We start from the raw sequence: 49,400 nt of genomic DNA on the forward strand, positions 1-49,400 counted from the left end.
AATGAAAATGGATTAGCAGCAGCTAATTTTGTTATTCCAACTGTTTTAAATGAATTCAATAATACGCGTAGTCAAATTTCAGATGAAGCACTCAGTCTATTAGTTGCGGCTGGAAATGACGATAATAATATTGCTGCATTATCGAATGATTTAGCGCCTATCGCTGATGGCAGTGATATTCAAGCGGGATTAATCATGGTTGAAGATATGCGCAATAATATTGCGCATCGCTATTTACGCTACGATAACCAATTACCTATTGAAGAGAGAGAAGCCGGCTGGAATAGTTGGGCTAATATGCTGTACGGTTATGGCACACAAAGTAATCAAGGCGGTATAAACGGTTACAACACCTACCGCACTGGTATTCAAATTGGTACTGATTACGAAATTAATCAAGATGCGCTTATTGGGGTTTCTTTTGCTTATAACTACGCCAAAGCTGATGCAAAACAACGTAACGCAAGTAAAGAAATTAACCATTTTGAATTTATGCCTTACACCGGTTGGTACAGTGACACATTATTCCTAAACGGTAATTTAAATATTGGTTATTACACTGTTGATAGCGAGCGAGATATTGGTGGTAATACCGGATGGCAAGGAAATACCAAAGCAAAAGGTGATTATTCTGGTGTGCAATTAGGTTATCAGATTAATGCTGGAACTTATTTTGATTTAGACTTCATCCATATAAAACCGATGCTGACTTACCAATACCAATGGCTCAATATTGATTCATGGGAAGAAACAGGATCTGCATTATCCATGCGAACTCATGGACAGCGTTACGCTGTTAATCAATTAGGTGGTTCAGTTGCTTTATGGAATAGCTATCAAACCTCTTATGGCAAATTAACACCATCCCTTAATCTGCGTTACGTCAAAGATATTGCAGGTGACAATAATATTAATCAACGCCATAGCCTCACCTATTTTAATACTGGAGGAAGTACCTTTGATATTAAAGGAAATCGTGTTGGTGGTGACATTATTAGTGCTGAATTAGGTGCCAATCTCGATATTACCCAGTCGTTGAATTTAGGTACAACAATGGGATATCAGCGTTATGACAAGTTCAATGAAGGACGCATTGGCTTCACCGTTAGCCAGCGTTTCTAAGGAGAAAAATAATGCCGATATTTCGCTTTACTGCACTGGCTATCACATTGGGGCTATTATCAGCCCCTTATAATGCGATTGCAGCCACCAGCAATCCTGCCTTTGATCCTAAAAATCTGATGCAGTCAGAAATCTATCATTTTGCGCAAAGTAACCCATTAGCAGACTTTTCATCAGATAAAAACTCAACACTGACGTTATCTGATAAGCGTAGCATTATGGGAAACCAATCCCTTTTGTGGAAATGGAAAGGTGGAAGTAGCTTTACTTTGCATAAAAAACTGATTGTACCAACAGATAAAGAAGCCTCTAAAGCATGGGGACGCGCATCTACACCGGTTTTATCATTTTGGCTTTATAACGAAAAACCCATTGATGGCTATCTCACTATCGACTTAGGAGAGAAACTTAATTCAACCAGTGAAGCGCAAGCCGGTTTTAAAGTAAAATTGAATTTCACAGGCTGGCGTGCTGTTGGGATCTCTTTAAATAACGATCTTGAAAATAGAGAGATGACCTTAAATGCAATAAACACCTCTTCTGAGGGTACTCAAGACAGCATTGGTCGATCTTTGGGTGCTAATGTTGATAGCATTCGATTTAAAGCCCCGTCTAATGTGGGCCAAGGTGAAATCTATATCGATCGTATTATGTTTTCTATTGATGATGCTCGCTATCAATGGACTGATTATCAAGTGAAAACACGTTTATCAGAGCCTGAAATCCAATTTCATAACGTACAACCACAATTGCCAGTGACACCCGAAAACTTAGCTGCGATTGATCTTATTCGCCAGCGCCTGATTAATGAATTTGTTGGGGGTGAAAAAGAGGCAAATCTCGCACTAGAAGAAAATATTAGTAAATTAAAAAGTGATTTTGATGCGCTCAATATTCGCGTTTTAGTTGATGGAGGAATACAAGGACGACATCTGATCACGGATAAACAAACTATTATTTATCAGCCAGAAAACCTTAATTCTCAAGATAAATCGCTTTTTGATAATTATGTCATTCTTGGTAACTACACAACATTAATGTTTAATATCAGCCGAGCTTATATTCTTGAAAAAGATCCGACACAAAAAGCTCAGTTAAAACAGATGTACTTATTAATGACAAAGCATTTATTAGATCAAGGCTTTGTTAAAGGGAGTGCATTAGTCACAACCCATCACTGGGGATACAGTTCTCGTTGGTGGTATATTTCTACACTATTAATGTCTGATGCCTTAAAAGAAGCAAATCTCCAAACTCAAGTTTATGATTCATTGCTATGGTATTCACGAGAGTTTAAAAGTAGTTTTGATATGAAGGTAGGAGCAGATAGTTCAGATTTAGACTATTTCAACACCTTATCTCGTCAGCACTTAGCTTTATTACTGCTAGAGCCTGATGATCAGAAACGCATCAACTTAGTTAATACTTTCAGTCATTACATTACTGGTGCATTAACTCAAGTACCACCAGGTAGTAAAGATGGTTTACGTCCTGATGGTACAGCGTGGCGGCATGAAGGTAACTATCCAGGTTACTCTTTCCCTGCCTTTAAAAATGCCTCTCAACTTATTTATTTACTACGCGGTACCCCTTTTGCTGTTGGTGAAAGCGGTTGGAATAACCTGAAAAAAGCGATGGTATCGGCGTGGATTTACAGTAACCCTGAAGTCGGATTACCTCTTGCTGGACGGCATCCTTTTAACTCTCCATCGTTAAAATCTGTCGCTCAAGGCTACTACTGGCTTGCTATGTCTGCAAAACCATCTCCAGATAAAAAGCTCGCTTCTATTTATCTTGCGATTAGTGATAAAACGCAAAGTGAGTCGAGTGCTATTTTTGGCGAAACGATTGCTCCCGCAACCTTGCCACAAGGCTTCTATGCCTTTAATGGCGGTGCTTTTGGTATTCATCGCTGGCAAGATAAAATGGTGACACTGAAAGCTTATAACACCAATGTTTGGTCATCTGAAATTTATAACAAAGATAACCGCTATGGCCGTTACCAAAGCCATGGTGTAGCCCAAATAGTCAGTAATGGCTCACAGCTTTCACAAGGTTATCAACAAGAAGGCTGGGATTGGAATAGAATGCCAGGAGCAACCACGATCCATCTTCCTCTTAAAGAGCTAGACAGTCCTAAACCTCATACGTTAATGCAACGTGGAGAACGTGGATTTAGTGGTACATCTGCTCTTGATGGTAAATATGGCATGATGGCATTTGATCTTATTTATCCTACTAACCTTGAGCGTTTTGATCCTAATTTCACCGCGAAAAAGAGCATATTAGCGGCGGATAATCACTTAATTTTTATTGGTAGCAATATAAATAGTAGTGATAAAAATAAAAATGTTGAAACCACCCTATTCCAGCATGCTATTACACCTGAATTAAACGCCATTTGGATTAATGGGCAAAAAGTTGAAGCTTTTCCTTATCAAGCAACACTTAAACAAGGTGATTGGTTAATGGATAGCAACGGCAATGGTTATTTAATTACTCAAGCAGAAAAAGTCAATATCAGTCGCCAACACCAGACCTCGGCTGAAAATAAAAATCGCCAGCCAACGGAAGGAAACTTCAGTTCAGCGTGGATTGATCACAGCGTTCAACCTAAAGATTCCAGTTATGAGTATATGGTCTTTTTAGATGCGACTCCTGAAAAAATGAGGGAGATGGCAGAGAAATTCCGTGAAAATAATGGGTTATATCAGGTTCTTCGTAAAGATAAAGATGTTCATATTATTTACGATAAACTCAGCAATGTGACGGGATATGCTTTTTATCAATCTGCTTCAATTAAAGATAAATGGATCAAAAAGGTTGATAAACCCGCAATTGTGATGACTCATCATCAAGGAAATTCACTGACAATTAGTGCAGTAACACCTGATTTAAATATGACACGCCAGAAAGCGGCAACTGCCGTTACTATCAATGTCATCATCAATGGGAAATGGCAACCTACTAATAAAAATAGCGAAGTAAAATATAACGTTTCAGGTGATAGCACTGAACTCACATTTACCAGTTACTTTGGTATTCCACAAGAAATCAAACTTTCACCTCTCTCTTGATATCACTAAAAGGAACGCACTTGCGTTCCTTTTTATTTGCAGGAAATCTGATTATGCTAATAAAAAATCCTTTAGCACATGCAATGGCATTAAGTTTATGCTTATCATTACCCGCACAAGCATCCCCTTCTCTTTCTCATGAAACTTTCGGTGATATTTATCTCTTTGAAAGTGAGATACCCAATACTCTCACCACGTCAGATAATGACCAATTATCACTGAGTAAACAGCACGCTAAAGAGGGTGAACAATCACTCAAGTGGCAATATCAACCCCAATCAACATTAACGTTAAATAATATCGTTAATTATCAGGACGATAAAAATACAGCGACACCACTCACTTTCATGATGTGGATTTATAATGAAAAACCTCAAGCTTCTCCATTAATATTGCAATTTAAGCAAAAGAATAAAATTGCATTAAGTTTTGATATTCAGCTTAATTTTACAGGATGGCGAGGTATTGCCGTTCCTTTTCGTGATATGCAAGGCTCTGCAACGGGAAAATTGGATCAATTAGTCATTACAGCCCCAAATCAAGCTGGAACGCTCTTTTTTGATCAAATTATTATGAGTGTACCGTTAGATAATCGCTGGGCAGTTCCTGACTATCAAACCCCTTATGTCAATAATGCAGTAAACACCATGGTCAGTAAAAACTGGAGTGCTTTACTGATGTACGATCAGATGTTTAAAACCCATTATCCTACTCTAAATTTCGATACTGAGTTTCATGATGATCAAGCTGAAATGGCATCAATTTATCAGCGTTTTGAGTATTATCAGGGCGTTAATAGCGATAAAAAAATCACCGCAGACATGCTAGATAAAAATTTAGCACTCTGGGAAAAATTAAAATTAACACAACAAGCTGATGGCTCAATAACAGGAAAAGCACTCGATCACCCTAACCGACAAAACTTTATGAAAGTTGAAGGTGTATTTAGTGAAGAGACCCAAAAAGCATTACTCGATGCCAATATGCTAAGAGATGTAGGTAAAACGCTGCTTCAAACTGCTATTTACTTGCGTAGTAACTCCTTATCAGTAGCCGATAGAAAAAAATTAGAAGCGCTTTATTTATTAGGCACTCGTTACGTCCTTGAACAAGGTTTTGTACGAGGTAGTGGTTATCAAATTATTACTCATGTTGGATATCAAACCAGAGAGCTTTTTGATGCATGGTTTATTGGTCGTCATATTCTTGCAAAAAATAACCTTTTAGCGCCCACTCAACAAGCCATGATGTGGTACAACGCGACAGGGCGAATTTTTGAAAAAGATAATGAAATCGTTGATGCAAATGTCGATATTCTCAATACTCAATTACAGTGGATGATAAAAAGCTTACTGATGTTGCCAGATTATCAACAACGCCAACAAGCCTTAACACAACTACAAAACTGGCTAAATAAAACCATCCTAAGTTCAAAAGGTGTTGCAGGTGGTTTCAAACCTGATGGTTCTATTTTTCACCATTCGCAACATTATCCTGCTTACGCTAAAGATGCATTTGGTGGTTTAGCACCGAGTGTTTATGCGCTAAGTGATTCCCCTTTCCAGCTTTCACCTGCCGCTCATGAGCGTTTAAAAGATGTGTTATTAAAAATGCGCATCTACACTAAAGAGACACAAATTCCCGTGGTACTCAGTGGCCGTCATCCCACTGGATTACATAAAATAGGAATTGCTCCATTTAAATGGATGGCATTAGCCGGTACACCTGATGGAAAACAAAAAGTAGATGCGACATTGGCTGCGGCCTATGCAAAACTAGATAACAAAGACAGTTTTGAAGGAATTAACGCTGAAAATGAACCCACTGGTGCATGGGCGATGAACTATGCTTCAATGGCGATACAACGTAGAGCCTCTATTCAAGCACCACAGCAAAGCTGGCTTGCGATCGCTCGCGGTTTTAGTCGTTATCTTGTTGGTAATGAAAGTTATGAAAATAACAATCGTTATGGACGTTATTTACAGTATGGTCAATTGGAAATTATTCCTGCTGATTTAGCTCAATCAGGATTTAGCCATGCTGGATGGGATTGGAACCGATATCCAGGAACAACGACAATCCATCTTCCCTATAACGAACTTGAGGCAAAACTTAATCAATTACCTGCTGCTGGTATTGAAGAAATGTTACTTTCAACAGAAAGCTATTCTGGTGCCAATACACTTAATAATAACAGTATGTTTGCTATGAAATTACATGGACACAGTAAATATCAACAGCAAAGCTTAAGGGCTAATAAATCCTATTTTTTATTTGATAATAGAGTCATTGCGTTAGGATCTGGGATTGAAAATGATGATAAACAACATCCGACAGAAACAACACTATTCCAATTTGCTGTTCCTAAATTACAATCAGTGATAATTAATGGTAAAAAAGTGAATCAATTAGGTACTCAATTAACTTTAAATAATGCAGATACCTTAATTGATCCTGCTGGCAATTTATATAAGTTAAGTAAAGGACAAACAGTAGAATTTAGTTATCAAAAACAACATTCTCTGGATGATAGAAATTCCAAACCAACAGAACAACTATTTGCAACAGCCGTGATATCTCATGGTAATGCACCGAGTAATGCAACTTATGAGTATGCGATAGCGATCGAATCACAGGATAAGAAAGCACCTGAATACACGGTATTGCAACATAATAATCAGCTTCATGCTGTAAAAGATAAAATAACCCAAGAAGAGGGATACGCTTTCTTTGAAGCTACCGAAATTAATTCTCCTCAAGCTTTATTATTGTCGAGTGACTCACCAACGATGGTCATGGCTAAAATACAGAAACAACAATTAACACTAAGTATTGTTAATCCTGATTTAAATTTATATCAGGGCATTGAAGCTGACCAAGTTGATAATAAAGGGGATCAAGTTGAGGTAAGTGTTTATTCTCGTCAATGGCTTACCGCTGATCCTCAACCGATAAACAACACTATTGCCATAAAAGGAATGTGGAAATTAGCAACACCTCAATCCGGTATTAATATTAAACATCAAAATAATAATACGCTGATTACGACAACCACCACTCAAGCAACACCAATAGTTGTTAATTTAGTTAAGTAGTATCCCTAATATTTAAATTAAAGAGTCTCGATATGTTGATATCGAGACTCTTCTTTTATTAAGAACTAAAATTAGCGAATTAATTACTTATTTAAAATAATAAAAACAAATCGCATAATTTATTATTGATAATAAATGTGTTGTCTCGTTTAAATAGTTTGCTATGCTCTGCGCGGGTGCTTGGATCAATCTGGTTCAAGCATTTTGCCAAAGCCAGAAAGAGAAAAGCCCCGGAAAATATATTCATATTAACCGAGGCGGACTCAAACCCGAGAACTTGATTCTGCCTCCTTATAGAGGAGCTGTCAAGAAGATGAACAAATATTCTCTGATTAGTGTGATTGTTATTAGCATAAATATCACCGTATTACTGATAACTTTATTCTATAATAATCCAATCGAGAATTTTACTATTAATAGTGAATATATAAATGTTCAGGTTAAGTTTATCAGTAATAAACACTAACCTTGTGGGGGATTCATCCCCCACAGTTTTCTCATTAAGTCATTGTGGTTTAATCTAAGCACCCTAATTTATAATAAGAGGTAACAGATTTATGTTACCTCTTATTTTATTTACTCACGCAGTTAACGAATCAATTAGTTATTTAAAATAATAAAAACAAATCGAATGATTTATTATTGAGAATAAATGTGTTGTCTCGTTTAAATAGTTTGCTATGCTCTGCGCGGGTGCTTGGATCAATCTGGTTCAAGCATTTTGCCAAAGCCAGAAAGAGAAAAGCCCCGGAAAATATATTCATATTAACCGAGGCGGACTCAAACCATAACAATTTGATTCTGCCTCCTTATAAAGGAGCTGTCAAGAAAATGAACAAATATTCTCTGATTAGTGTGATTGTTATTAGTATAAATATCACTGTATTACTGATAACTTTATTCTATAATAATCCAATCGAGAATTTCACCATTAATAGTGAATATATAAATGTTCAGGTTAAGTTTATCAGTAATAAACACTAACCTTGTGGGGGAGCAATCCCCCACAGTTTTCTCATTAAGTGATTACGGTTGAATCTAAGCACCCTAATTTATAATAAGAGGTAACAGATTTATGTTACCTCTTATTTTATTTACTCACGCAGTTAGCGAATTAATTACTTATTTAAAATAATAAAAACAAATCGAATGATTTATTATTGATAATAAATGTGTTGTCTCATTTAAATAGTTTGCTATGCTCTGCGCGGGTGCTTGGATCAATCTGGTTCAAGCATTTTGCCAAAGCCAGAAAGAGAAAAGCCCCGGAAAATATATTCATATTAACCGAGGCGGACTCAAACCATAACAATTTGATTCTGCCTCCTTATAAAGGAGCTGTCAAGAAAATGAACAAATATTCTCTGATTAGTGTGATTGTTATTAGTATAAATATCACTGTATTACTGATAACTTTATTCTATAATAATCCAATCGAGAATTTCACCATTAATAGTGAATATATAAATGTTCAGGTTAAGTTTATCAGTAATAAACACTAACCTTGTGGGGGAGCAATCCCCCACAGTTTTCTCATTAAGTGATTACGGTTGAATCTAAGCACCCTAATTTATAATAAGAGGTAACAGATTTATGTTACCTCTTATTTTATTTACTCACGCAGTTAGCGAATTAATTACTTATTTAAAATAATAAAAACAAATCGAATGATTTATTATTGATAATAAATGTGTTGTCTCATTTAAATAGTTTGCTATGCTCTGCGCGGGTGCTTGGATCAATCTGGTTCAAGCATTTTGCCAAAGCCAGAAAGAGAAAAGCCCCGGAAAATATATTCATATTAACCGAGGCGGACTCAAAAACAGACAATTTGATTCTGCCTCCATTTTTATCGGAGTGCAAGAGGAAATGAAGAAATATTCTTTAATCGGGCTAATGATCGTCACGATGATAATATCGAGTAACGTATTATTAGAGAATACACTTTTTATTTATTCATACCAACTAATGGATATTTAATGATTCAGATTAATATATCTTTTATATTATATTAATTTTGTGGGGGAGGAATTTCCCCCACAGTTTCCTTTTTTCAATTATTGTGTGTTTATCTAAGCATCCTAATTTATAATAAGAGGTAACAGATTTATGTTACCTCTTATTTTATTTACTCACGCAGTTAACGAATCAATTATTTATTTAAAATAATAAAAACAAATCGAATGATTTATTATTGATAATAAATGTGTTGTCTCGTTTAAATAGTTTGCTATGCTCTGCGCGGGTGCTTGGATCAATCTGGTTCAAGCATTTTGCCAAAGCCAGAAAGAGAAAAGCCCCGGAAAATATATTCATATTAACCGAGGCGGACTCAAACACAAACAATTTGATTCTGCCTCCATTTTTATCGGAGTGCAAGAGGAAATGAAGAAATATTCTTTAATCGGGCTAATGATCGTCACGATGATAATATCGAGTAACGTATTATTAGAGAATACACTTTTTATTTATTCATACCAACTAATGGATATTTAATGATTCAGATTAATATATCTTTTATATTATATTAATTTTGTGGGGGAGGAATTTCCCCCACAGTTTCCTTTTTTCAACTATTGTGTATTTATCTAAGCACCCTAATTTATAATAAGAGGTAACAGATTTATGTTACCTCTTATTTTATTTACTCACGCTGTTAGTGAATTAATTACTTATTTAAAATAATAAAAACAAATCGAATGATTTATTATTAATAATAAATGTGTTGTCTCATTTTAATAGTTTGCTATGCTCTGCGCGGGTGCTTGGATCAATCTGGTTCAAGCATTTTGCCAAAGCCAGAAAGAGAAAAGCCCCGGAAAATATATTTATATTAACCGAGGCGGACTCAAACACAAACAATTTGATTCTGCCTCCATTTTTATCGGAGTGCAAGAGGAAATGAAGAAATATTCTTTAATCGGGCTAATGATCGTCACGATGATAATATCGAGTAACGTATTATTAGAGAATACACTTTTTATTTATTCATACCAACTAATGGATATTTAATGATTCAGATTAATATATCTTTTATATTATATTAATTTTGTGGGGGAGGAATTTCCCCCACAGTTTCCTTTTTTCAATTATTGCATGTTTATCTAAGCACCCGAAATTAAAATAAGAGGTAACGGACTCACGTTACCTCTTATTATATTAAACATAAAAAAGCCGACCCTATTTTTTGGTCGGCATCCTAAATAGGAATATATTGCGTAGAAGGTATGTGAAGCGTAAAAAAACAAAGCGACAATATCAAGGGACTAGTTATTTAACGAAAGTTTTAACACTTCACTCCCTGCTAATAAATAAGCACCAGCACCATAATCCATATTATGTTCGAACTTCACTTCACGAGGGTTAAATGCTGGAAGTTGAACCCAACCTATCATGCCATTGTCATGAATACAGGTTTGTAATGCTGACCATGCTCTGTTTAATGCAGGAAAATACACCTCTTTCTCTAATATTCCCTGATTAATTCCCCATGCCAGTCCATAACAAAATAGCGCTGTTGCTGAACTTTCTGGTGCAGGAAAATTATCAGGATCACGTAAACTCGTTCGCCAAAAACCATCTTCATGTTGATAATCTAGGATGGATGTCACTAATTCTTTAAACAGTGCAATATAACGTTCACGACCATGATAATCATCAGGCATATATTTTAGGATACGAGGTATCGAAGCTAAAACCCAACCAATACCACGACTCCAAAATACTTTTTCACCATTAGCTTCGCGTAATTCATTGCCTTCGCCATCAGGAATATAGCGATGATCACGGAAGATAAGCCCTGTTTCAGGATCACGTAAATGTTCAATCGCATCCCAATAAGCCGTATGCATGTAATCCAAATAACGTCGTTCATTGGTAATTTCAGCCAACGTAGCAAAACCAGGAGGCGCCATAAAGAGAGCATCACACCACCACCAATCTTCACGACCCGGTTTAGGATCATCAAGCATAATGTCGAATGCTTTAATGGTTGGCTCAAGAATTTCAGATTGTTCAAAAAGCGGGCTTACAGCAAGGTAAGCTTGAGCACAAATATGATCATCTGCGAAACGAGCATTAGGCCCTGTTCTAAATCCTGTATGCAACGTGTAATTCAACACACCATTAAGATACTCTTCGTCTTGCGTTGCCTGCCATGCTGCACTTACGCAACTCCAAAAAACACCACGCTCCCAATCTGTGTCTTTAATAAAACGGGTTTTACCACTACGGCGGCGAACACTGCGAACTTGATTAGCCGATTGATAACGATACACTCGCTTCATGTTTTGCAATACAAACTCTCTTTGCAAAGTCTCTGTATTAGCGTGTTCCATCCTACTTCTCCATGAAATTAACGAGCTAACCAACCACCATCAACCGCAATGGTGTATCCATTAACATAATCACTGGCTTTAGAAGCTAAGAAAATTGCAGGGCCAGCAACATCTTCAGGCGTTCCCCAACGTCCCGCAGGAATTCGCTCTACAATAGCGGCATTACGAACATCGTCAGCACGCAGAGCAGCGGTGTTATCTGTTGCCATATAGCCCGGAGCAATCGCATTTACATTGATATTATATTGAGCGAGTTCGGTCGCCAATGCGCGAGTTAATCCCATTACGGCAGATTTACTTGCGGTGTAAGAAGGTACACGAATTCCTCCTTGATAAGAGAGCATAGAAGCAATATTAATTATCTTTCCACCCTCACCTTGTTTAACAAATTGTCGGGCGACTTTTTGAGACAAAAAGAACAACGTTTTCTGATTAATATCAATCACATCATCCCAATCTTTTTCACTAAACGCCAAGAGATCTTCGCGGCGAATAATACCTGCATTATTCACTAAAATATCAATACGCCCCATGACAGAAACGGCTTCATCCACCAGCGCTTGTAATCCATCTTGTTTCATTAAATTTTGCGTAATGTAATGAAAACGACGCCCTAACGCTTCGACTTGTTGGCGAGTTTCAGGCGCATCTTGAATACCCACACCAACGATATCGGCACCCGCTTGTGCTAAGCCGATCGCCATGCCTTGTCCTAAACCTGTATTGCAACCTGTCACAATGGCAACTTTGCCATTTAAATCAAATAAATTCATGACGAAACCTCTAAGGTGTAGCAATCACTGCCACACCTTTTTATATGTAGGATAAGAAGAAAATATGACTATTTGTGGTTATTTCAGATCTTTCATTGCCACATGATCCATATCGTGGAATACCTGATTTTCACCCACCATTCCCCAAATAAAGGTATAAGATGCAGAGCCCACGCCAGAATGAATTGACCAGCTAGGGCTTATCACTGCTTGCTCATTACGAACAACTAAATGACGAGTTTCCGTTGGTTCACCCATATAATGGAAAACCACATTGTCATCTTTCATATCAAAATAGAGATACACTTCCATACGACGCTCATGGGTATGGCAAGGCATGGTATTCCATAAGCTACCTGGTTCAAGAACCGTCATCCCCATTGATAATTGGCAGGTTGGCAAAACTGAAGGATGTAAGAATTTATAAATAGTACGAACATTACAGTTTTCTGCGTTACCAATTTTTTCTGGTGATGCTTGCTGTTGTGTTATTTTGCGCGTTGGATAAGTGTGATGGGCTGGCGCGCAATTCATATAAAAACGCGCAGGTGTTTCTACACAGTCACTAGTAAACTCAACGCTTTTAGCACCCATTCCGATATAAATCGCTTCACGAGCACCAATATCAAACACTTCACCATCGACGATCACTTTGCCAGCACCGCCAATATTAATGGCACCTAATTCACGTCTTTCTAAAAAGAAATCAACGCCTAATGCTTTACCAGCCATTAATGCTAAAGGTTGTGTTGTAGGAACAATACCGCCAACAATAATGCGATCTATATGGCTATAAGTGAGATTCATTTCCCCTTCACAGAATAGGTTTTCAATCAGGAACTCCTTGCGAAGTCCTTCTGTATCAAGCCTTTTAGCATGTTCACTATGAATTGGCTGACGAATTTCCATTATAAATACCTCATTTTTACAGATGGGTGCATAACTAAAAAAAGCTATGCATTTTCCCCGGATACAGAGTAAATATGATTTCCTCTGATGAATGTATCGGTGAGATGAAAACACTCATCCACCACAGCAAAGCTGGCTTGTCGCCCCACTTTGATATAACCCAATTTATCGCCGATACCGAGATACTCAGCAGGGATCGCACTCGCCATTTGCACAGCTTCCCACTCAGGGACATGAGCGAGTTGCACCATGTTTCTTAATGCGCTATCTAAGCTACAAGTACTCCCAGCCAAAGAGCCATCGGCTGTTTTTGCTTGACCTTGGGTGACGTTCACTGTTTGAGCGCCCAGCGTGTAGTCACCATCAGGTAATCCCCCCGCACGCATGCAATCTGTAATTAAAGCGAGTTGTTGGTAGCCTTTCATGCGATACGCTAGTTGCATCATAACGGGATGAACATGAATGCCATCTGCGATCAGTTCCGCCAATACATTGTGATATAACACGGCACCACAACATCCCGGCTCGCGATGATGAAGCCCCGTCATACCGTTATACAAGTGCACACCACAGTCTGCGCCATGCAAAAATGCATCTGATGTTTGTTCATAAGTTGCCGCGGTATGCGCCACGCTTGGCTTAATACCTCGCTTGACCAACCAATCAATCGCCTCCATCGAGCCTTGAGCTTCTGGTGCAACAGCAACACGCAATAATGTGTCCCCCGCACTTTCAAGCAGTGTTTCTAGCTCTGATATGGTTGGCGCTTTTAGATATTTCACCGGATGCGAACCTCTATGGCGCTCCGTAAAATAAGGTCCTTCTAAAAAGCTACCGAGTAATAGCGCACCAGACGTTTGGGGCTTTGATAAAAATTCACGTACTTGTGACAATGCTTGGCGAATATCGTCCATCGGTGCTGTTACTGTTGTACCAACCCAAGCAACCACACCTGTTTTCACAAGTGCATCCGCAATGGTTTGTAATCCTTGCTGAGTCGCATCCATTACATCCGCACCTTCACGACCATGAATATGAATATCCACAAAACCCGGTAATAACGATTTCCCGTTTAAACGAATAATGGGGCAATCTGTTGGCGCTTGCGTGGTGATTGATTCAATAACATCGCCTTTAACACAGACATAGCAAAGATAACGAATTCCTTCTGGTGTAAAGGTTCTATCTGCCAAAATGGCATATCGCTGACTCATAAACCGTCTTCTTCTTCAACATCATTGCTGTCTATTTGAGCTAATTGCTCACGAATATCTTGAATGCTTTCTTGACCTATTTCGCGTAACGTTTGCACTAACTCTGACGTTGAACATCCTTCCCGTTCAAAAGCAGCATTAACAATCATCGGTAGATTCACCCCAGCTAGCACTTCAACAGCAGGATTTTGCATCATAATTGCCATTGCACGATTACAAGGGGTGCCACCGGGTAAATCCGTTAAAAAGAGATATTGCTGACATGACATTGAATCAATTGCTTCACGCATTTTTTCTTCTAATTCATCAGGGGAAATTGACTCAACAAAATCGATAAACGCGATATCGTCCTGTTCTCCAGCAATCGCTTTTACAGCGGATGCCATACCAGAGGCAAAATTAAGATGCCCTGAAACAATAAGACCTATCATGAGTGACTCCTTGCGGGCAGCAGAACACTCTCCTGCCCGTTTATAGCAAGTTAATAATGTATTTCGACTGACAATAACGACGGTGAAAAAGGCTCTCTGTTATAAGAATCCTAATACGTGACCGACAACGCCAAAGGCTAAGGTGGAGAAAATCAATACCGGCGGTTTACCCCAAAAACCGGTGCTTTTCACCATTTTGTACATCAGGAAAACTAAGCACAGAGGCAGTAAATTCGGCATGATTTTGTCAAAGAGCGCGGTTTGCAATTCAACCACCTTCCCTCCCAACTCTAGCGAGGCGGTGGTTTGCACCTTGATAAAGGTCGCACTGAGTGCACCGATAACAAAAATACCCATGATATTGGCAGCTTTAGCCAGTTTTTCAGTGGCATCACTCATATTGACCATTGCCGCCGTACCTGCGCGATAGCCCATGAACATCAGCCCGAAATACACTAAAAAGTGCACAATTTGGTATAAAAAGAAGAAAACAAAAGGCCCAGCAATTGACCCTTCCATTGCAATGGAAGCACCTAATGCTAATGTCAGTGGCATTAAGGTCATATGATCGATAGCATCACCTATGCCCCCAGTCGGTCCCATGCCTGCTACTTTCATCACGTTAACAGTGGAAGGCTTTTCTTTGTTTTCTTCCATTGCAACAGCGGTTCCTAAGAGGAAGGTAAACAGCTTTGGACTTGCATTAAAAAATTGCAGATGGTTCTTTAATGATGTTGCATAGTCACGTTTATTATTTCCGTGGATTTTTTTCAATGCTGGAATAATTGAGAACGCAAACCCGCCACCTTGCATACGTTCAAAGTTGAAGTTACCTTCCATAAACAAGCCACGGAACGCACACTTCCAGAGATCGCCTTTCGTGATCACTTTTCTGACAGTGGTATCTTGATACTCGTCAATGCCATCAATCAAAGAACCCGTTTCTGGTTTATCCTGCGTTTTCAATGCGGTGCTGTTATCAGATACCATCTTCGAAATCCTCATTCTGCTGACTTGAATTTTTGTTATTACCACTAAAGAAGAAGTAAAGTGCTGCGGCTGACGCGCCTAAAATAGCGACCGCCATAATTGGAAGTTTGAGATAAGTCGTCATCACGAAGCCAATAAAGAACACACCCGCCACTTCTTTTGACCACATAATTTTTAGCAACATGGCGAAACCAATTGCAGGAACCATTTTCGCACCAATACCTAAACCTTCTAGCAAGACTTTGGGGGTATTTTCATCAATCCACTGAGCGGCATGTTCACCGAAATAAACCGTAACAAAAGCAACCAAAGCATAGAGTAATGAACGTACCGTTATCGTGATGATCAGGAGTCGTGAAACACCTGCTGCATCGGCTCTCTCTGCGTATCTATCTGCTTTCCCCATGGTGAAAGCGGTCACAGCAAAGAAACCAATGACGAGCATTTGCATTAACACAGCAATAGGCATCCCAATTCCCATTGCAACTTCTGGTGATTGGTTTGTCATTACCGCAAAAGCAACCGCCGCGATCGTTCCTAATGTCACATCAGGTGGCTGAGCGCCAGCATTAGGAACAAGTCCTAACCATGCAAGTTCTAATGTTGCACCGGCAATCAATCCAACCTGCATATCCCCCATAATCAGCCCCACAACAGGTCCTGTGATTAATGGTCTGTGAATATTTAATGCAACGTCATACTTATCTATACCGCAAAAGAAGGCCCATAAAGCCACTAAAGAAGCTTCAAAAATCATAAATAATCCTCAAACCTGCTAATGCAGGTTTTTTGTTCAGGAATTTATCAGGCTGATGCGAGTGCTAACACATCAACAGGCGTCTGATCGGGGGTGTTTTGAATTGTGCAAGTTACACCATTTGCGACAAGGCTTTTAAACGCCTCAATGTCGGCATCATTGACTGATACGGTTTTTGCAATTTGGCGTTTCCCTTCATGAAAATGCATATTGCCAACATTACAGTGAGTAATGGGCACGCCACCTTCCACTAAACGGGCAACATCTTTCGGGTTATTACACAAAACAAAAATTTTCTGACGAGGAGATGCTTTACTAATAACATCAATCGTTTTTTGAATAGAGAAGAAGCGCACAGCGTATTCGCCACCTGCTGATGCTTTCATTCCTGCTTGCATAAATGCCGCATTAGGGCCTTCTGCTGCATCATCATTAGCCACTAAAATCAGGTTTGCTTCTGTATGTTTGCCCCATGTAATGCGGATTTGACCATGGAGTAAACGTTCATCAATGCGGGTCCAGACAATATTTGGTGTGTTCATGATTAGCTCTCTTATTATATTTTATTAATTTAAAGCAGACTGTGTGTCGTCTTTTTTATGTGAGAACGGATAAATTGTGACGCCTTGTACAACGCGGTTGATTTCTCCTGTCGGAGACGGGTTATCAGGCGTATTCCCTAGTGCAATGGAACTGTGAAATGCGAATGATTGCGCCAACATCAAGTAAGGGAACAATAGCGCCACATCAGAACAGTTCTCTAACGCTGGAATATAAACAAAACTCTCAGGTGAGAAAGCGTTATCATTTCGTGCGGTGATCGCGATCACCTTACCTGATGCATTATCGTGAATAACCTCTCGTAATAAGTCAGTCTCATATTGACGTGTATAAGGATCATTAGAGAAAAACATCACCACTAAAGTTTCTTTATTTACGATAGACTTAGGTCCGTGTCGAAAACCTAATGGAGTGTCAAAACTCGCAACCACTTTCCCTGCGGTAAGCTCTAACATTTTCAATGCAGCTTCTTGTGCTAAACCTTGCAATCCACCACTTCCTAGATAAATAACCCGTTTAAACTTACCGGCATATTTATCCCTAATAATTTGATTCGCCTTATTAAACTGTGTCTTATAGTGACTAAAGAAAGGGGCGATAGCGTCACTAAAAACGTTATCACCTAAGAAGATAGTCACCGCAGCCATCATCATGGATGAAAAGCTAGAGGTCATTGCTAAAGAACGGTCGTTTGATTCTTCTGGCATCAACAATGCCAATGCACTGCTATTATTTTGGCAATACTCATAAAGCTTGCCATTGGCATTACATGTCAGCACTAAGTGATAACACTGTGATAGACACTCCGTTGCCACATCTAACGCCGCCACACTTTCTGGGCTATTACCTGAGCGAGCAAAAGAAATTAATAACGTAGGGATGTCTTCCGCTAAATACTCTTGTGGATCAGCCACCAAATCTGTTGTTGCAATCGCATCTACTCGACGTTTTGTATGACCACTTAAAATAGGGGCTAATGCTTTTCCAGCAAACGCTGATGTGCCAGCACCAGTTAAAATAATTCGCGCATGAGGTACTGCGAGCGCTTTATTTAAAAAAGATGCAATATCAGCACGTTTCTCTTTCACTGACTGCCATGTTTTCTTCCAACATTCTGGTTGTTGCTCAATCTCTTTCGCAGTCCAAAATGCATTCAGTTGCTCCAATTGAGCGATCTGATAACTTAAATATTCCATGGTTTCCCTCAATTAATGGACATAGCACGCATCGGCATAAACCGATAACACATCACGAATTTTCGCAATAACAAAAGATCTAGGCGATCCGTCAATCACGCCTTCTCTAAATTGGGTAAATTGATAAGGCAGATATTGGCTCAATAACGGTAATGGAATAGGTTTAACGGATAAGTTATCCATGAGTATGTCGATGGCGGCATTAATTTCAGCATCGGGCCAATAATAACGAATGCGATCACTAAAGCTATATACTCGGGCAAAGGCTTGTTGATGCTCATCACCATGATAGTATTTTTGCCAAAATCCTGGCTCACGGCACATCAGTTGCTCCATTTTTTCACGTAATCTAGAGCACTGTTCTAGAGGGAATAATGTTTCTTCAATGGAGCAAAGTGCGTATAAACCTTCACGCATTGCAAAGGTTAGTGCGGGTCCTACTTTTAAAATGGCAAAGTGATCATGAACGAGCTGTTTATAAGCTTCTTTAGTTTGATAATCCGTAGAGTGAGCTTCGAAAACAAGATGAGAATAATCATTGACCACTTGGCTTAATGCTTGTGCTTCTTCTTGTTGATAATCAATGATACCCGTATGATCAAATTCAACGCCGGGTTGAACCACCAAACCAATAACGCGTTCCCAGCAATCACCAACACCGACATCTTGAAACGCTTGTCGATGACACTCTAATGTTTTACGGGCCGCATCCGGTGAAGTCACTTCAACAGTATCAAGTTCTTCGGCTGCGCCACCAGGAACGGGCACTTCTGTACCAACAACATAAACAATATCACTTGTACCAAATGCCTTTTTTGCCGTATTTTCTGCAATGACAGCGAGACGAGCGGCACGAGATGCGACAATTTCATCCGTTAAAGGTATGGGATCATCAGCACAAGACATACTGCAATCAAGATGGATTTTCTTAAAACCCGCGGCAACATAATGTGCAATCAACACATCTGCATTTGCCATTGCTTCTTCAGCGTTAAGGTGTTGCCAACGATTAGGCCCTAAATGGTCACCACCAAGAATAAGCTTCTCAATAGGAAAACCGACATTTTCCGCCTGTTCAATAACATATTGGTAAAAGTCAGCGGGTGTCATTCCCGTATAACCACCAAACTGATCAACCTGATTAGAGGTGGCTTCAATTAGCAGAAAGGAATCATTATCCAGCGCTTGTAATAGAGCTGCTTCTATTACTAAAGGATGGGCAGAACAAACAGAATAAATCCCATTCTGTTTGCCTGATTTGTGTTGCTGAACAATCTTTTCTAAAGGATGCATTAAATACTAACTCCATAATCAACACCGGCGGTGTTGCTAATGGAGTTAGCAAATTACGATGCCTTATCGTCAACGATAATCACTTCGATTTTGTGATCTTTTAGTTCCTGAATATATTCTTCAGGAATACCTGAATCGGTCACTAGTATATCAATATCACCAAATTCTCTGATCATATGACAGCTGCGTTTACTGAATTTCGTAGAATCTGCAACCGCAATAATCGTTTCTGAGATATCACACATTAAACGGTTAAGACTGGCTTCCTGTTCATTGTGTGTGGTGATACCAACACGTAAATCGAATCCGTCAACGCCTAGAAACACCTTATCAAAACGGTAATTTCTAAGACTATTTTCAGCTTGTGAGCCTGAAAAAGACAACGCACTTTTTCGCAATACACCACCGGTCATTAATACTTCTACACCTGAGGTATTTGCTAACTCCATTGCGACATCCAGACCGTTAGTCATGACCACTACATTTTCACGCGACTTTAAATGCGTCGCGATTTCGCGAGTAGTTGTCCCCGAGTCAAGAATGACGGTGTCTCCATCCTTTATCAGCGTTGCGGCAGCTTTCCCGATCAAGGTTTTTATGCCCGCGTTTTGCCCACGTTTTTCGTGGATACTCAATTCGGCAATAAATCCTGTATTAGGAATTGCTGCCCCATGAGAGCGGACGATATAACCATTTTTCTCAAGAAAACTTAGATCGCTGCGGATAGTGACACTTGAGACTTTAAATAATTCAGCGAGATCTTCGACTCTGGCTTTACCTTGTTGGTTTACCATATCGAGGATTTCCATACGCCTCTCAACTGCCGCTTTCACTTTCGTCTCCTTACGAAACCAAAAGACTTTCTTTCGATTGGTTTCGAATGTAGTTTACTACGCCAATTTTTACCGACAATGCAAAAAAACAAAACTTTTGATCTCTTTCACAAAGTTTCGAATCACTATCGATTGCTTACGATTATTTTCGTGTAGCTTCAATAATAGCCTTGAGGCCACCAGTTTCCAATAAATAAAATGATATAACGCAACGCTATACTTATGATTACACCATATATAGCTAGATAAAACACAATGATATAGATTTAATTTCGCCGTATTTCACAAAATACAGATTAAAACTTCACTACATTCATTTATTTTCGAAAAACAAATCAAAATAAATAGCTCAAATAGTCAATAAAATATGAAATAGTATCAAATCGAAAATATTTTTATCGAAAATAACCGTATTAAACTTTCATAAAAACCTTTCATTTACTTTCGATATTTCGTATTTGTGATTTTAATCTCTTTTGTTTTGATAAATTTTACGTAATGTAACAGGATAAAAAAGAAACTCAGGAAATGACTAATGGCATTAAATCAACCTGCTTATTTTCATATGATGGCAAAACCTACAAGCTACCACTGTAATATTAAGTGTGAATACTGCTTTTATCTGGAAAAAGAAAATATTTTTCAAGATGAGACAAAAGCAACTGGTCATACAGTGATGCCAGATGGTGTACTTCGTCGTTATATTAAAGACTATATTCAGTCACACAGTGGAGATCAGGTTGATTTTTCTTGGCAAGGTGGTGAACCAACGCTTGCAGGATTAGCCTTCTTTGAGCAAGTCGTCAAATACCAAAAACAATTTGCTAACGGCAAGACAATTACAAATAGTGTTCAAACCAATGCAATCGCTATTAATCGCCAATGGGCACAATTTTTTGCTGATAACCATTTTCTGTTAGGCGTTTCAATTGATGGTATTGAAGCCGTTCACGATAAATACCGTATTTCAATTAATGGTAGCCCGACGTTTGAACGAGTAAAGCGTGCAATTCAGCTACTCAATGAATATGGCGTTGAATTTAACACACTCACTGTCATTAACGATCAAAATTGGAATAAAGGAAAAGAGACTTATCAAGCCTTAAAAGGGTTAGGTTCAACCTTCTTTCAATTTATTCCTATTGTCGAAGTTGATAGACGCTTTCCTCATACTCATGGAGGACATTATGCTCCGGGTCCCAATGCACAATTAGCTCCATTTTCTGTCCCTGCAGAAGGCTACGGGCAATTTATGACCGAAGTATTTGATGAATGGATACGACAAGGCGATATCGGGAAAATATATATTCGATTATTTGATAGTTTATTAGGTACATGGATGGGATATCCTGCATCAACCTGTATTCAATCTAAAACCTGTGGTCAGGCATTGATCATTGAAGCCAATGGTGATGTTTATTCTTGCGATCACTATGTCTATCCCGCCAATAATTTAGGCAATATTCATCAAAATAGCCTCGCTCATTTAGCGACTTCAAAACAGCAACGGCGTTTTGGTCAAAATAAATATGATAAACAAACCGATCTTTGCAAACAGTGTGAAGTGCAAAGCTTATGTTATGGCGGCTGTCCTAAACATCGCATTATTGCGATTGAAGGCGAAAAACATCGTCATAACTACCTGTGTCGCTCTTATAAAAAAATATTTCATCATACAGCGATAGGTATGCAACTAATGCAACAAGCTATTTCACAAGGCGGTCTCGCGAGTGATGCGCTTCCTGCGATGAAAAAAAACTATCTAAAGTAACCCTTTTTTATTTTATCTTATTTATTCTGGAGACAATCCGTGATCTTACCTTCTGTTAAAAAAAGCTTACTCGCTGGGCTGATTGCTACGTCATGTTTAAATATTCCAATATCTGCCAATGCAGGTGGTACACCTGAAAAGCCGAATATTTTACTGATAGTGATGGATGATTTAGGCACAGGACAACTTGATTTTGTACTGGATACCTTAGATGTTGATGCATTAGCGCAAAGAGCGACACCGCCACGTTATGAAGGTGATATCAACAAAATGGTAGAAGCCGCTCGCATTGCCATGCCTAATGTCAGCGATATGGCGGCAAATGGCGCAAAAATGACTAATGCATTTGTTGCACACCCTGTTTGTGGTCCTTCACGAGCAGGGATCTTTACTGGGCGCTCCCCCGCCAGTTTTGGCACTTACAGTAATGACGATGCGATTTTAGGTATTCCTCAAGATATCAAACTATTGCCTTCACTTTTCCAAGAAAATGGCTATGCCACCGCGAGTATCGGTAAATGGCATAATGCAAAAGTGATCCGCAAACCGAAAATTAATGAAAATAAGCAAACTCGCGATTATCACGACAACATGATCTCAACGCCAGAAGCAGGTTATGCCCCCCATGAACGTGGCTTCGATTATGATTTTAGTTATTATGCATCAGGCGTGGCTTTATGGAATTCGCCTGCATTTTGGCGTAATGGTGTCAATGTTCCTGCCCCAGGCTATACCACTCATCTTTTAACAGATGAAACATTAAAATTTATCGATCAACATAAAGATAAACCCTTCTTTATTAATCTCTCTTATAGCGTTCCTCATATTCCATTAGAACAAGCCTCACCAGCTAAATACATGGAGAAATTTGATACAGGTAATGTTGAAGCAGATAAATACTTTGCGGCATTAAATGCAGCAGATGAAGGTATTGGTCAAATTATTGCAAAACTAAAAGCAAACGGTGAGCTAGAAAATACCCTGATCTTTTTCTTATCCGATAATGGTGCAGTTAATGAATCCCCCATGCCAATGAATGCAATGGATAGAGGCTTTAAAGGACAAATGTTTAATGGTGGCGTTAGAGTACCTTTTATTGCTTATCAACCCGGTACTATTCCAGCAGGCACAAAAAGTGATGAGATGATCTCCGCACTCGATATTTTACCCTCAGCACTACAAACAGCCGGTATTGCGATCCCTGACAATCTTAACGTTGAAGGGAAAAACATCATGCCTTTGCTTAAAGGCGAAACCACACAATCCCCTCACAACTATCTTTATTGGGCAGGTCCCGGCACTAAACATTACAGTGAAGAAAACCAAGAGTTTTGGCACGGATATTACCAATGGATAACCTATCAGCGTAAAACACCGCCTACAAATCCTAATTTAGAAAAACTCTCTAAAGGTGCTTGGGCTGTACGTGACGGTGAATGGGCGCTCTATTTTTATGATGACGGGAAAAATCAGCCTCAACTTTTTAACGATAAAAAAGATCCGGCGGAATCAATCGATCTTGCTAAACAGAATCCGCAAAAAGTAGCAGAGCTAAAAAATGCGTATTACCAGTGGATCAAAGATAAGCCCAAGCCCGTTGTTTGGGGACAAGATCACTATCAAATACTTGTGGATTCTGCAAAACCTTAATATTCAACTTCCGTTTTGTTTCGCAAGGATGCGTCTTTTTTCTGAGATACGAAAATGGCTATTGAAATTGCATCTTCAGCACGTCCCAAACTCCCTTATGAGCACCCGAACGTAGAAATCTACCAACGCTTATTTAAGGAAAATATCATTCGACGATTAGTCAGAAAATCGGCTTATCGTCGCTATGATAAAACGATCACCGACTTTTTTAATGATGAAAACCAGTCACTTTTCTCTTTATGTGAAATGCTGACACAGTATGTCACACAGGCTTTTCATCATTACCAAATCTGGGGTTACTCTCATGCTTATTATCCCGGAAGCCCTGGACAACAAACGGCAAGAACGGATGCTCTTGAAGGGGTTAGCCGAGTACTTCCTCTACTTGCCGCATGGGTAGTTAGCAGCAAAAAAAGTACGTTGATGGGATTAAATCATCAAGCTTTCAACTTACCTTTAATCATCAAACAAAGCTTCATTCATGGCACAGATCCACTTCATAAAGGATATTGGGGAAAGCTTGAAGATTACGATCAACGAATTTGTGAAGCATCTGATTTAGCGCTCACTCTTTGGATCAGCCGTGAATGGGTGTGGGATACATTAACACCTGCCATACAACAACAGATTATTACTTGGTTCGAACAAGTTAATCACTGCGAAATTGTGGATAATAATTGGCATTTCTTCCCTCTTACCGTCCAATTTGTCATTAAAGCACTCACAGGAAAAGACACTATTGCCCATTGGCGCTATGAGCGATTAAAAGCATTTTATGTTGGTGATGGATGGTTTCGTGATGGGGCAAAAGGTAACTATGATTACTACAATGCCTGGGGTTTTTACTATTCATTATATTGGTTAGCGCAGATTGATCCTCAATTTGATACAACATTTATTACTCAATCACTTAATACCTTTAATCAACATTACCTTTATTTTATGACACCAAAAGGTATTCCTTTCTTTGGTCGAAGTGCCTGCTATCGCCTTGCGGTTTCTGCGCCATTATTAGCAGGTGTCGATTTACATTGTTCTTCAGTAAAAGTGGGCGAGGCAAAACGCGCGTTTGAAAGTAGTTTGCGTTATTTTATTTCTCAAGGCGCATTAAAAAATGGTGCCCCCACTCAAGGCTTATTTACTCACGATCCTCGTTTGGTTGATAACTACAGTGGACCTGCCAGTAGTTTTTGGTCATTGCGTGCCGTAATTATTGCGCTTTATTGTGCTGATCGTATCAACTTATGGCAAACACCTTCACTTCCTTTACCGATTGAAAAAGATAACTTTCGTTTCGAAATTCCTGCGATTCAAGCGTTGGTGACTGGCGTGAAAGCCACACAAGAGGTAAACGTCATTTTTTGTGAAGATTATACAACGCAGCAAACACCATTAACTCGCCGTTTAGAAAAACAGACCTTAGCACAAAAAATCGCTGAAACCGTGATAGGACAGTCAAGACGACCGAAAAATAATTTATTACGCAAAGGGATCACCAGTTATAGCTCTAAAATGGCACATTTTTTCTAGTCACCTTTCATTTGCTTTCAGTACAAAGGAAATAAAAATGTGATTTAGATCTTTTACCTTTCCATTTCTTTCGTTTATTATAATTCGTAATTAAACGAAAGATGAGAGGCAAACATGTATCTGGTTTCTACTCGTAATATGCTCAATAAAGCACAGCGTGAAAATTATGCTGTGCCTGCTTTTAATATTCATAACTTGGAAACCATTCAAGTTGTGATGGAAACAGCCGCTGAGATGGCATCACCGGTGATCTTAGCGGGTACACCGAGCACGTTTGCTTATGCCGGTAGTGATTATTTAATCTCTATTTGCCAGCAGGCTGCAGAACAATATCGTATCCCTGTTGCGCTACATTTAGATCACCATGAAGACATTCCTGATATTTGTCATAAAGTCATTTCAGGTGTGCGATCCGCCATGATCGATGCCTCTCATTTTCATTTTGAAGAAAATATTCGCATCGTCAAAGAAGTGGTTAATTTCTGCCATCATTGGGATTGTACGGTAGAGGCTGAGTTGGGTCGCCTTGGTGGGCAAGAAGATGATCTTATCGTTGATACAAAAGATGCCCTATTTACCGATCCTGATTCAGCGGTACAATTTATCAAAGCAACGGGGATTGACTCATTAGCTGTTGCAATCGGGACAGCACATGGTATGTACAAACATGAACCTCATCTGGATTTTGATCGCTTAGAGATTATTCGTCAAAAAACAGATATTCCTTTAGTTCTTCATGGCGCATCGGGTATTCCTGATGCAGATGTACGTCATTGCATTGATTTAGGAATTTGCAAAGTTAACGTTGCAACTGAGCTAAAAATAGCTTTCTCTAACGCAATCAAGCAGTACTTCTTGGACAACCCTGATGCCAGTGATCCTCGTCATTACCTTGTCCCGGGCAAAGCTGCAATGAAAGCGGTGGTTGCTGATAAAATTCGTGTCTGTAAAAGTGATGGGAAACTGTGAAGACAAATAAAACTGTCGCCGTTATTGGCGAATGTATGATAGAGCTGAGTGGTCAGCCATTTTTACCACAACAACAGCGTTTTGGTGGTGATACGTTAAATACAGCACTCTATTTATCACGACTCATCCCTTCATTACATCCTCATTATATAACTGGTTTAGGCACTGATACTTACAGTGCTTTAATGCAAAAAGCATGGGAAAACGAAGGGATCAACTGCCAATCTATCATTACTATTCCCGAAAAGCTCCCTGGTCTATATGCCATTGAAATTGATGCTTGCGGTGAGCGTAGTTTCCACTATTGGCGTAATGATGCTGCCGCACGTTATATTGCGACTGATCGGCGTTTTGCCACACATCTCAACGCACTACCTGATAATAGTGTGATTTATCTTAGTGGTATTTCTCTTGCCATTTTAACGCCAGAAGGTAAAGAGGCACTACTCGCGCAATTAACCCATCTTAAACAACGAGGGCTCACCTTAATTGTCGATTCAAATTATCGACCACGTTTATGGGATTCAATACCTCATGCACAAGAGTGGTTTGAGAAACTCTATAGCATTAGCGATATCGCTTTAGTCACTGGTGATGATGAACAAATACTTTGGCAACAACCCGCGTTGACAGAACAAGACATAGCACACTGCCTTCATCAATGGGGTAATCAGAACGTCATAGTCAAATTGGGTGCTCATGGAGCTTACTGGTCTGATGGCAAAAATACAGGCTATGTTTCTCCCACCCCTATCGATTCTGTTATTGATACCACCGCCGCAGGTGACTCTTTTAATGCTGCATTTATTGCTGCTTGGCTACAAAATCACAGCTTACCTACGTGCTGTTTTTGGGGAAACACCTTAGCTGGACTCGTTATTCAACACCAGGGTGCCATCATTCCTCATGAAATTACTGATCCATTCTACACACTCATCAAGGATAACCATGACACAGTCAATTGTTGATACTCTTTCATCACTGAAAGTGATCCCCGTGATCCAAATTAATCGCGCTGAAGATGCAATCTGGCTGGGTGAAATTCTAACCCAAAATCAATTACCTGTTGCCGAAATTACCTTTCGTACACCAGCAGCAGCCAAAGCCATAAAACGCATGCATGAACACTTCCCAGAGCTAATATTATGCGCAGGAACAGTATTGACCGCACAACAAGCAGATATGGCAAAAGAAGCTGGAGCTCGCTTTGTTATTTCTCCGGGCTACAACCCAAGTACCGTTGATTACTGCCTTAATAACGGCATTGATATTGTGCCGGGTATTAACAATCCAAGCCAAATCGAGATCGCACTTGAAAAAGGCTTAACCTTACTTAAATTTTTCCCTGCAGAAGCCTCTGGCGGTGTAAAAATGCTAAAAGCATTAGCATCACCTTACGCCCAAGCCCAATTTATGCCTACCGGTGGCATTAGTTTAAATAACGTGAGTGATTATCTTGCTATTCCACAAGTTGTTGCTTGCGGAGGAAGCTGGATTGCCACAGCAGATACAATTGATAAACAAGATAAAGAAACCATTGTTAATCATATTCAAAGTATCCACTCATTACTAAAAACACATAAGGGATAAATAAAATGAAACAGGTTGCCGTTTTATTAGCTGATGGATTTGAAGAAGGTGAAGCTGTTGTTTTTATTGATATCATGCGCCGTCTTGATATTCATGTTGACGTGCTTTCTTGCATGGATAGTTTGGTATTAAATACTTATTTTGAAACTAAAATCAGTGCTGATTTTCTATTAGCTGAAAAGCTGACGCATAGCTATGACGCAATAATGATGCCGGGTGGACCTAAAGGTACCGATCGTTTATGCGCTAACGAGCAAGTTATTCAATTTATTAAACGCCATATTGCTGAAGATAAATATATTTGTGCACTGTGCTCTTCCGGAGCCAAAGTATTAGCAGCACATCATCTTCTTGACGGTCGTAATTACAGTACTGGCGATAAATTAGCAGATAAATACGATGATGGTCATTATCTTGATCAAGATGTTGTTGTTGATGGAAAGTTTATCAGTGCAAAAGGATTAGGTGTGAGTTTTGAATTTGCCTTTACGGTGGCGCGCCATTTATTAAGCGACAATACAGAAAAAGTAGACTGGCAAGCTAATCATATTTATTTCAAACACTGGCCATTAGATTACCTAAAATAGCTAAATTAATTATTATTAACGATATAAAGGGGATTAACTCCCCTTTATATTTTCATTTTAATTAACGATAAATCAATATATAGCCGTTATTTTTGTTTAAATGCATGAGGCTCAGAGTATTGCCATAATTTATCCCAATATTCTTTAATAAAGGTGCTAACGGCTTCTTTACCTTCAACAAGATAGTTAAATTCTGACAAATATCCTGGGTACATATTATCTGAACCCACAATATACAATTCATCATCAATAATAGTCACTTTAGCGTGGTTTCCCGGAGCTGGAGCGACTTTAGGATAAATACCACTCGCATTAACCAATGACCAGAACGGATGCCCAATATCACCTTTTTTCGGTGGATCTTCACTCAGCGGTGCTTCTTTTAGTGTGGCGGTATAAGATGATTCATCAGCATCTGGCCATTTATACGTTTTACCTTCCGTTTGTCGTGCTTTTGGTACTTTATCGGTAAAAAAGAATGGCGCTATTTTAATACGACGCAGTGCTGACTGACGGATTTTATCAGGATCAGGAATAACAGCATCTGTCTCAACATCATGTGTCAGATAATATTTAAATAATTCAAATGTTCTTTGCGCACCAGAGCCAAATGAATATTGGTCACCATTTGCACCAGCAGCGGCATCTAATGGTGAAACGACAATTTCAACTTCGAGTTCTGGATTTTTTAATAACGCTTCAATAATCCAATGACAAACAGGGTGATCTTTCCATTTTTTCTTCCATGCACTCACAACATCTTGTTGAGACATACGAATTTTTTTCTTAGCATTTTTTATAAGGTATTCCTTCATTTTCTCGGAACCTTTCTTATAATCAACTCGCATATCAGGTCCTTCCCAATATTTTCCTACTGAGAAAATACGGTCAGTTTTGAAAAAGCCTTCATCTGGTGATTGAGCTAAATTTTGTTCATTTTTCTTTTTTATTTCTCTTAATACACTGCTCTTTGTTAATGGATCGATAATTTTATAACTTGCTTTTTTAGCGACCCATTCATTTTTTTTACTATCAAAATATTCTTTCGTAATTAAATCTTTACCCACATCCCACATTTTATTTAAAAATAATTGGGAATGAAGTGCTGATTCGCCAATAACCTTAACGGAAACATCATGAACGGGCGGATAACTTTTAAAAAGATCCATATTTAAATTATGCCCCCCCACGAAAGCCTCACAACCATCAACAGCAATAATTTTTGTATGGTTCCATGTCATTCGGGTATCTAACTCAGAAATAAAATCTTCTGGCAGCACTTTTTTTTCTAAAGAGACTTTTAAGCCATCAATAATACGGTAAAAGCGACCAATCCAAATATCTGGAATACATTCCCAATATTTCCCACGTTCTTTAATCAATTCAATAAGATCTTTTTTCAATGCCAGATATTCAGGTGTTCCACTAAAATAGTATTTAACGCCGTTTAATAAAACAGTTGGTGTCTGTGCAAATAAAAACCGAATTTGTGTACGTTCTTTACGCCCTTTCTTTTCAGAAAAAGATTTATCAATTGCAGCAAGAATAATTTTTCGCCACTCTTCATCAGGGGCATTAAGAGAAGAAATATCGCAGCGATACAGCATTTTATCTAAGATAGATGTAATGGCTTGTTCAAATTCAGCCTCACGCTCTATCGCTTTTGGCATAATTTCTTTACCAAATGGCATTCCCCATACATGGGGCGTATCAAAAATCTTCACATAGTTATTTTCAGATGTTTCATTGAAGAAACCTTTTAATTCTGTTTTTAATCCATCAATAAGTTTCATAATATTCCTTTATTTTACAAACAGGGTGTCAATATTATTTAAATAAATATTTAAATAATTATCGATTCAATTAATATAGATAGAATGTTTTCATTCCTATAAAAACATTACTTACCAGATACATGATAATTTGACATCACTCTAATTATTTTAATTTAACATTTACAACCTCCTTTTTCTTAAAAAGAATAAACTATAATTTTATATTTTAGGTATCATCAATAATAAAACCATTCTTATTTATAATAGTAACCTAACACTAAATAACCGTTATTATTAAACTACAAAACTAGTTATATCGACATTTATTAGTCTATAAATGAATCCTTATAAATTATCATTTATTAATTTAGTCTTTTTTAGATAAAATATTTAACAGGTATAACTGTATTAAATAACAGGTTTATCTGTTTGTCAAATACAGTTTTATCTGTATTCTTTTAATAGGAGGAAACATGAGTCTTGCAAATAGAGTTAAATCCAGAAGAGATGCCTTGAGGCTTACTCAGACTGAAGCTGCAGAAAAAGCAGGCATCAGACAACAATCATGGGCTTCAATAGAAGATGGTTCAACCAAAAAGCCTCGTAATATTATTAGTATTGCAAGAGCTTTAGAGTGTGATGCTGGTTGGTTAATGATGGGTGATAACATTCAACCTATTCATGATATCAACACGAAAAAATTACCACTAATAAGCTACGTTCAAGCAGGAAACTTAGTGCATAGTGTTCCTATTACGGATTGTGATGGTGAATTTGAGTATATTCTGACAGATCAAGCACTCTCACAAAGTGCTTTTGCATTAAAAATAGAAGGAGACTCAATGGAGCCTGATTTTAAATCAGGAGATGTAATCATTGTTGATCCTGAAATAAAACCACATCCTGGCGAATTTATTGTTGCAGCGAATAATGAAAGAGAAGCAACATTTAAGAAATACAGACCAACTCACATTGATGCCAATGGCAATGAGCATTTTGAACTTATACCATTGAATAGTGACTACCCAACACTCAGTAGTGAAAACACACCTTTAATGATCATTGGCACGATGATTGAACATCGTATTTATCGCCGCAAACGATAATGCTTTTTCTCCCAAAGAACCCCAATAATTGCTACCTCTATTATTGGGGTCTATCTCAAAAATAGTTTTATCTGCTTTCCCTCTAATTTAACCCAAATATTTATAAAATCACTCATTAATTAATCAAATAAGAGAATGAAAGGAAGTTAAATAGCTCTTTTTCTACTTAATAATTAATACTTAGAAATACAAGCATTAAAGTTTAAGGTTTAAAAAAGCATCATTGCTTTATTTCTATTCTCTTATCATCTGGCACATCATTTAACAACCACAGAAACGATAACAAGCCATTATCAATAAGAATAATTACTATGTATATATACTAATCAAATAAACATAATCCACTTAATATAAAAATAACTCATTATGAATTTAAATAAGATATAAAATAAATATCATATTATGATACTTATTTGGAATAAACCTCTAATTTAGCTCAATACATTTTCTTTCTATTTCATTCTACTTTTAGAGATATCTCCTAAAAACATTAAGACAAATTGATTTATTTAATTTTGTTTAATATAAAGAGGACACTTTAAGATAAATTTCTTGGTAGTGAAATTACTTACTATTCCCCACTCTCAAGAGATCCTTTATTCGTTAAATATAAGGATTTTATTATGTCAGATAGTTTTCAAAATGAAGTTCCTAAAGCGCGGGTAAATATAAAACTCGACTTACATACAGGCGGTGCACAAAAAAAAGTTGAGTTGCCTTTAAAACTATTGGCCATCGGTGACTACAGCAACGGAAAGGATAAACGCGTTCTTTCAGAAAGAGAAAAGGTCAACATTAATAAAAATAACTTCAATAGCGTACTTACTGAGTTTTCCCCTTCCGTCAATCTCACCGTAAAAAACACATTCGCTAATGATGGTAGCGAGGAGAGCATCAATCTGTCATTTAAAGAGATGGCAGACTTTGAACCGGAACAAGTTGCTCGCCAGATACCTCAACTCCGCGCCATGCTAGCAATGCGTAATCTCTTACGTGACTTGAAATCTAACCTCCTTGATAACATCACTTTTCGTCGTGAACTCGAAAATATCCTGAAAGATCCTGCACTAAGTGATGAGCTACGCGAGGAATTATCTCAACTTGCACCGAAAAAAGACTAATTGGGTTTTATCATTACAGGATTATGCTTATGTCAGTTAATAGCGAAAGTATTTCAAAAAGTACAACAACTGTACTTGATGAGCCCGCGAATAGCGGTGTTTACGCCTCACTCTTTGAAAAAATTAACCTCACACCTGTTTCTCAGGTAAGTGATATTAATATCTTCCAAGACAATAGTGCTCTGGCAGATACAACAGCAAATGAGCGCGTTACTGTTGCCGTTCAAGTCTTTCTTGATCGCCTAAAATCTTCAGGTCAAAAAGTTGAGCGTTTAGATCGAAATTTACTTGATCACCATATTGCTGATCTAGATAGACAAATTAGCGAACAACTTGATGAAGTCATGCATCACGCTGACTTTCAAAAAATTGAATCCGCATGGCGTGGGTTAAAATTCTTAGTGGATCGCACTGATTTTCGTCAAAACGTAAAAATAGAGTTACTTGATATTGCTAAGGATGATTTACGCCAAGACTTTGAAGATTGTCCAGAAACTATCCAAAGTGGCCTTTATCACCACACTTATATCGAAGAGTATGATACCCCAGGTGGCGAACCTATTGCGGCTATTATCTCTAACTATGAGTTTGATCGTAGCCCTCAAGATATTGCGCTATTACGAAATATCGCAAAGATATCGGCATCAGCTCACATGCCATTTGTTGGCTCAGTGGGTCCTGCATTTTTTGGTAAAGACTCTATGGAAGAAGTTGCTGCCATTAAGGACATCAGCAACTACTTTGACCGTGCTGAATACATCAAATGGAAATCTTTCCGTGACTCTGATGATGCCCGCTATATTGGCTTAACGATGCCTCGCGTTTTAGGTCGTCTTCCTTATGGTCCAGACACCATTCCTGTACGTAGTTTTAATTATATTGAAGAAGTAAAAGGTCCAGACCATGAGAAATATTTGTGGACAAATGCAACCTTTGCTTTTGCTGCCAATATGGTTAAAAGCTTTATTAACAATGGTTGGTGTGTACAAATTCGTGGCCCTCAAGCTGGCGGTGCTGTAAAAGATTTACCTATTCATCTTTATGATTTAGGAACAGGAAGTCAGGTCAAAATTCCATCTGAAGTGATGATCCCTGAAACACGAGAGTTTGAGTTTGCCAACCTCGGTTTTATTCCATTGTCTTACTATAAAAACCGTGATTATTCTTGTTTCTTCTCTGCAAACTCTGCGCAAAAACCTGCTCTTTATGAAACATCTGATGCAACAGCGAATAGCCGTATCAATGCGCGTTTACCTTATATTTTCCTCCTTTCACGAATTGCCCATTATCTGAAATTAATTCAGCGTGAAAATATTGGCACGACAAAAGATCGTCGTTTATTAGAACTTGAGCTGAATAATTGGGTTCGTAGTTTAGTGACCGAAATGACTGATCCGAGTGATGATTTACAAGCTTCCCACCCGCTTCGTGATGCCAAAGTGGTAGTAGAAGATATTGAAGATAACCCTGGCTTTTTCAGAGTGAAGCTGTATGCCGTTCCACATTTCCAAGTGGAAGGAATGGATGTAGATCTCTCGTTAGTATCTCAAATGCCCAAAGCGAAAGCATAAGGTGAAACACGGATGAAAATATACCGCCCCCTCTGGAGTGATGGGGCCTTTTTGGCTCCTCAGCAATTTCAACAACAAGCAAGATGGGATAGCTATCTCATTAGCACCATCGCCAATATGACGATTGCATCAGCATGGGGCGTTATTTGTGCCGAATTTGATGAAAGCGCCTTAACTATCTCACGCCTTAGTGCGCAAAAAATTATCGTTCGTTTTCCTGACGGCACGCTAATTGATACAACGCTGGCAGATAACTTACCTCCCGTTAATGAGCTTAGCCATTACTCGCAACATCAAACGCTTGATGTCGTTCTCGCATTACCTCTATTACAAGCTAATGGTGGTAACCTTATGCAAGAAGGACGCGCTGATCGACCACAACCGTTCTATCAAGAATGGATGAAAGTACAAGATTTAATTGGTCAAGAACAAACAGATATCGCAGTGTTAAGGCACAGTATTACTTTGCGCTACGCTCATGAAGAAAATAGCGCATACATGACTTGTCCGGTAACTCGATTAATCCGCAATGCCCAAGGTGCATGGGAAATAGATAAACATTTTATTCCCCCATTATTGAGTTGTAGTGCAAGCGCTGAATTAACGACATTATTCTCAGAATTCATGCATCGTTTAGTCGCAAAGCGTCGTCGCCTAATGACTATGCGCCGTGAAAATAATGAGCAAATGGCTGATTTTGCTGTCGCTGATGTCTCGCTTTTTTGGCTACTAAACGCGATAAACAGTGCTGAGCCTGTATTAAGTGAATTACTCTCATCAATGGGACGTCACCCAGAGCTTCTTTATCGTGAATTAGTACGTCTAACGGGTGCGCTACTGACATTTTCACTCGATCATGAAAATGGTGATATTCCACTTTATCAGCATTCATATCCTGAACAGGTTTTCCCCCCTTTATTTAGCTTACTGAACACGCTGTTAGAAGCGAGTTTACCTTCACGAGTGATTAGTATTGCTCTCGATAAAGAAGGACCATTCTGGCGTGGCGAATTGCATGATCCTCGCCTACGCGAAGATGCTGATTTCTATCTTTCAGTGCGTTCTGCATTACCCGCTCATTTGTTGATCACTCAATTTCCATTGCTTTGTAAAGCCGGTAGTAATGACGATGTTGCTAGTGTGGTTAACATCGCACTTAATGGTATTCCATTACAACCTTTAACACATGTTCCTGCAGCTATCCCACTGCGTTTAGAAAATCACTATTTTGCTCTTGAACTCAATAATTCAGCTGGTCAAGCCATGCTCTCTTCTGGTCACTGTGCTTTTTATGTGCCAGGAACATTAGGCGAAATTCAGCTAGAACTTTTTGCGGTACTTCGCTCATGATAACGAATACAAGAACAGCTAAAAATAACATGATTGATATGCTTTTTGCTGATACTTGGTTAATGGTATGTCAGCTACGTCAAGGTGCCGAGATTACTGATGGCAAAGCCTTCTACCGACGCGTCTGTGAACATATTGATAAAACACGCCAACAACTCACAGAAAAAGGCTATTCCCAATCTGCCATCGAAAACATGCTTTATGCACAATGCGCTTTAATTGATGAGAGCGTGATGAATCGAACTGAGCGCGATGACGGTTACTTACAGTGGATACAATCCCCATTACAAGCTAAATATTTCAATACATTAGAAGCGGGTGACAAACTATGGGATAGGTTGCGTAATCTATTAAATGAACCAGCCCCCAACCATGATGTACTTATCTGTTTTCACCGTGTGATTACACTGGGTTTTGTTGGTAAATATCGTCAAACCAATGCTCCTGAACGTGAACAAATTATTGAGTTACTCAACACTCAACTTCCCCCCTATGCGCTCTCAAATGATTTACCTTTAGTGATGAAATCCAAGCATCGTATGAATCGTCGCCATATTTATTGGTTAGGTTGGTTTGGGGGAATTGTGGTGCTTGCAATGCTGTGGTGGGGTTTTTCTGTGTCATTAGAAAATTTACTTCAACAATGGGTCATTCAAGGAAAGTGATGCAAAAAAACAGGACAAAACAGTGTATTACATTGTTTTCAGCAAGCTTATTATTGTGGTTGCTTTGGGGATTTTGGTCTTTTGGTAAAGAGATCTCCTTTTTTCTGACGGCCTTTATTTGTATCGTCACACTTACTTTATGTGTCTGGTTTTTCCGTCAGCACAAAAGTGCCCCCTATCTTAAGGATGCGCTTACAATCCAGCTCCCTCCTGATAACTATCAAGGCGCTGTTATTATTGTTTGTGGTCAATCACAAATACTTTTTCACGACAATCAGACCTATCGGGAAACAGCTAAAGGTTGGTATATTCGCGCCTCTTCTCCTATTGACTTAATCAACATCACTCAACATATCGTTGATATTGCCCCCTTACAATTACGTCGATTATCACTGTTATACGCCTTATTACCTGAACAGCAATTACAGCAAGAAGAAGTCACTCAAGAAACACTTAATTGGCGTCGTGCTATTCATGAAAGCAATAAAAAAACAGGTAAAACATTACCTTTTTGGGTGACCCTTTATCTTAACTCTCCAGTTAATTATCTCAATTCACATTTTGATGACATCACACCTTGGATAACCTATTTAAATGATCAACCAGAGTTACTTGTTATCTCTGATAATCTGGCAACTCAATCTATTTCAACATGGCTATCACCAAATAGAGAGCAAACCGAAAACCAACTCACCATGGCTCTCTGGCTTGATCAATTACTCGCTTGGTTAAAAAGTGAATTTATTCCTCTACTTACTGTTGCTCAATCTGGTGCTCCGAGTCTCATACCTGTTGCTTGGGCAATGCAATTTACACCTGTTCCTACCATTTCAAATAACCGTTGGGCTCAATTTATTCACCATAAAACCACGTTATTTCCGGCGATTACCAAAACATCAAATAATAATGACGAATTACCATTACCAGACAGAGTGATTGATAAACTCACTCACGATGTCAATTTATTAAAAATCGAAACTACCTTTGGTGTTGTTGGCATGATTTGTGGGTTATTTCTTATTGGTGCTCTCTCAGGTAGTTATCACCATAACAAGCAATTAATCTACGATAATAGTCATGATATCAATCACTTTAAAAGTATTACCGATGAGAATTTAGAACCTAAAAAAGTGGCTTATCAACAGTTACTTTCAGATGCAACGTTTCTCTCTCATTGGCAACGAGAAGGTATTCCTGCTCGCTATTCTTTAGCGTTATATCAAGGAAATAACATCTTACCTTATTTGCATGCCTTGCTCAGTTCATGGGCTCCCCCACTACCACCAGCGCCTATCATCGTACAAGAAATTCCTGAAATGGTGACGTTAGATAGCCTTGCCCTCTTCGCTTCAGGTCAATACGAATTAAAAAACGAAGCCACCAAAGTGCTTGTTGATGCACTTATCAATATAAAAGCCAAACCTGGTTGGTTAATTGTTATTTCTGGGTATACCGACAACACCGGTAATCCCGATTTAAATCAAAAACTTTCTCTTAAACGAGCTGAAGCCGTGCGTGATTGGATGATCAAAACCAGTGATATCGCACCATCTTGCTTTGCAGTGCAAGGATATGGCCAACATCAGCCTGTTGCAGATAACTCAACACTCGATGGCCGAGCTCGTAATCGTCGAGTTGAAATTCGCCTGATACCTCAAGCTGATGCTTGTCAGGTATTAGCTGATGACCTTACGCCACTGAAGGATGGTGGCAACTAAACCTTAGAAAGGAGATGTAATTATGGCTATTCCTGTATACCTCTGGTTAAAAGATGACGGTAATGCGGATATCAAAGGCTCAGTGAATGTTCAAGATCGTGAAGGCAGTATTGAAGTCGTTGCTCAAGATCACAACTTGTATATTCCAACAGATAACAACACTGGCAAATTAACCGGTACACGTATCCATACCCCATTTATTTTTGTCAAAGAAATTGATGCTTCCAGCCCGTATTTATACAAGGCAGTTACAACTGGGCAAACGTTGAAAAAGGCAGAGTTTAAATGGTATCGCATCGATGACGCAGGTCAAGAAGTTGAATATTTCAACACCACTCTAGAAAACGTCAAGGTAGTCAAAGTAGCGCCTAAGATGCACAACATCAAAGATCCAACCAAAGAGAAACACAATCACCTCGAAGAAGTTGAATTGCGTTACGAAAAAATCACTTGGACTTATAAAGACGGAAATATCATTCATTCAGATTCATGGAATGAACGCGCCACTGCGTAAAGTAGAAATAAACAGGCGGTTAACCGCCTGTTTTTAAAAACATTTAAACTAAAACACTATTAGCCATTTATACCCTAAATAATTCAAAGTACGACGAGTAAATACTCTAAATAGTTCAAGGTGTAGCTAGGCGACAAATGAATGAGTCGCTAGGAGCATACATAAGTATGTGACTAGCGCGAATGAATGCAGTCAACAACGCTACAACTTGAAATATGACAAGTATGACCTTATGAGCCTCGGTCTATGGCTAAGGGCGGTAGCGTACCTAAATTCCCTCAATAGGGACTTCATTACTGGGAGAAAACATGGAAAATCAATCTATCATGCTATTGCGTCGATTAAATCCTTATTGTGCAAAAGCGCTGGAAGCGGCGGCATCATTATGCCAAACACGTGCCCATGCAGAAGTCACTATTGAACACTGGTTATTAAAAATTCTAGAGCTAGGTGAAAGCGATATCACTGTTTTAGCTCGTCGCTATGAATGGGATTTATCAGCACTCTGGCAAGACTTACTTGACGCAATTGATAAATTACCCCGCTCTGTATACAGCCGACCTCAATTATCCAAGCCTTTATTAGAACTGATTAAGAATGCCTGGGTAATTGCTTCTCTTGATGAAGATATCGAGCAAATTCGTAGTGTCCATTTACTTACGACAATAACTCGCCATCCAACATTAGTACAATTAGATGCACTCTGGCCTTTAATGACATTAGGTGAAACACAGCTACAACGATTAAGACCTTTACTTGATGCCCAATCAGATGAAAGACCTGAAGTTCAACAAGTTGCGGCGCATAATCATACTACTGAAAATAACCTAGACCACGAAAATAACGATCAACCTTCAACTTCCCCTGACAACGCCATTATTGGTCATACATTAAGTGAAGCTCTACTAGCTGTATTAAATAAGTTCACGATTGATGTCACTGAAAAAGCGCGCCTTGGTGAAATTGATCCTGTATTTGGTCGTGACGATGAGATTCGTCAAATGGTTGATATTCTCTCTCGTCGTCGTAAAAATAACCCCATTTTAGTGGGTGAACCGGGTGTAGGTAAAACAGCACTTGTTGAAGGGCTTGCATTGCGAATTGCTGAAAAAAATGTCCCTATTAGCTTACAAACTACTGCACTACGAACATTAGATTTAGGTTTATTACAAGCAGGAGCGGGTGTAAAAGGTGAATTTGAACAACGGCTAAAAAATGTAATTGATGCTGTTCAGCAATCACCTACGCCTATTTTATTATTTATTGATGAAGCACATACCATTATTGGTGCAGGTAACCAAGCCGGAGGGGCGGATGCTGCTAACTTATTAAAACCAGCATTAGCACGTGGTGAATTACGCACAATTGCAGCAACCACTTGGTCAGAATACAAACAATACTTTGAACGTGATGCCGCATTAGAACGCCGTTTCCAAATCGTAAAAGTTGATGAACCTGATGATGAAAAAGCCTTTTTAATGTTACGAGGACTTAAATCTCGTTATGCAAAATATCATGGTGTACATATTACCGATGATGCCGTAAAAGCCGCAGTAACGTTATCACGCCGTTATTTAACAGGTAGGCAACTCCCTGATAAAGCAGTTGATTTACTTGATACCGCAAGTGCAAGAATTCGCATGAGTTTAGATACGTTACCTGAAGAGTTAACTCGCATTAAAGCTAAACGTTATGCATTAGAACTGGAACAAAAAGCGATACTCGATGACATCACTATTGGCAATTTAACTAATCAAATAAAATTATCTGATTTATCTTCTCAAGATGCCCAATTAGCACATCAACTCGAAACACTAGAACAGCGCTTCGAACAAGAAAAAGAGATGATCTGTCAGTTAATTGAAAGCAGACAAGATCCTGAAAATGCAAAGCTTTCAGCACAACTTCAGCAACAACTTATTCAGTTACAACAAGGCGCTCCATTATTAAATCCTGATGTTGATGTTTGTACGGTAGCAACTGTTATTGCGGATTGGACTGGCGTTCCGCTTTCAAGCCTACTTAAAGATGAACAAATTGGTTTATTAGAGTTAGAAAAAAATCTAGCACAACAAGTTATAGGACAAGATAACGCGCTGTTAGCGTTAGCTCAGCGTTTACGAGCATCAAGAACCGGATTAGTTTCTGAAAATGGACCTCAAGGTGTCTTTTTATTAGTGGGTCCTAGTGGCGTAGGTAAAACAGAGACTGCTTTAGCACTTGCGAATGCTCTCTTTGGTGGTCAAAAATCTTTAATCACTATTAATATGTCAGAGTATCAAGAAGCCCATACTGTCAGCCAATTAAAGGGGTCACCTCCGGGTTATGTGGGATATGGTCAAGGTGGCGTATTAACCGAAGCTGTAAGAAAACGCCCTTATAGTATTGTATTACTTGATGAAGTTGAAAAGGCTCATCGAGATGTTCTTAACCTATTTTACCAAGTTTTCGATCGCGGATTTATGCGAGATGGCGAAGGGCGCGAGATTGATTTTCGTAATACTGTTATTTTAATGACTGCAAATTTAGGCAGTGATTATTTAATGCAGCAGCTGGAAGAGTCGCCATTAAGTACAGATAGCGATTTACACGAAACGCTTCGCCCTATTTTGCGTGAACATTTCCAACCGGCACTACTGGCACGCTTCCAAACATTAATTTATCGCCCTCTTGATGCAACAGCACTACGCATTATTGTTGAGATGAAATTAAAAAATGTGATCAAGCGACTTTATACCCATTATCGATTAACCGGTATTGTTGAAGAAACGCTCTACGATACCCTTGTTGATGCTTGTTTATTACCAGACACTGGCGCTCGAAATATCGATAGTCTGCTTAATCAACAAATTCTGCCTATATTGAGTCAACAGTTACTATTACGCCAAGCCAGTGCAGAGAAATCACAGTATGTCATTTTAGGCTATAACGACGAAGATGGAATAACGCTGAGCTTTAGTGATGAGTTGCCGCATTGATTAATGCATATTATTAAGGAATAGAGAAATCTAAGTATGCCTATAAAATTAACCCGTAAAAAACTTGCATGTATTGGGATAGTCATTGCTCTTATTGCGATTTATTTACTCTTTATCCATAAACCCAAAGTGGAATATCTGGCTGGGAATTTACACGGATTTAACCACGTGAAAGGCACTTCCGTAAATTGGTTTAAAGTTAATGGTTATTATGGGCAAGGTGCGGCAGGAACTTGTTGCATTATGGTGCCGAGAAAATGGACACCTAATCAAACCGTTTTAGTGGAATGGGAAGTCGATCCCGATGCATACCCTACAGATATACCCGGTGTAGCCGATCCTAACTTTAGGGCTTATATGGACAAACACAAAGCCAATTATCGCCATTACAGTAAAGTCGTTGACATTCCCGAGTATGACGAACCTTGCAGTATGGATGTCCATTTTCTCCCTTGTCAGGAAGTAAAAATTACTCTTTCTTGTCATGCGACTAATCACCCTGACTATCCCATTAAAGAGCCTAGCTTTATGGAGGAGCCTGCAGTATGTCAGAAATAAATAAAGTCGATTCAACACTTATTAATATCATAAAATTTTATCGAGATAGCAAACAAGTTATGGGTGGCGACCCCTGTTGGGCTCCGCCTATATTTCCTGATCAAGGTCGATTAACATTGACTGGCCAACAAGTGAAACAAAATATAAAAAAAATTGAATACGAAGAAAATCAAAATAAATCACATCTCACTCAAAAAGACACAACGCAATGTTGTAAAACCTTACATGCTAGTTTTTTCTTTGATGGTACAAATAACAATAATAAGAATGATACAGATGATGCAAATCCACCACATCCAACAAATGTGGCAAAGCTTTATCATGCCAGTTCTCCAGATATAAAAGAGGCAATGGATAAAGGATTTTATGCTTACTATTTACCTGGTGTAGGCACTCCTTTCCCTGAAATAAAAACCTATGAGTATTACAGTTCAGGATTAACTTTTGCAACAGGTGGTCTAGCTCGTATAAATTGGGCACTGATTCAAATATACAATACATTATATCATGCGGTGACAGGTGATAAATTAACCTTATCGAAAATGCGCACATTGCAGTTAAATATGGAACCGTCGGAAAGTTATAACCCAACACATATTTTATGTGATCAATTTAGAACGATAAGAAATAAGATTATAAAAAATAAACCCAAATTCGTGGCTTTAAAATTATATATCTATGGATTTTCTCGGGGTTCAGCGGAAGCAAGAACATTTATATATTGGTTAGATAAATTTCTCACTTATATTTATACACAAGCTCCACCATTGCGACCATTAATGTTTCCTAAAGGAACTCTCTATGGTATCCCTGTTTCAGTTGAGTTTTTAGGGCTTTTTGATACTGTTGCAGCCGTTGGATTAGCTAATGTTATGCCTATGTTTACCGGTCATAATGGCTGGGCTGATGGCACTCAGCAACTCCCAAAATCAGATTTAATTAAAAACTGTTATCATTTTGTGGCCTCCCATGAGCAACGCCAATCCTTTGCTGTCGATTCGATACGTACACCCGAAGGAAACTATCTCCCTAATACCATAGAAGTCATTTACCCCGGAATGCACTCTGATATAGGGGGTGGCTATCCGCCTGGAGATCAAGGTAAAGCTCTAGCTGGTCATGAAGAACTTATCTCTCAAATTACTTTACATGATATGTACGCAGCCGCAATAGATGCTGGCGCACCTTTAGCATTAAGCGAAGAGTCTTTTTTATTATTACCCCCTAAACAACAAGACTATTATTTATTTAGAAAAATCAAACCAGCAACAATAGATGAATTTGAAATATCAAATTCTATAATTAATAAATTTAATATCTGGCGAGAAAAAACCCTTCCCGAAATAACAATAAAGCAAAAAAATAATAATATAAAATCATATATACCTAACCGTTTTATTACTGACGATATTGAAAGCGTTATTGAATGCCAACTTATTTTAATCACCGCTTGGCGTATTGGACGTTATGCATCCCCTCAAGATTCAGCAATGAATCTTACACAACAAGATTTTTTTAAAAATGCACCACAACATGCAGATATAGAAGTGCAACCTTATGATCCAGAATTCAGTAAACAAGCAAGTAATGCAATAGCTAAAGAATATTGGGATGTAAATAAAAAAACAGCAGAAATTCGTGAAAAAAGAGAAAAAGAGCAAAAAAAGCAAAAAAAGCAAAGTGATATTAATAATTGGCAACCTTCACCTAAGCATATAGGCCCGCCTTTATTTGATGCAACTAATTCAAGGGGACAATTTTGGGAAGCATCCTTAGAATTTAAAGCTGATTATGAAGATATATCTCGGCCTCCTCCTTTAATTGATACAAAACACCAAAAAGTAAAACAATTTTGTGAATCAATGAATTATTATCATTCTGATAACCCTTATTATATACCCGATAAAAAATGCGATTCACTTCCTGAATATAGTTTTCCAGTTAGTGTGGATATTCAAGCAAGCATATTACAAGAATTAGGTGGAGAAATTCAAGATTATGCATATTTAATTACATACCAAGATGAACGCAATGAATATTTAAGTCTAAAAGAAAAAAGTGAAAAATTATATTCTACTTTAAAAAGTGCTTTAGTTAAAAATGATAAAGACTCTTATATAGGAAAAATAGTTGATCTGTTAGATAACCATATACATGATTCGAGAGCTTGGTTTATGCATTCTGAAAGTGGTATTAGAGAGCCTTTTAGTAGTTATTTCTTATCTCGTATGATTTATTTTGGAGAACATTGGAATAAATCGATGCAATTAATTTCCAATAATGGGTTTATTTATGGCATTAAAAACATAGAAAAAATTTATTACTTTTATTATTTACCTACTTATGGATTAAAAATTTTAATTAAAGAAACAGGGGAAGATGTTGAAATAAACAATAACGAACGACCAACCCCCACAAATAATATATTATATCAAATAAAAAAAATTGATAAATTAATTCAGCAAAATAAGATACAAGAAACAAAAAATGCATTAAAAAAACACTTCACTGAAATAAATATCAATTAATACTTTTAACTCAAGGGTAAATACAGAAAGTTTGTTAATAATAAACAAACGGGATGTGTTTATATCATTTCACTATGAATTTAAAAAAAACAACTCAAGCTCTACTTAACGGACAAAATCGCTATCACCTTAATGTACAGGGTTGTGATGTTTTACTTGATGTAGAATATTTCACAGGACGCGAAGCAATAAGTGATACCTACCATTATCAAATTACTTTTACCTGCCAAGCTCAGGATTTACAACCGCAACAACTGTTGCGTCGTAGTGCGACACTTTCTTTTACTCCTCCACTCAATAGCATTACAGAATTAGCAACTCAAGAGCCCATCACCAAGCAAGTTCACGGCGTTGTCACACAATTTCGGCGCCTATCTGGATCAAAAGATGAAGCCCGTTATCAATTAGTTATTGAGCCCGTATTTGCCTTATTACGCCATCAGATACGTTCTCATCGCTTTTTCCTCAATCAGTCTGTTACTGATGTCGTTAGTCAAATTTTACGTGAGCATAATTTTAAAGATTGGGAATTTGAATTTACACTTAAAAATGAATATCCCAAACGTGAGCAAATAAACCAATATAATGAAAGTGATCGTCAATTTATCGAACGACTATTAAGTGAAGTCGGTATTTTTTATTCGTTCTATTTGCAAGACCAAACACAAACTGAAGTGATCCGATTTGCTGATCGCCAAAGTGCTTATACCTTTGATAAAACCCTGCCTTTAAATAGCCCATCAGGCATGAACGATAATCATCAAGAAAGTGTGTGGGGATTATCTCTGCGTCATCAAGTGGTCGAACAAAATGTATTAACCAAAGATTACAACCATCGACAAGCACAAGATACCTTGATTTCAGCAGTAACGGATATGACCCGTGGTGAAGGTGAGGAGATCCATTATGGTGAAGTTTATCATTATCAGGCTCGACATCTTTCTCGCGGTGATAAACTCAACCCTGAAGCAGAAACCGCCAACTTTTGGGCACGGCTTGATCATGAGCGCTTTTTAACTCGTCAAACGCGCTTAAAAGGCGAAAGTAATGCAGCTTTTCTCTCTCCATTACAAGTGATAACCATCACTGATAACGCAATACCTTCATCATTACCGTCTGTGTTTCAATCACCGATTTTAATCACTCGTCTACGTTTTAGTGGTGGTCGAGAAAAAGCGTTGCAAGTCCGATTTAATGCGATTCCTTACAGTGAAACCCTTTGCTGGCGACCTACTGTTAAACCGCGTCCTATTATCACAGGTACACTTACCGCACGTATCACCAGTGCTAAAGATAACGATATTTATGCGCATCAAAATGAAGATGGCTTTTATTGGGTAAAATTTGATGCCGATCGTGATGAAAAACCCTTGGGTTATGAAAGCATGCCAGTGCGCCTTGCAAAACCTTATGCTGGTGACACTTACGGGATGCACTTTCCTCTAATCCAAGGGACAGAAGTCGCTATCGCTTTTCATGAAGGCGACCCTGACCGACCTTATATCGCCCATGCGCTTCATGATTCACGTCGTCCAGACCATGTAACCGACAAAAATAATACCCGCAATGTTATTCGTACACCGGCTAATAATAAGCTACGTATGGAAGATAAACGCGGTGAAGAACATATCAAAATCAGCACTGAATATGGCGGTAAATCACAATTAAATTTAGGGCATATTGTTGATGCCAATCGAGATAAACGTGGCGAAGGCTTTGAGTTACGCACTGACAGTTGGGGGGCAATAAGAGCCGGTAAAGGATTATTTATTAGTGCAGATAATCAAGCCAAAGCAGGCGGTGAAGTGCTGGCGATGGAACCTGCAATATCGTTAGTAAAAGGGGCAATAAGTCAACTCGATGATTGTAGAGAAATTACCCAAGCACACCACAATCTCCAACCAGAAAAAGCAGGGTTAGATAATCTTTTAAAAAATACGGACAAACTGGCATCCCCTTCTATTCTAATGCATGCTCCAGAAGGAATTGGCATTATTACCAATGAAACAATTCTTATGCAAAGTGTAGGAACACTCTATGCACAATCTAAAGGTGAAATGCATTTATCTAGTACAGAGAATATAGCCACCAACGCTTACAAAAAAATCTCTATGCTATCTCAAAAAGAAGGAATTCGAATTGTCTCAGGGAAAGGACCTTTTGAATTAGAATCGCATGGCGATATCTTCGAAGCAACAGCGCTTAAAGATATTACCGTACAATCAACTCAAGGCCATCTTCAATTAACCGCTAAAAAGGGTATCACACTCGGTTGTGGAGGTGGGTACATCAAAATAATGCCTGATGGACAAATTGAAATTCATACACCAAGTCGATTAAGTCTAAAAGGGCAACATATTTGGAGTGAGCCGGCAAGTGAAGATTTTCCATTACCAGATCTTCCTCAATCTGTTTGTAAAGAGTGTTTAAAGAAAGCACAAGAAAATGCTATGGGAGTCGCCATTCGTGAATAATACATTGCAAGTCCCCTCAAAAGAAATAACGACACAGTGGATAAATCAATTAAAATTAATCTCAGAAAAAACGCATCTAGATTACATTGATATTATTATTGATCAAGCAGGACTAGAGAACCCTATTGTTCCAGCGTTAATCAAAATGGATAATGAGATTAGATGGTTTTCTCTTTTCACTAATATGCCAGAAGAAGGTTTTTTGGAACAAGCCCCTCTACTTATTCGTATTGAGTGGAATAAAAGCACACACTTAATTTTAATAGAAAAGTTGTTTGAGTTACTTTATTCAGAACCTAGATTATTAATAACATCATCCCCACTTTCCTTTAATATGTTATCTACTTTTTTACTTTCTCTTGCAGAAGTAGAATGGGGATTTAAATCTTGTTTACTTCGTTTTTATGATACACGCGTATTTCCAACATTAGTAAATAATATTCTTACCTCAGAACAACAAAAAAGATTTACTGATATTACTTTTATTTGGGGCTGGCTAGATAGAGATAATGATATGAGTTGGTTACTAGGAAGTTATCACCCAGAGATTGAAGATAAAAGTTTTCCAATAATGCAGTTTAATGATGCTCAAATAAATAAAATTGGCTGTATTAGTGATGCTGAAGAATTAAGGTCATATTCTGAATTTAATAACACCTCCATAACTCAAGAAGAAAATTTCAATTACTTATATAACCTTGCTATTCAAGCTAATAATAGTGACCACTTAGGCACTGTAGAGGAATATATTCGCAAACACTCTTTTAATAATTAAATTATTCATATTACTATTTTTCAAATTCACACTTAAAAAGAAAATAAAATGAAAAAGATAATTAGAGTTGGAGATACTTTAAATCCTTATGGTGGAAAAGTGATGACCGGAAGCTACTTAGCGTATGGAAAACCTGTCGCTTGTATTGGTGATTCTGTTATTTGTAATAAACATGGTGAAAATCAAATTATCGAAGGAGCAACAAACTCAATCATAAATAAAAAAGCAATTGCATTAGATGGACATCATTGCGCTTGTGGTTGTACTTTAGTAAGTTCCCTTTCTAACATCAATGTTAAATCATAAACTAATTATTTATATTTCATTATTATTTTATAATAAATAAAGTAGGTAATATGATTAAATTAAAAATAATATTATTAATTCTAGCCTATTCCTTTTTCCTTTCCGGTTGTGCCAATGCGAGTGCTTGGGGGACAAAACCGGAAAACTCCATATTGGGAGCGGGGCTTCAAGGCTATAACCACACTCAATACAGTATTACCGCGTTTTCGATTAATGAAGGTTACGGCAGTATTGGCGGCACGGTATGTTGTGTCATGATCCCTGAAAAATGGCGCCCTAATTTAATCGCGCATATTCAATGGGAAAAACTCGATAAAAGTAAAATATCTCCAGCACCTGATTTTGATCAAGTAGAAGCCTATAACCGCTGGGAAAAAGAATTAGACCGTTATACGACTTATCACGAAGCCTGGGTGCCTATTCCGCAATATGATAAAGAAGTGTGTGGGGTCGATGTCCATTTTTTACCTTGTGACGAAGTGAAAATCACCACGTCTTGCTATAGCTATGGTGATCCTGAATACCCAATTAATGAGCCTCATAATTTGAAGGAGCCCGCCGTATGTCCCCAAAAATAACCTTTTGGCGAATTTTCCCCAAGCTTGTCTCACTATTAATTATCTCTTTTTTCCTTTCCGGTTGCGCCAATGCCGGTTCTTGGGGGACAAAACCGGAAAACTCCATATTGGGAGCGGGGCTTCAAGGCTATAACCACACTCAATACAGTATTACCGCGTTTTCGATTAATGAAGGTTACGGCAGTATTGGCGGCACGGTATGTTGTGTCATGATCCCTGAAAAATGGCGCCCTAATTTAATCGCGCATATTCAATGGGAAAAACTCGATAAAAGTAAAATATCTCCAGCACCTGATTTTGATCAAGTAGAAGCCTATAACCGCTGGGAAAAAGAATTAGACCGTTATACGACTTATCACGAAGCCTGGGTGCCTATTCCGCAATATGATAAAGAAGTGTGTGGGGTCGATGTCCATTTTTTACCTTGTGACGAAGTGAAAATCACCACGTCTTGCTATAGCTATGGTGATCCTGAATACCCAATTAATGAGCCTCATAATTTGAAGGAGCCCGCCGTATGTCCCCAAAAATAACCTTTTGGCGAATTTTCCCCAAGCTTGTCTCACTATTAATTATCTCTTTTTTCCTTTCCGGTTGCGCCAATGCCGGTTCTTGGGGGACAAAACCGGAAAACTCCATATTGGGAGCGGGGCTTCAAGGCTATAACCACACACAATTTGAAATTTCAGGATTTTCAA

39 protein-coding genes (1 of these 39 cut by a window edge) are annotated in these 49,400 nt (G+C 38.4%); 27 read left to right on the forward strand and 12 right to left on the reverse strand.

Annotation, left to right across the window (positions count from 1 at the left end):
• From DK865_RS11065 to DK865_RS18875, 4 genes are all read left to right on the forward strand, one after another.
• Window positions 1–1,122: the 3' portion of an autotransporter family protein gene (locus DK865_RS11065; protein WP_109391933.1), read on the forward strand. 1,044 nt of this gene lie to the left of the window's left edge; 1,122 of the gene's 2,166 nt are visible here — the last part of the coding sequence; its start codon lies off the left edge, out of view; its stop codon occupies window positions 1,120–1,122.
• An 11-nt stretch (window positions 1,123–1,133) separates the two neighbouring features.
• Window positions 1,134–4,199, forward strand: coding sequence for a chondroitinase family polysaccharide lyase (locus DK865_RS11070; RefSeq protein WP_109391934.1), 3,066 nt, complete (start codon window positions 1,134–1,136; stop codon window positions 4,197–4,199).
• Between the two features lie 53 nt (window positions 4,200–4,252).
• Window positions 4,253–7,294, forward strand: a complete 3,042-nt coding sequence (locus DK865_RS11075) for a chondroitinase family polysaccharide lyase (RefSeq protein WP_109391935.1) — start codon at window positions 4,253–4,255, stop codon at window positions 7,292–7,294.
• Window positions 7,295–9,526: 2,232 nt separating this feature from the next.
• Window positions 9,527–9,790, forward strand: a complete 264-nt coding sequence (locus DK865_RS18875; protein WP_228407771.1) for a hypothetical protein — start codon at window positions 9,527–9,529, stop codon at window positions 9,788–9,790.
• A 770-nt stretch (window positions 9,791–10,560) separates the two neighbouring features.
• Here the strand turns inward: DK865_RS18875 and DK865_RS11080 are convergent.
• The 11 genes from DK865_RS11080 to agaR all read right to left on the reverse strand — a co-directional run bounded on the left by DK865_RS11080 (window position 10,561) and on the right by agaR (window position 20,588).
• Window positions 10,561–11,631: a glycoside hydrolase family 88/105 protein gene (locus DK865_RS11080; protein ID WP_023581447.1), complete on the reverse strand. Its 1,071-nt coding sequence runs from the start codon at window positions 11,629–11,631 to the stop codon at window positions 10,561–10,563.
• A gap of 17 nt (window positions 11,632–11,648) precedes the next feature.
• Complete coding sequence (gene kduD, locus DK865_RS11085) at window positions 11,649–12,404, reverse strand: 2-dehydro-3-deoxy-D-gluconate 5-dehydrogenase KduD (protein WP_023581446.1); 756 nt, start codon at window positions 12,402–12,404, stop codon at window positions 11,649–11,651.
• A 78-nt stretch (window positions 12,405–12,482) separates the two neighbouring features.
• Window positions 12,483–13,313: a 5-dehydro-4-deoxy-D-glucuronate isomerase gene (kduI, locus tag DK865_RS11090; RefSeq protein ID WP_023581445.1), complete on the reverse strand. Its 831-nt coding sequence runs from the start codon at window positions 13,311–13,313 to the stop codon at window positions 12,483–12,485.
• Between the two features lie 44 nt (window positions 13,314–13,357).
• On the reverse strand, window positions 13,358–14,527 hold the full coding sequence (gene nagA, locus DK865_RS11095) for an N-acetylglucosamine-6-phosphate deacetylase (RefSeq protein WP_109391936.1): 1,170 nt from the start codon (window positions 14,525–14,527) through the stop codon (window positions 13,358–13,360).
• Complete coding sequence (agaF, locus tag DK865_RS11100) at window positions 14,524–14,958, reverse strand: PTS galactosamine/N-acetylgalactosamine transporter subunit IIA (RefSeq protein WP_023581443.1); 435 nt, start codon at window positions 14,956–14,958, stop codon at window positions 14,524–14,526. The genes nagA and agaF overlap by 4 nt, the downstream gene beginning before the upstream one ends.
• A gap of 99 nt (window positions 14,959–15,057) precedes the next feature.
• A complete protein-coding gene (locus tag DK865_RS11105; protein WP_023581442.1) occupies window positions 15,058–15,948 on the reverse strand; it encodes a PTS system mannose/fructose/sorbose family transporter subunit IID in 891 nt (296 codons plus the stop codon).
• Window positions 15,938–16,705 (reverse strand): PTS N-acetylgalactosamine transporter subunit IIC, encoded by a 768-nt coding sequence (gene agaW / locus DK865_RS11110; protein ID WP_023581441.1) that lies wholly within the window; start codon window positions 16,703–16,705, stop codon window positions 15,938–15,940. Before agaW ends, DK865_RS11105 begins: the two co-directional genes overlap by 11 nt.
• Window positions 16,706–16,752: 47 nt before the next feature.
• Complete coding sequence (gene agaV, locus DK865_RS11115; RefSeq protein ID WP_023581440.1) at window positions 16,753–17,247, reverse strand: PTS N-acetylgalactosamine transporter subunit IIB; 495 nt, start codon at window positions 17,245–17,247, stop codon at window positions 16,753–16,755.
• A 24-nt stretch (window positions 17,248–17,271) separates the two neighbouring features.
• The gene (locus DK865_RS11120) at window positions 17,272–18,462 is read right to left on the reverse strand and encodes an SIS domain-containing protein (protein WP_023581439.1); all 1,191 of its coding nucleotides are present in this window, start codon (window positions 18,460–18,462) and stop codon (window positions 17,272–17,274) included.
• 12 nt (window positions 18,463–18,474) lie between these two features.
• The gene (gene kbaZ, locus DK865_RS11125; RefSeq protein ID WP_109391937.1) at window positions 18,475–19,755 is read right to left on the reverse strand and encodes a tagatose-bisphosphate aldolase subunit KbaZ; all 1,281 of its coding nucleotides are present in this window, start codon (window positions 19,753–19,755) and stop codon (window positions 18,475–18,477) included.
• A gap of 53 nt (window positions 19,756–19,808) precedes the next feature.
• Complete coding sequence (gene agaR, locus DK865_RS11130; RefSeq protein WP_036912386.1) at window positions 19,809–20,588, reverse strand: transcriptional repressor AgaR; 780 nt, start codon at window positions 20,586–20,588, stop codon at window positions 19,809–19,811.
• Between the two features lie 535 nt (window positions 20,589–21,123).
• Between agaR and DK865_RS11135 the strand changes: the two genes are divergently transcribed.
• From DK865_RS11135 to DK865_RS11165, 7 genes are all read left to right on the forward strand, one after another.
• Window positions 21,124–22,359 carry an anaerobic sulfatase maturase gene (locus DK865_RS11135; protein WP_109391938.1) on the forward strand — a complete coding sequence of 412 codons (1,236 nt, stop codon included), beginning with the start codon at window positions 21,124–21,126 and terminating at the stop codon, window positions 22,357–22,359.
• A 39-nt stretch (window positions 22,360–22,398) separates the two neighbouring features.
• Window positions 22,399–24,009 (forward strand): sulfatase family protein, encoded by a 1,611-nt coding sequence (locus DK865_RS11140; RefSeq protein WP_109391939.1) that lies wholly within the window; start codon window positions 22,399–22,401, stop codon window positions 24,007–24,009.
• Window positions 24,010–24,063: 54 nt separating this feature from the next.
• Complete coding sequence (locus tag DK865_RS11145; protein WP_109391940.1) at window positions 24,064–25,539, forward strand: DUF2264 domain-containing protein; 1,476 nt, start codon at window positions 24,064–24,066, stop codon at window positions 25,537–25,539.
• A 114-nt stretch (window positions 25,540–25,653) separates the two neighbouring features.
• Entirely contained in the window at window positions 25,654–26,508 is an 855-nt protein-coding gene (locus DK865_RS11150) for a tagatose bisphosphate family class II aldolase (RefSeq protein ID WP_109391941.1), read from the forward strand.
• Entirely contained in the window at window positions 26,505–27,476 is a 972-nt protein-coding gene (locus tag DK865_RS11155; protein ID WP_109391942.1) for a sugar kinase, read from the forward strand. Before DK865_RS11150 ends, DK865_RS11155 begins: the two co-directional genes overlap by 4 nt.
• Entirely contained in the window at window positions 27,457–28,098 is a 642-nt protein-coding gene (locus DK865_RS11160) for a bifunctional 4-hydroxy-2-oxoglutarate aldolase/2-dehydro-3-deoxy-phosphogluconate aldolase (protein WP_109391943.1), read from the forward strand. The genes DK865_RS11155 and DK865_RS11160 overlap by 20 nt, the downstream gene beginning before the upstream one ends.
• A 5-nt stretch (window positions 28,099–28,103) precedes the next feature.
• Complete coding sequence (locus tag DK865_RS11165; protein ID WP_023581433.1) at window positions 28,104–28,685, forward strand: DJ-1/PfpI family protein; 582 nt, start codon at window positions 28,104–28,106, stop codon at window positions 28,683–28,685.
• A gap of 86 nt (window positions 28,686–28,771) precedes the next feature.
• Here DK865_RS11165 and DK865_RS11170 read toward each other — a convergent pair whose 3' ends face one another.
• Window positions 28,772–30,478, reverse strand: coding sequence for a phospholipase D-like domain-containing protein (locus tag DK865_RS11170; RefSeq protein ID WP_023583764.1), 1,707 nt, complete (start codon window positions 30,476–30,478; stop codon window positions 28,772–28,774).
• A 455-nt stretch (window positions 30,479–30,933) separates the two neighbouring features.
• On the opposite strand from DK865_RS11170, the gene DK865_RS11175 reads away from it, so the two are divergent.
• The 16 genes from DK865_RS11175 to DK865_RS18655 all read left to right on the forward strand — a co-directional run.
• Window positions 30,934–31,566: a LexA family protein gene (locus tag DK865_RS11175; protein ID WP_023583763.1), complete on the forward strand. Its 633-nt coding sequence runs from the start codon at window positions 30,934–30,936 to the stop codon at window positions 31,564–31,566.
• A 623-nt stretch (window positions 31,567–32,189) separates the two neighbouring features.
• Window positions 32,190–32,687: a type VI secretion system contractile sheath small subunit gene (gene tssB / locus DK865_RS11180; RefSeq protein ID WP_023583762.1), complete on the forward strand. Its 498-nt coding sequence runs from the start codon at window positions 32,190–32,192 to the stop codon at window positions 32,685–32,687.
• A 23-nt stretch (window positions 32,688–32,710) separates the two neighbouring features.
• Window positions 32,711–34,258 (forward strand): type VI secretion system contractile sheath large subunit, encoded by a 1,548-nt coding sequence (gene tssC / locus DK865_RS11185; RefSeq protein ID WP_109391944.1) that lies wholly within the window; start codon window positions 32,711–32,713, stop codon window positions 34,256–34,258.
• Between the two features lie 12 nt (window positions 34,259–34,270).
• Window positions 34,271–35,608 (forward strand): type VI secretion system baseplate subunit TssK, encoded by a 1,338-nt coding sequence (gene tssK / locus DK865_RS11190; protein WP_109391945.1) that lies wholly within the window; start codon window positions 34,271–34,273, stop codon window positions 35,606–35,608.
• Window positions 35,605–36,273, forward strand: coding sequence for a type VI secretion system protein TssL, short form (tssL, locus tag DK865_RS11195; protein WP_109391946.1), 669 nt, complete (start codon window positions 35,605–35,607; stop codon window positions 36,271–36,273). The genes tssK and tssL overlap by 4 nt, the downstream gene beginning before the upstream one ends.
• Complete coding sequence (locus tag DK865_RS11200) at window positions 36,273–37,991, forward strand: OmpA family protein (RefSeq protein ID WP_228407772.1); 1,719 nt, start codon at window positions 36,273–36,275, stop codon at window positions 37,989–37,991. The genes tssL and DK865_RS11200 overlap by 1 nt, the downstream gene beginning before the upstream one ends.
• A 22-nt stretch (window positions 37,992–38,013) precedes the next feature.
• Complete coding sequence (locus DK865_RS11205) at window positions 38,014–38,505, forward strand: Hcp family type VI secretion system effector (protein WP_023583757.1); 492 nt, start codon at window positions 38,014–38,016, stop codon at window positions 38,503–38,505.
• 308 nt (window positions 38,506–38,813) lie between these two features.
• On the forward strand, window positions 38,814–41,483 hold the full coding sequence (gene tssH / locus DK865_RS11210; RefSeq protein WP_109391948.1) for a type VI secretion system ATPase TssH: 2,670 nt from the start codon (window positions 38,814–38,816) through the stop codon (window positions 41,481–41,483).
• Window positions 41,484–41,519: 36 nt separating this feature from the next.
• Window positions 41,520–42,041, forward strand: coding sequence for a DUF3304 domain-containing protein (locus DK865_RS11215; protein ID WP_023583755.1), 522 nt, complete (start codon window positions 41,520–41,522; stop codon window positions 42,039–42,041).
• Window positions 42,029–44,569 (forward strand): T6SS phospholipase effector Tle1-like catalytic domain-containing protein, encoded by a 2,541-nt coding sequence (locus DK865_RS11220; RefSeq protein WP_109391949.1) that lies wholly within the window; start codon window positions 42,029–42,031, stop codon window positions 44,567–44,569. The genes DK865_RS11215 and DK865_RS11220 overlap by 13 nt, the downstream gene beginning before the upstream one ends.
• A gap of 74 nt (window positions 44,570–44,643) precedes the next feature.
• Complete coding sequence (locus DK865_RS11225; protein ID WP_109391950.1) at window positions 44,644–47,043, forward strand: type VI secretion system Vgr family protein; 2,400 nt, start codon at window positions 44,644–44,646, stop codon at window positions 47,041–47,043.
• Complete coding sequence (locus DK865_RS11230) at window positions 47,036–47,818, forward strand: DUF4123 domain-containing protein (protein ID WP_162556626.1); 783 nt, start codon at window positions 47,036–47,038, stop codon at window positions 47,816–47,818. The genes DK865_RS11225 and DK865_RS11230 overlap by 8 nt, the downstream gene beginning before the upstream one ends.
• A 48-nt stretch (window positions 47,819–47,866) precedes the next feature.
• The gene (locus DK865_RS11235) at window positions 47,867–48,124 is read left to right on the forward strand and encodes a PAAR domain-containing protein (protein WP_023583752.1); all 258 of its coding nucleotides are present in this window, start codon (window positions 47,867–47,869) and stop codon (window positions 48,122–48,124) included.
• Window positions 48,125–48,174: 50 nt separating this feature from the next.
• On the forward strand, window positions 48,175–48,702 hold the full coding sequence (locus DK865_RS11240; protein ID WP_109391952.1) for a DUF3304 domain-containing protein: 528 nt from the start codon (window positions 48,175–48,177) through the stop codon (window positions 48,700–48,702).
• Window positions 48,687–49,235 (forward strand): DUF3304 domain-containing protein, encoded by a 549-nt coding sequence (locus DK865_RS11245; RefSeq protein WP_109391953.1) that lies wholly within the window; start codon window positions 48,687–48,689, stop codon window positions 49,233–49,235. Before DK865_RS11240 ends, DK865_RS11245 begins: the two co-directional genes overlap by 16 nt.
• The coding region (locus DK865_RS18655) for a hypothetical protein (protein WP_162556627.1) at window positions 49,220–49,400 on the forward strand (181 nt) is incomplete at its 3' end. The genes DK865_RS11245 and DK865_RS18655, both read left to right, overlap by 16 nt.

Origin of the sequence: Proteus cibi (assembly GCF_003144405.1) — a bacterium.
In the GTDB taxonomy this organism is placed as follows: Bacteria; Pseudomonadota; Gammaproteobacteria; order Enterobacterales; family Enterobacteriaceae; genus Proteus; species Proteus cibi.

What these genes read in the sequence shown, in the direction of transcription:
- DK865_RS11175 (WP_023583763.1), top strand. Translation starts at nt 30,934, where the DNA reads ATGAGTCTTGCAAATAGAGTTAAATCCAGAAGAGATGCCTTGAGGCTT.
- DK865_RS11200 (WP_228407772.1), top strand. Translation starts at nt 36,273, where the DNA reads ATGCAAAAAAACAGGACAAAACAGTGTATTACATTGTTTTCAGCAAGC.
- DK865_RS11170 (WP_023583764.1), bottom strand. Translation starts at nt 30,478, where the DNA reads ATGAAACTTATTGATGGATTAAAAACAGAATTAAAAGGTTTCTTCAAT.
- tssK (WP_109391945.1), top strand. Translation starts at nt 34,271, where the DNA reads ATGAAAATATACCGCCCCCTCTGGAGTGATGGGGCCTTTTTGGCTCCT.
- DK865_RS11150 (WP_109391941.1), top strand. Translation starts at nt 25,654, where the DNA reads ATGTATCTGGTTTCTACTCGTAATATGCTCAATAAAGCACAGCGTGAA.
- DK865_RS11215 (WP_023583755.1), top strand. Translation starts at nt 41,520, where the DNA reads ATGCCTATAAAATTAACCCGTAAAAAACTTGCATGTATTGGGATAGTC.
- DK865_RS11225 (WP_109391950.1), top strand. Translation starts at nt 44,644, where the DNA reads ATGAATTTAAAAAAAACAACTCAAGCTCTACTTAACGGACAAAATCGC.
- kduI (WP_023581445.1), bottom strand. Translation starts at nt 13,313, where the DNA reads ATGGAAATTCGTCAGCCAATTCATAGTGAACATGCTAAAAGGCTTGAT.
- DK865_RS11240 (WP_109391952.1), top strand. Translation starts at nt 48,175, where the DNA reads ATGATTAAATTAAAAATAATATTATTAATTCTAGCCTATTCCTTTTTC.
- DK865_RS11105 (WP_023581442.1), bottom strand. Translation starts at nt 15,948, where the DNA reads ATGGTATCTGATAACAGCACCGCATTGAAAACGCAGGATAAACCAGAA.
- DK865_RS11080 (WP_023581447.1), bottom strand. Translation starts at nt 11,631, where the DNA reads ATGGAACACGCTAATACAGAGACTTTGCAAAGAGAGTTTGTATTGCAA.
- tssH (WP_109391948.1), top strand. Translation starts at nt 38,814, where the DNA reads ATGGAAAATCAATCTATCATGCTATTGCGTCGATTAAATCCTTATTGT.
- agaW (WP_023581441.1), bottom strand. Translation starts at nt 16,705, where the DNA reads ATGATTTTTGAAGCTTCTTTAGTGGCTTTATGGGCCTTCTTTTGCGGT.
- tssB (WP_023583762.1), top strand. Translation starts at nt 32,190, where the DNA reads ATGTCAGATAGTTTTCAAAATGAAGTTCCTAAAGCGCGGGTAAATATA.
- kbaZ (WP_109391937.1), bottom strand. Translation starts at nt 19,755, where the DNA reads ATGCATCCTTTAGAAAAGATTGTTCAGCAACACAAATCAGGCAAACAG.
- DK865_RS11160 (WP_109391943.1), top strand. Translation starts at nt 27,457, where the DNA reads ATGACACAGTCAATTGTTGATACTCTTTCATCACTGAAAGTGATCCCC.
- DK865_RS11235 (WP_023583752.1), top strand. Translation starts at nt 47,867, where the DNA reads ATGAAAAAGATAATTAGAGTTGGAGATACTTTAAATCCTTATGGTGGA.
- agaF (WP_023581443.1), bottom strand. Translation starts at nt 14,958, where the DNA reads ATGATAGGTCTTATTGTTTCAGGGCATCTTAATTTTGCCTCTGGTATG.
- kduD (WP_023581446.1), bottom strand. Translation starts at nt 12,404, where the DNA reads ATGAATTTATTTGATTTAAATGGCAAAGTTGCCATTGTGACAGGTTGC.
- DK865_RS18875 (WP_228407771.1), top strand. Translation starts at nt 9,527, where the DNA reads ATGCTCTGCGCGGGTGCTTGGATCAATCTGGTTCAAGCATTTTGCCAA.
- DK865_RS11245 (WP_109391953.1), top strand. Translation starts at nt 48,687, where the DNA reads ATGTCCCCAAAAATAACCTTTTGGCGAATTTTCCCCAAGCTTGTCTCA.
- tssC (WP_109391944.1), top strand. Translation starts at nt 32,711, where the DNA reads ATGCTTATGTCAGTTAATAGCGAAAGTATTTCAAAAAGTACAACAACT.
- DK865_RS11205 (WP_023583757.1), top strand. Translation starts at nt 38,014, where the DNA reads ATGGCTATTCCTGTATACCTCTGGTTAAAAGATGACGGTAATGCGGAT.
- DK865_RS11075 (WP_109391935.1), top strand. Translation starts at nt 4,253, where the DNA reads ATGCTAATAAAAAATCCTTTAGCACATGCAATGGCATTAAGTTTATGC.
- DK865_RS11070 (WP_109391934.1), top strand. Translation starts at nt 1,134, where the DNA reads ATGCCGATATTTCGCTTTACTGCACTGGCTATCACATTGGGGCTATTA.
- DK865_RS11165 (WP_023581433.1), top strand. Translation starts at nt 28,104, where the DNA reads ATGAAACAGGTTGCCGTTTTATTAGCTGATGGATTTGAAGAAGGTGAA.
- nagA (WP_109391936.1), bottom strand. Translation starts at nt 14,527, where the DNA reads ATGAGTCAGCGATATGCCATTTTGGCAGATAGAACCTTTACACCAGAA.
- DK865_RS11220 (WP_109391949.1), top strand. Translation starts at nt 42,029, where the DNA reads ATGTCAGAAATAAATAAAGTCGATTCAACACTTATTAATATCATAAAA.
- DK865_RS11120 (WP_023581439.1), bottom strand. Translation starts at nt 18,462, where the DNA reads ATGGAATATTTAAGTTATCAGATCGCTCAATTGGAGCAACTGAATGCA.
- tssL (WP_109391946.1), top strand. Translation starts at nt 35,605, where the DNA reads ATGATAACGAATACAAGAACAGCTAAAAATAACATGATTGATATGCTT.
- DK865_RS11145 (WP_109391940.1), top strand. Translation starts at nt 24,064, where the DNA reads ATGGCTATTGAAATTGCATCTTCAGCACGTCCCAAACTCCCTTATGAG.
- agaV (WP_023581440.1), bottom strand. Translation starts at nt 17,247, where the DNA reads ATGAACACACCAAATATTGTCTGGACCCGCATTGATGAACGTTTACTC.
- DK865_RS11135 (WP_109391938.1), top strand. Translation starts at nt 21,124, where the DNA reads ATGGCATTAAATCAACCTGCTTATTTTCATATGATGGCAAAACCTACA.